The 46,931-nt window shown below is 72.4% G+C and carries 39 protein-coding genes and 2 pseudogenes; 14 read left to right on the forward strand and 27 right to left on the reverse strand.

Annotated elements, in window-relative coordinates; translation table 11 throughout:
- The 3 genes and pseudogenes from CTZ28_RS43815 to CTZ28_RS43825 form a co-directional block, all read left to right on the forward strand.
- A pseudogene (locus CTZ28_RS43815) lies at window positions 1-362 on the forward strand (glucose-6-phosphate isomerase); the annotation flags it as partial.
- Window positions 363-380: 18 nt separating this feature from the next.
- The gene (gene gnd, locus CTZ28_RS43820) at window positions 381-1,262 is read left to right on the forward strand and encodes a phosphogluconate dehydrogenase (NAD(+)-dependent, decarboxylating) (protein WP_121895342.1); all 882 of its coding nucleotides are present in this window, start codon (window positions 381-383) and stop codon (window positions 1,260-1,262) included.
- Between the two features lie 6 nt (window positions 1,263-1,268).
- The gene (locus tag CTZ28_RS43825; RefSeq protein WP_121895343.1) at window positions 1,269-1,862 is read left to right on the forward strand and encodes a histidine phosphatase family protein; all 594 of its coding nucleotides are present in this window, start codon (window positions 1,269-1,271) and stop codon (window positions 1,860-1,862) included.
- 14 nt (window positions 1,863-1,876) lie between these two features.
- Here the strand turns inward: CTZ28_RS43825 and CTZ28_RS43830 are convergent, their stop codons facing one another.
- A complete protein-coding gene (locus CTZ28_RS43830) occupies window positions 1,877-3,790 on the reverse strand; it encodes a glycosyltransferase family 39 protein (protein ID WP_121895344.1) in 1,914 nt (637 codons plus the stop codon).
- Between the two features lie 484 nt (window positions 3,791-4,274).
- On the opposite strand from CTZ28_RS43830, the gene CTZ28_RS43835 reads away from it, so the two are divergent.
- Window positions 4,275-5,498, forward strand: coding sequence for a serine hydrolase domain-containing protein (locus CTZ28_RS43835; protein WP_121895345.1), 1,224 nt, complete (start codon window positions 4,275-4,277; stop codon window positions 5,496-5,498).
- A gap of 30 nt (window positions 5,499-5,528) precedes the next feature.
- Here CTZ28_RS43835 and ribA read toward each other — a convergent pair whose 3' ends face one another.
- Window positions 5,529-6,188 carry a GTP cyclohydrolase II gene (gene ribA / locus CTZ28_RS43840; protein WP_121895346.1) on the reverse strand — a complete coding sequence of 220 codons (660 nt, stop codon included), beginning with the start codon at window positions 6,186-6,188 and terminating at the stop codon, window positions 5,529-5,531.
- Window positions 6,189-6,226: 38 nt separating this feature from the next.
- Here ribA and CTZ28_RS43845 point away from each other — a divergent pair, with 38 nt between their 5' ends.
- Window positions 6,227-6,994, forward strand: coding sequence for a creatininase family protein (locus CTZ28_RS43845; protein ID WP_121895347.1), 768 nt, complete (start codon window positions 6,227-6,229; stop codon window positions 6,992-6,994).
- Between the two features lie 161 nt (window positions 6,995-7,155).
- Here the strand turns inward: CTZ28_RS43845 and CTZ28_RS43850 are convergent.
- The 5 genes and pseudogenes from CTZ28_RS43850 to CTZ28_RS43870 form a co-directional block, all read right to left on the reverse strand.
- Window positions 7,156-8,205: pseudogene (locus CTZ28_RS43850) on the reverse strand (lysylphosphatidylglycerol synthase transmembrane domain-containing protein); the annotation flags it as partial.
- Window positions 8,202-9,164 (reverse strand): class I SAM-dependent methyltransferase, encoded by a 963-nt coding sequence (locus CTZ28_RS43855; protein ID WP_259472090.1) that lies wholly within the window; start codon window positions 9,162-9,164, stop codon window positions 8,202-8,204. The gene CTZ28_RS43855 and the pseudogene CTZ28_RS43850, both read right to left, overlap by 4 nt.
- An 89-nt stretch (window positions 9,165-9,253) precedes the next feature.
- Window positions 9,254-10,438: a glycosyltransferase family 4 protein gene (locus CTZ28_RS43860; protein ID WP_121895348.1), complete on the reverse strand. Its 1,185-nt coding sequence runs from the start codon at window positions 10,436-10,438 to the stop codon at window positions 9,254-9,256.
- The gene (locus CTZ28_RS43865; RefSeq protein WP_121895349.1) at window positions 10,435-10,833 is read right to left on the reverse strand and encodes a 6-pyruvoyl trahydropterin synthase family protein; all 399 of its coding nucleotides are present in this window, start codon (window positions 10,831-10,833) and stop codon (window positions 10,435-10,437) included. The genes CTZ28_RS43860 and CTZ28_RS43865 overlap by 4 nt, the downstream gene beginning before the upstream one ends.
- Window positions 10,834-10,950: 117 nt before the next feature.
- Complete coding sequence (locus tag CTZ28_RS43870; RefSeq protein ID WP_121895350.1) at window positions 10,951-11,925, reverse strand: zinc-dependent alcohol dehydrogenase; 975 nt, start codon at window positions 11,923-11,925, stop codon at window positions 10,951-10,953.
- Between the two features lie 107 nt (window positions 11,926-12,032).
- Between CTZ28_RS43870 and CTZ28_RS43875 the strand changes: the two genes are divergently transcribed.
- Window positions 12,033-12,818: a CDP-alcohol phosphatidyltransferase family protein gene (locus tag CTZ28_RS43875; RefSeq protein WP_259472091.1), complete on the forward strand. Its 786-nt coding sequence runs from the start codon at window positions 12,033-12,035 to the stop codon at window positions 12,816-12,818.
- On the opposite strand, the gene CTZ28_RS43880 is transcribed toward CTZ28_RS43875, so the two are convergent.
- The 8 genes from CTZ28_RS43880 to CTZ28_RS43915 all read right to left on the reverse strand — a co-directional run bounded on the left by CTZ28_RS43880 (window position 12,745) and on the right by CTZ28_RS43915 (window position 22,541).
- The gene (locus tag CTZ28_RS43880; protein ID WP_121895351.1) at window positions 12,745-14,064 is read right to left on the reverse strand and encodes an MDR family MFS transporter; all 1,320 of its coding nucleotides are present in this window, start codon (window positions 14,062-14,064) and stop codon (window positions 12,745-12,747) included. The two genes, CTZ28_RS43875 and CTZ28_RS43880, sit on opposite strands and share 74 nt — an antisense overlap.
- Window positions 14,061-15,503: an ABC transporter permease subunit gene (locus CTZ28_RS43885; protein WP_310887660.1), complete on the reverse strand. Its 1,443-nt coding sequence runs from the start codon at window positions 15,501-15,503 to the stop codon at window positions 14,061-14,063. The genes CTZ28_RS43880 and CTZ28_RS43885 overlap by 4 nt, the downstream gene beginning before the upstream one ends.
- A gap of 306 nt (window positions 15,504-15,809) precedes the next feature.
- Entirely contained in the window at window positions 15,810-17,321 is a 1,512-nt protein-coding gene (locus tag CTZ28_RS43890; RefSeq protein WP_121895353.1) for an ABC transporter substrate-binding protein, read from the reverse strand.
- Between the two features lie 3 nt (window positions 17,322-17,324).
- Entirely contained in the window at window positions 17,325-17,861 is a 537-nt protein-coding gene (locus tag CTZ28_RS43895; protein WP_121895354.1) for a GNAT family N-acetyltransferase, read from the reverse strand.
- Between the two features lie 103 nt (window positions 17,862-17,964).
- Window positions 17,965-19,329 (reverse strand): GH1 family beta-glucosidase, encoded by a 1,365-nt coding sequence (locus tag CTZ28_RS43900; protein ID WP_121895376.1) that lies wholly within the window; start codon window positions 19,327-19,329, stop codon window positions 17,965-17,967.
- 44 nt (window positions 19,330-19,373) lie between these two features.
- Window positions 19,374-20,213: a carbohydrate ABC transporter permease gene (locus CTZ28_RS43905; protein WP_121895355.1), complete on the reverse strand. Its 840-nt coding sequence runs from the start codon at window positions 20,211-20,213 to the stop codon at window positions 19,374-19,376.
- 13 nt (window positions 20,214-20,226) lie between these two features.
- Window positions 20,227-21,222 carry a carbohydrate ABC transporter permease gene (locus CTZ28_RS43910; RefSeq protein WP_121895377.1) on the reverse strand — a complete coding sequence of 332 codons (996 nt, stop codon included), beginning with the start codon at window positions 21,220-21,222 and terminating at the stop codon, window positions 20,227-20,229.
- Between the two features lie 5 nt (window positions 21,223-21,227).
- Entirely contained in the window at window positions 21,228-22,541 is a 1,314-nt protein-coding gene (locus CTZ28_RS43915) for an ABC transporter substrate-binding protein (protein WP_121895356.1), read from the reverse strand.
- Window positions 22,542-23,155: 614 nt separating this feature from the next.
- On the opposite strand from CTZ28_RS43915, the gene CTZ28_RS43925 reads away from it, so the two are divergent.
- Window positions 23,156-24,943, forward strand: coding sequence for a coagulation factor 5/8 type domain-containing protein (locus CTZ28_RS43925; RefSeq protein ID WP_121895358.1), 1,788 nt, complete (start codon window positions 23,156-23,158; stop codon window positions 24,941-24,943).
- Window positions 24,944-24,991: 48 nt separating this feature from the next.
- Here the strand turns inward: CTZ28_RS43925 and fusA are convergent, their stop codons facing one another.
- Window positions 24,992-27,067: an elongation factor G gene (fusA, locus tag CTZ28_RS43930; protein ID WP_121895359.1), complete on the reverse strand. Its 2,076-nt coding sequence runs from the start codon at window positions 27,065-27,067 to the stop codon at window positions 24,992-24,994.
- 901 nt (window positions 27,068-27,968) lie between these two features.
- Here fusA and CTZ28_RS43935 point away from each other — a divergent pair.
- Window positions 27,969-29,204, forward strand: a complete 1,236-nt coding sequence (locus CTZ28_RS43935) for an MFS transporter (protein ID WP_121895360.1) — start codon at window positions 27,969-27,971, stop codon at window positions 29,202-29,204.
- Window positions 29,205-29,603: 399 nt separating this feature from the next.
- Here CTZ28_RS43935 and CTZ28_RS43940 read toward each other — a convergent pair whose 3' ends face one another.
- From CTZ28_RS43940 to CTZ28_RS43955, 3 genes are all read right to left on the reverse strand, one after another.
- The gene (locus CTZ28_RS43940; protein WP_121895361.1) at window positions 29,604-30,284 is read right to left on the reverse strand and encodes a 4'-phosphopantetheinyl transferase family protein; all 681 of its coding nucleotides are present in this window, start codon (window positions 30,282-30,284) and stop codon (window positions 29,604-29,606) included.
- Window positions 30,232-31,140 (reverse strand): metallophosphoesterase family protein, encoded by a 909-nt coding sequence (locus tag CTZ28_RS43945; RefSeq protein ID WP_121895362.1) that lies wholly within the window; start codon window positions 31,138-31,140, stop codon window positions 30,232-30,234. The genes CTZ28_RS43940 and CTZ28_RS43945 overlap by 53 nt, the downstream gene beginning before the upstream one ends.
- 545 nt (window positions 31,141-31,685) lie before the next feature.
- A complete protein-coding gene (locus CTZ28_RS43955) occupies window positions 31,686-32,336 on the reverse strand; it encodes a hypothetical protein (protein WP_121895378.1) in 651 nt (216 codons plus the stop codon).
- Window positions 32,337-32,438: 102 nt separating this feature from the next.
- On the opposite strand from CTZ28_RS43955, the gene CTZ28_RS43960 reads away from it, so the two are divergent.
- The 3 genes from CTZ28_RS43960 (at window position 32,439) to CTZ28_RS43970 (ending at window position 34,455) form a co-directional block, all read left to right on the forward strand.
- Window positions 32,439-32,948 carry a GNAT family N-acetyltransferase gene (locus CTZ28_RS43960; protein WP_121895379.1) on the forward strand — a complete coding sequence of 170 codons (510 nt, stop codon included), beginning with the start codon at window positions 32,439-32,441 and terminating at the stop codon, window positions 32,946-32,948.
- Between the two features lie 69 nt (window positions 32,949-33,017).
- Window positions 33,018-33,443 (forward strand): VOC family protein, encoded by a 426-nt coding sequence (locus CTZ28_RS43965; RefSeq protein ID WP_121895363.1) that lies wholly within the window; start codon window positions 33,018-33,020, stop codon window positions 33,441-33,443.
- Window positions 33,444-34,071: 628 nt separating this feature from the next.
- Window positions 34,072-34,455: a YunG family protein gene (locus tag CTZ28_RS43970; protein ID WP_121895364.1), complete on the forward strand. Its 384-nt coding sequence runs from the start codon at window positions 34,072-34,074 to the stop codon at window positions 34,453-34,455.
- Between the two features lie 24 nt (window positions 34,456-34,479).
- On the opposite strand, the gene CTZ28_RS43975 is transcribed toward CTZ28_RS43970, so the two are convergent.
- From CTZ28_RS43975 to CTZ28_RS43985, 3 genes are all read right to left on the reverse strand, one after another.
- Window positions 34,480-35,400, reverse strand: coding sequence for an AEC family transporter (locus CTZ28_RS43975; RefSeq protein WP_121895365.1), 921 nt, complete (start codon window positions 35,398-35,400; stop codon window positions 34,480-34,482).
- Window positions 35,401-35,569: 169 nt separating this feature from the next.
- Window positions 35,570-36,910, reverse strand: coding sequence for a cation:dicarboxylate symporter family transporter (locus CTZ28_RS43980; RefSeq protein ID WP_121895366.1), 1,341 nt, complete (start codon window positions 36,908-36,910; stop codon window positions 35,570-35,572).
- 165 nt (window positions 36,911-37,075) lie between these two features.
- Window positions 37,076-38,242, reverse strand: a complete 1,167-nt coding sequence (locus CTZ28_RS43985; protein WP_121895367.1) for a mandelate racemase/muconate lactonizing enzyme family protein — start codon at window positions 38,240-38,242, stop codon at window positions 37,076-37,078.
- A gap of 107 nt (window positions 38,243-38,349) precedes the next feature.
- On the opposite strand from CTZ28_RS43985, the gene CTZ28_RS43990 reads away from it, so the two are divergent.
- Entirely contained in the window at window positions 38,350-39,039 is a 690-nt protein-coding gene (locus tag CTZ28_RS43990) for a GntR family transcriptional regulator (protein WP_121895368.1), read from the forward strand.
- A 489-nt stretch (window positions 39,040-39,528) separates the two neighbouring features.
- On the opposite strand, the gene CTZ28_RS44000 is transcribed toward CTZ28_RS43990, so the two are convergent.
- The 5 genes from CTZ28_RS44000 to CTZ28_RS44020 all read right to left on the reverse strand — a co-directional run bounded on the left by CTZ28_RS44000 (window position 39,529) and on the right by CTZ28_RS44020 (window position 44,015).
- The gene (locus CTZ28_RS44000; protein ID WP_121895370.1) at window positions 39,529-40,911 is read right to left on the reverse strand and encodes a helix-turn-helix domain-containing protein; all 1,383 of its coding nucleotides are present in this window, start codon (window positions 40,909-40,911) and stop codon (window positions 39,529-39,531) included.
- 94 nt (window positions 40,912-41,005) lie between these two features.
- A complete protein-coding gene (locus tag CTZ28_RS44005) occupies window positions 41,006-41,380 on the reverse strand; it encodes a nuclear transport factor 2 family protein (RefSeq protein WP_121895371.1) in 375 nt (124 codons plus the stop codon).
- 50 nt (window positions 41,381-41,430) lie between these two features.
- Complete coding sequence (locus CTZ28_RS44010) at window positions 41,431-42,285, reverse strand: DUF1684 domain-containing protein (protein WP_121895372.1); 855 nt, start codon at window positions 42,283-42,285, stop codon at window positions 41,431-41,433.
- Window positions 42,286-42,437: 152 nt separating this feature from the next.
- The gene (locus CTZ28_RS44015; RefSeq protein WP_121895380.1) at window positions 42,438-43,298 is read right to left on the reverse strand and encodes a class I SAM-dependent methyltransferase; all 861 of its coding nucleotides are present in this window, start codon (window positions 43,296-43,298) and stop codon (window positions 42,438-42,440) included.
- A 123-nt stretch (window positions 43,299-43,421) separates the two neighbouring features.
- Window positions 43,422-44,015: a helix-turn-helix domain-containing protein gene (locus CTZ28_RS44020; protein WP_121895381.1), complete on the reverse strand. Its 594-nt coding sequence runs from the start codon at window positions 44,013-44,015 to the stop codon at window positions 43,422-43,424.
- Window positions 44,016-44,110: 95 nt separating this feature from the next.
- Here CTZ28_RS44020 and CTZ28_RS44025 point away from each other — a divergent pair, with 95 nt between their 5' ends.
- Both CTZ28_RS44025 and CTZ28_RS44030 read left to right on the forward strand, forming a co-directional pair.
- Complete coding sequence (locus CTZ28_RS44025; protein WP_121895373.1) at window positions 44,111-45,124, forward strand: NAD(P)/FAD-dependent oxidoreductase; 1,014 nt, start codon at window positions 44,111-44,113, stop codon at window positions 45,122-45,124.
- A gap of 80 nt (window positions 45,125-45,204) precedes the next feature.
- Window positions 45,205-46,803: an MFS transporter gene (locus CTZ28_RS44030; protein WP_121895374.1), complete on the forward strand. Its 1,599-nt coding sequence runs from the start codon at window positions 45,205-45,207 to the stop codon at window positions 46,801-46,803.
- Window positions 46,804-46,931: the final 128 nt, after the last annotated feature.

The following is a 46,931-nucleotide window of genomic DNA, read 5'->3' on the forward strand; positions in this document are numbered from 1 at the left end:
ACTTCTTCGCGCAGACCCAGGCGCTCGCGTTCGGCAGGACCGCCGACGAGGTGCGGGCGGAGGGTGTGCCGGAGGAGCTGGTGGCGCACAAGACGTTCCGCGGTGACCGGCCGACGACCACGATCCTCGCGCGTGAGCTGACCCCGTCGGTGCTGGGCCAGCTGATCGCGCTGTACGAGCACAAGGTGTTCGTCCAGGGCGCGGTCTGGAACATCGACTCCTTCGACCAGTGGGGCGTCGAACTCGGCAAGGTCCTCGCCAAGCGCATCGAACCCGCGCTCACCGAAGGCACCGAGGTCCCCGGGCTCGACCCGTCCACCACCGCCCTCGTCGCCGCCTACCGCACGCTCAAGAACGCGTAGAGAAAAGAGTGAACTGACATGCAGCTCGGACTCATCGGCCTCGGCAAGATGGGCGGCAACATGCGCGAGCGCATCCGCCGCGCCGGCCACACCGTCATCGGCTACGACCGCGACCCCGACCTCACCGACGTGAAGAGCCTCGCCGCACTGGTCGAACAGCTCGACGCGCCGCGCGTGGTGTGGGTCATGGTCCCCGCCGGCCACCCCACCCAGTCGGTCGTCGACGAACTCGGCGACCTGCTGTCACCCGGCGACACCGTGGTCGACGGCGGCAACTCCCGCTGGACCGACGACGAGAAGCACGCCGCGGAACTCGGCATCAAGGGCATCGGCTTCGTCGACGCGGGCGTCTCCGGCGGCGTATGGGGCCTGCAGAACGGCTACGCGCTGATGGTCGGCGGTGACAAGGAGCACGTCGAGCGGCTGCAGCCGATCTTCGAGTCGCTCAAGCCCGAGGGCCCGTACGGCTATGTCCACGCGGGCCGGGTCGGCGCCGGGCACTTCTCCAAGATGGTCCACAACGGCATCGAGTACGCGATGATGCAGGCGTACGCCGAGGGCTGGGAGCTGCTGGAGAAGGCCAACTCGGTGGACAACGTGCGCGAGGTGTACCGCTCCTGGCAGCAGGGCACCGTCATCCGTTCCTGGCTGCTCGACCTCGCGGTCAACGCCCTGGACGAGGACGAGCACCTGGAGCAGCTCAAGGGCTTCGCGCAGGACTCCGGCGAGGGCCGCTGGACCGTCGAGGCCGCCATCGACCACGCGGTCCCGCTGCCGGCGATCACCTCCTCCCTCTTCGCGCGCTTCGCCTCGCGCCAGGACGACTCTCCGCAGATGAAGATGATCGCGGCGCTGCGCAACCAGTTCGGCGGCCACGCCGTCGAGTCGGTGAAGGAGTAACCGGCCGTGGGGGACCTGATACTGGTCCGCCACGGCGAGACGGAGTGGAGCCTGACGGGCCGGCACACCAGCTCGACCGACCTGCCGCTGACCCGGCACGGCGAGGAGCAGGCCAAGTCCCTCGCTCCGCTCCTCTCGGGCCGGACCTACGCGCTCACCCTCACCAGCCCGCTCACCCGCGCGATCCGCACCGCCGAACTCGCGGGCCTGAGCGGGGCGGTGCCCGACCCCGAGCTGCACGAGTGGGACTACGGCGGCTACGAGGGCATCACCACCCGCGAGATCCAGCTGACCCGCCCCGGCTGGGACCTGTGGACGGACGGCGTACCACCCGGCCCCGACGGGCACCCCGGCGAGTCACCCGCGCAGGCGGGCCGGCGGGCCGACCGGGTGCTGTCCCGGGTCGACGCCGCCCTCGCCCGGGACACCGGCGACGTGCTGCTCGTCGCCCACGCCCACTTCCTGCGGGTGCTCACCGCCCGCCGGCTGGGGCTGCCGCCGGCCGAGGGCCGCCTCTTCCAGCTGGCGACCGGCACGGTCAGCCGGCTGTCCACGGAACACGGCCGGCCCGTGATCGCGGAGTGGAACAGGACCACCTGACACCCCGGCCCGGCTCACGCGCCGGGCCCGGGGCCGCAGCGGTACAGCAGATACCGGCCGCCGTACGCGGCCGGCGGCACCGGTGCGCAGTGCACGACGGTCCAGCGGGCCAGCGCGCCGGCCTGGGCCCGTCCGGCGCCGGGACGGTCCATGAGGTCGGAGCGGCGCAGCAGGACGAAGCGCAGCCGGCCGGAGTCGACCAGCCGGCTCAGGCCCCGCGGGGTGGGGAAGCGGACACGTCCGGTGAACCCGCCGGCGGGCAGCACGGGTGCGTCGGCGGCAATGACGTACGGCGCGGCGACGGTCCAGCTGGGCACGGCCGCCAGATAGCGGGCGCCGTCGCGGTGCGCGGTGAGGTAGGCCAGCAGGCGGTGCCGCGCGGGGGTCAGGGCCGACAGCGCGTCGCCGGTGCGGATGCTGTTCGGGCCGACCCGGCCGAAGCCGCCGGGCTGGTTGTAGCGCGGGGACAGCGCCGAGGCCGACCACACGGCGGGGATCAGCAGGACCGCGGCGAGCGCGACGGCCGTTCCGGCCGTGACGGCCCGCTCGCGCCGCACACCGGTCAGGGCGAGCCCGGCCAGACACAGGACACCGGCGGCGGGCGCCGACCAGCCGAAGAACCGCGGGTAGCACAGCGTCAGGGCCGCGCACCAGGCGACATTGACGGCGATCACCGCCGGGAGGAGCCAGGCCGCGCGGCCCCCGGCCCGTACCGCCCGCCACCCCTGGACGACCCCGGCTCCGGCCAGTGCCGACAGGGCCACCGCGACGACACCCATGTAGTACGTGTGGCCGGTCACACTGCCGAAGCTGAACACCACGAAGAAGGTGGCCAGCCACACCCCCCACAACACATGCCCGGCGAGCAGGCGGTCGGTGCGCGGCACGCGCCGTCGCCACAGCGCCACCAGGCCGCCGACGAGCCCGAGGGCCGCGAGCGGGTACAGCCATCCCGTCTGGGTGGCGAGCCCGGGACTGAACATCTTCCAGACACTGTCGCCCATGGACACATGGGCGCCGCCCGGATGCGCGGGCCGGCCGGTGACGATGCTGCCGGTGCCGGCCGCGTCGACGCCGAGCGCGTGGAAACGGGTCAGGAAGTTGTAGCCGACGACCATGCCGAAGGCCGAGTTGTCGGTGGTGCCGTCGAGATAGGGGCGCGACCCGGCCGGGGTGAGGGTGGCCACCAGCATCCACGACAGGGACACCGCCGCCGTCACCGCGCCGGCCAGGGCGAGATGACCGACCCGGCGGCGCCACGGGGCGGGCGCGGCGACCAGGTAGGTCACGGCCAGCGCGGGCAGCACCGCCCAGGCCTCCAGCATCTTGCACTGGAACGCCGCGCCCACCCAGAATCCGGCGAGCAGCAGGGTGCGCGGCCGGGCCCGTGCGGTCGCCCGCTGGGTGGCCTCGGCGGCGAGGAGCAGCAGCAGGACGAACGGCGCGTCCTCGACCACCGACCGCCCCACGCCCACGGTCACCGGGGTGAGCGTGAGGAACCCGGCCGCCGCGAGACCGGCGGGCACCCCGGCCCAGCGGCGCACCACGAGATGGAGCAGGAGGACGCAGGCCACGCCCTCGACGGCCTGCGGGAGCACCAGCGCCCACGGGTGGAAGCCGAAGGCCAGCGCCGACAGGGCCTGGGGCCACAGGAAGCCGGGCAGCTTGTCGAGGGTGATCGAGCCCGCGGGGTCGAAGGAGCCGTAGAGGAAGGCGGCCGGGCTGTCGGTCATGCTGCGCACGGCGCTCGCGTAGAAGGCGTGGTAGGCGCTGTGGTCGAGGCCCCAGAGGAAGAGCAGGGCGGCGAGCGCCGCGATGCACAGGAGCAGCGGGCGCTCGTGGCGTTCGGCACGGGTGCGCGGCGCGGCCCGGGGCGGCGGTGGGCCCGTGCGGACCTCGGTGCGCGGTTCGCTGACGGTGCTCGGCATGAACGGCCTTCCAGGGCAGCCGGGTCGACTCGGGTCCGGGGCGCGGGGCGCATTCCGGACTTTCGCGAGTATGGTTCGGCGAACCTGAACGAACCCTGAAACAGAGGGAGATCTCACCGGCCTCTCACCCGGCCCACACCGGGCTCTCGGCCCCGCGGCCCGGACGCGCCCCCAAAGGGGCGCGGGGAACTGCGCGAGCAACCACGACGCTGCCGCACCCGCCCCACAACAAATCGAGGCACAAACCAAGCCCCGCCCTCAGTCCGGGCGCACCCCAAAGGGGCGCGGGGAACTGCGCGGGCGCCACGGCGCGGCCGCATCCGGACCGCAACGGATCACGGCGGCACGTCGCGTCGATCACACAACACGCCGTTGACCGCGCCCACCCCCGTTTCCTGCGCCACGATGTGGTCCGACAGAGTCCGCGTCCGTCCAGGCGGGATGAGCCGGACGGCACCGCGTACCACCCGAGCGAAGGAGAGCGATGGCACAGCTGCGACAGGAAGTCGACCCGGACGAGGCCGGTCTCGACCCGAAGGCGCTGGACCGCCTCGACCAGTACTTCGCCCACTACGTCGACGAGGGCCGGCTGCCCGGCTACCTGGTGTCCGTGGCCCGCGGCGGACGCGTCGCCCATCTCACGGCGCACGGCCACCGCGACCGGGCGGCCGGACTGCCCGTGGAGCCGGACACGCTGTGGCGGATCTACTCGATGACCAAGCCGGTCACCGCGGTCGCCGTGCTGCTCCTGATGGAGGAGGGCCGGCTGTCCCTGGACGACCTGCTCGACCGGTACCTCCCGGCCTTCGCGAACCCTCGGGTGTACGCGGCCGGCTCCGGCAGCGAGGTGACCACCCGCCCGGCCGAGGGCCCCGTTCTGATCCGGCATCTGCTCACCCACACGGCGGGCCTGACCTTCGCCTTCTACCACTCCCACCCGGTCGACGCCCTCTACCGGGCGGCCGGCCTGGAGTCGTCCGTGCCGCCCGGCGCGAACCTCGCCGAGACGATCGACGTGTACGCCGGGCTGCCGCTGCAGTTCGAGCCGGGCACGCAGTGGAACTACTCGGTGGCCTCCAATGTGCTCGGCCGGGTGATCGAGGTGGTCTCCGGGCAGCCGCTCGACGCGTTCCTCGCCGAGCGGATCTTCCGCCCGCTCGGGATGCCGGACGCCGGACTGCACATCGTGCCCGAACAGGCCGACCGGCTCTCCGAGTTGTACGGGGAGACCGAGGACGGCGGCATCGAGCCGATCCCCGGCCTGCCGCTGCGCGGCCGTCCCCGGTTCCTGTCCGGCAGCGGCGGCATGGTGGCCACGGCCTACGACTACCACCGGTTCGCGGAGATGCTGCGCCGGGGCGGCGAGCTGGACGGCGTCCGGCTGCTGCGGCCCGACACGGTGGCCCTGATGACCCGTAACCACCTGCCCGGCGGCGCCGACCTGCGCGCCGTCGGCGCCCCCGCGCACCGGGAACCGGGCAACGCCGGGATCGGCTTCGGTCTCGGGGTCTCCGTGGTGATCGACCCGGACCGCACCGTGGCCCCGGCCGGGCCCGGCACCTACGGCTGGAGCGGGGTGGCTACCACGACCTTCTGGGTCGACCCGGACCGTGATCTCACCGTGCAGTTCATGACCCAGGTGCGGCCCAGGACGCTGAAGGTGTTCCCGGAGCTGAAGCGGCTGGTGCACGAGGCAGTGGTGGACTGAGCCCGGCCGCGGGAGCCGCCGCGGGCCCCGTCAGGACCAGTGCGCCACCGCGTCCAGATGGGGCAGGTGGTGGTCGAGGCGCTCCCGCTTGGTCCGCAGATAGGTGATGTTGTTCTCGCACGGCGGGATCAACAGCGGTACCTCCTCGGCGACCTGGACACCGTGCCGCAGCAACGACTCCCGTTTGCGCGGGTTGTTGGACATCAGCCGCACCGAGGTGACACCCAGGTCGCGCAGGATCGCGGCGGCCACGCCGTAGTCGCGGGCGTCGACCGGCAGCCCCTGGGCGAGGTTCGCCTCGACGGTGTCCAGGCCCTCCGCCTGCAGGGCCATCGCGCGCAGCTTGGCGAGCAGTCCGATGCCGCGGCCCTCGTGCCCTCTGAGATAGACGACGACGCCGGCGCCCTCGGCGACCACGGCGCGCAGCGCGGAGGCGAGCTGGTCGCCGCACTCGCAGTGCTGGGAGCCGAACGCGTCGCCGGTGAGGCACTCCGAGTGGAGCCGGGTCAGCACGTCCTCGGTACCGAGGTCGCCGTGCACGAGCGCGACCTGTTCCTCGCCCCGGTCGTGGTCCAGATAGCCGATGGCCTGGAATTTCCCGTACACGGTGGGCAGCGGTGCGTTCACGACACGTTCCACGCCCGAACGCCGTGCGGACTTCTGGCCGAGTACGCCGATGTTTTCTGTCATGATCTGATTCCTAAGCAGAGACGAAAGGCCATGGAAAGATGAGTGGTTCGGGCGCGCACGCGGTGGGACACGGTGTGATGCCGGCGGACACGACGGAGGACGTACGGACGCGCGGGGCGGGCGTCTCGGCACAGGTCGCCGTCCTTCCCGTGGGGAGTTTCGAGCAGCACGGTCCGTTCCTTCCGCTGGCGACCGACACGCTGGTCGCCTGCGCCGTCGCGCGGGAGATCGCCGCGGCGTACCCCGTGCACCTCCTTCCCCCGGTGACGGTGTCCTGCTCGCACGAGCACGCGGCCTGGCCCGGGACCGTCAGTATCTCCGCCGTGACCCTGCACGCGGTGGTGCGCGACATCGCGGCGTCGCTGCGCGGGTCCGGCGTCGACGCGCTCGCCGTGGTCAACGGCCACGGCGGCAACTACGTACTGGGCAACGTGGTTCAGGAGTCCGCCGCGCGCGGGGAGCGGATGGCGCTGTTCCCGGCCGCCGAGGACTGGGAGACCGCCCGGGAGCGGGCCGGGGTGCGCACCTCGCTGCTGACCGACATGCACGCGGGGGAGATCGAGACCTCCATTCTGCTGCACGCTCATCCTGAATTGGTCCGTCCTGGTTACGAGTCCGCCGATTTCACCGCGGACGACCGACGTCATCTGCTCACCGCGGGAATGTCCGCCTATACCGAATCCGGGGTCATCGGCCGCCCTTCCCTGGGTTCGGCGGAAAAGGGGAAGAATCTGCTGTCGAGCCTCGCCGAATCCTTCGCGGGATATTTCACCCTGCTGACCTCCGGGGCGGAAACGGCCCGCTGAGCCGGCAACCCGGCGTCGGCGGCGGGCGGTTCGGCCGCGCGCCGGTGAAATCCCGTGCACCAGCGGGCGATCAGGACGGCGAGGCCGGGCAGGCTCGCCGCGAGGCCGAGCACCCCGTACACGACGGCCGTGGCCAGTCCGCTGTTCACGCCCAGGCCGGCGGCGCCGAACGCCCAGGCGGTGACGCCCTCCCGGGGGCCGAAGCCGCCGATGTTCAGGGGCAGGCCCATGGCGACCAGGGCGAGGACCGCGAGGGGCAGCAGTGCCGCGACGGAGGCCGCCGAGCCGGCGGCCCGGGCCGCCACCACGAACATCGCGAGGTGTCCGGCCAGGACGACCGCCGAGGACACGGCGACGCCGGGCCAGTTGGCGCGGGAGAACAAACCCTCGCGGGCCTCGGCGAGCGCGGTGCGCAGGGTGCCGCGACGGCGGGAGGGTGCGCGGTTCATCCGGACGGCGAGGACGACGGCGCAGCCGCCCGCCGCGGCGAGGGCCACCAGCGGGGCGAAGTGCCGGGCGTCGTCCCGGACCGGGGAGGGCAGCGTGAGCAGCACCGCCGCACCGACCACGGCCAGTGCGGCCTGTCCTGCGGCCCGCTCCAGCACGACCGCGCGGACGCCGCGCCCGACGTCCCCGGCGCTCTGCCCGTGCCGGACGGCCCGGTGCACATCGCCGAGCACGCCGCCGGGCAGGGCCGCGTTCAGGAACAGCGCGCGGTAGTAGTCGGCGACGGCCGGCCCCAGCGGCAGCCGGATCCGCAGCCCCCGGGCCACGAGGTGCCAACGCCAGGCGCTGAACACGGTGGTGACGACGCCGATGCCCACGGCGAGCAGCAGCGTCGCCAGGTCGATCCGCCGCAGCCCGTCCACGAACACACCGGTCCCCAGCCGCCACAGCAGCACCCCGAGGATCCCGGCCCCGACCAGGGCACCCAGGCGCCCGCGCACGGCGCGGCGCACCGCCGACGCTCCCCGCCGCCCGCCCCGGGAACCGCCGGCGGGGCCCTCCGGGCGGGGGTGGGTAAACGGTTCGTCACCCGGGTGCGTGGCAGCGGACGCGGACCCGGCGTCGGGCGCGGGCGGAGTGCCGAGCGCGATCGCGGGCTGCGGGTTCGGTGTGTGCTGCCGCTGGGCGGGGGGCGCCGGGCGGGTGCGGTCGGTACGGGGCGGGGTGTACGCCCTGGTCCCGGGGCCCGCCGTGCGCGGGGTCATGAGGCGTGGCCCGTCGGGCGGACCAGGGCGAGCAGGTCGGTGTGGTGGACGACGACATGCAACTCGCCCGCAGCGCAGGCCGCCAGGCGGTCCTCGAGGTAGCGGTCGGCGCGCTGCGCCAGCTCGGGGCGCTGTTCCACGGCCGCGCCCACCCAGCCGCGCAGCCACTGGGCCGTCAGCGCGGCCTCCTCGGGTCCCAGGCGCCAGGGGCTCGGTTGCAGCTTCACCGTCGCCCCGCGGTCGGCGAAGGCCTCGCAGGTCACGGTGACGGCGTCGGGGCCGAGCAGTCCCGTGCGCCGCTGGTGGGCGTTGAACGCCTCGGTGATGTCCGCGTCCAGCGGGTCGGCGGGGGTGAGCTGGACGCGTCCGGCGACCGAGAGGGTCAGCAGCGCCGGGCAGCCGGCCGCCACACAGGCCGCGGCGAGCGTCGCGACCTCCTCGTGGGTGAGGACGTCGAGCAGTGCGGACGCCGTCACCAGTGAGGCGCCGGTCAGGGCGTCCGGAGTCAGCCGGGCCACGTCGCCGCGCCGGGTCTCCACGGTGACCCGGCTGCCGTCGGCGGCGGCGCGTGGGGAGCCCACGGCGGCGAAGTGCAGCAGGTAGGGGTCGCGGTCGTGCAGGATCCAGTGCTGGGCGCTGTCCAGGCGGGGCGCGAGCCAGCGGCCCATCGACCCGGTGCCGCAGCCCAGGTCGTGCACCACCAGCCCGTCGGCCCGGCCGGGCAGATTGGCGAGCCGGATCCGCAGCGGGTCGAGCAGGTCCAGCGCCCGGGCCGTGGCATCGGCCGGCTCGCGCAGTTCGAGCCACTCGGGTGCGTACCGCGGCGGCTCCTGCGGCTCGGAGTCGCGCAGCCGCACGGTGGGCCGCTCCCCCGGCCGCGGCGCAGGCCCGGCGCCGGCCGCCACGGGCGGGCCGGCCCCCTCGTGCGCGGCGCGGCTCGGTGCGCCGGGCTCCGTCATCGTCCCTGTCCCCTTCGTCGGTCCCGCGCCCGGTACGGCCCGCGTCACGGCCCGTACCGGTGTCCGCCCGGCCGGTGTGCCCGTCCCGCTCATGCCGCCCTCCGGGGTTCGTCCGGGAGCCGTTGCAGGACCCCGGCCAGGCTGCGGGCCGTGGTCGCCCAGCCGTCGAGCGCCGCCCGGCGGCCCCGCGCGGCGGCCTTGAGGCGGCGGCGCACATCGGCCTCGCCGAACCAGCCGCGCAGTTCGGCGGCGAGCGCGGCGGGGTCCTCCGGCGGGACGAGGATGCCGGGCACTCCGCCGTCCGGCGCGCGGCCCAGTGCCTCGGGCAGTCCACCGACGTCCGTCGCGAGGACCGGGATGCCACGGGCGAGCGCCTCGGTGACCGCCATGCCGTACGTCTCGGCGTACGAGGTGAGGACCATCAGGTCGGCGGCGGCGTAACTGGCGTCGAGGTCGGCGCCGGAGCGCGGGCCCGCCAGGTGCAGCCGGCCGGTCAGTCCGTGCCGTGCGATCAGGGACCGCAGATGGGTGACGTACTCGGGGTCGTGGCCGAGGCCGCCGACGCACACGCAGTTCCACGGCAGGTCCCGTACCGCGGCCAGCGCCTCCACCAGCCGGTGCTGCCCCTTGCGCGGCGTCACCGAGGCCACGCACAGCAGGTTCGAGAGGCCGTCGGTGCCGACGGCGAGGGGTGCGATGTCGGCGCCGGGCGTGGCGATGTGCACCCGCTCCGGGGCGAGGCCGTGGTGGGAGACGAGGCGGCGGACCGCCCAGTCGCTGGTGGCGATCACCGCGGGCACCGCCCGGAGCACCGCGCGTTCCCTGGCGTCCAGGTCGGCGGCCACGGACGGGTCCAGGCCCGTCTCGTCCCCGAGCGGCAGATGGACGAGGACCGCGAGGCGCAGCCGCTCCGCCTCGGGGACCACGGTCTCCGGGACCGCGCAGGCGACGAGGCCGTCGAGCAGGACCACCGAGCCGTCCGGCAACTCCCGCAGGGTGCGGGCGAGTTGGTCGCGGGCGGCGGCGCCGGGGCGGGGCCAGGTGCCGTCGACGGCGTGCCGGGTGACCTGCCAGCCGAAGCCGGGCAGGTCCAGGCACAGGCGCCGGTCGTAGGCGTTGCCGCCGCTGGGCGCGGCCGGGTCGTCGACACCGCCCGGCATGACGAAGTGCAGGGTGCGCAGGGACATGGGGATGATCCCGACGTTCTTCAGGGCCGCGCGCTGCGCGGGCACATAGGTCAGGGACGGCGCGCGGCCGATGGTCGTGTCGGTCACAGGTCACGCTCGTAACTCGCCCAGGCGACGTGCGACTCGTGCAGGGTGACCGTGACGCCCGCCAGGCCCTTGGCGCCCTCGCCGAGGGCGCCCTTGTGGATGCATTCCACGAGCCGGTCGGCGATCACCTTGGCGAGGAACTCCGTCGAGGTGTTGACGCCGGCGAAGTCGGGCTCGTTGTCGAGGTTTCTGTAGTTCAGCTCGCTGACGACCGCTCCGAGTTCCTGCGTGGCCAGGCCGATGTCGACGACGATGTTGTCGTCGTCGAGCTGCTGACGGCGGAACGTCGCGTCCACGAGGAACGTGGCCCCGTGCAGTCGCTGCGCGGGCCCGAACACCTCGCCGCGGAAGCTGTGGGCGATCATGATGTGATCGCGGACGGTGATGCTGAACAACGGACGACCCTCCAGGTGCGGCGCGTCTGGTTCCCCCGTCCGCTGCGGCCGGGGGATGCCGTGTAGTACGGCTCTTCGCTTCCCCGCGTTCACTGCCTGCTCACGCTTTTTCTCAGGTCAGGCGTATCGGATCCGGTGGCACAGCGCCGGGATCTCCCCCGTGGCGAGCCCCGGCATCACCTCCGGCAGCTCCTCGAACGCGCTTTCTCCCGTGATGAGCGCGTCCAGGGCCGGATCGGCGAGCAGATCGAGGGCGAGGGCCAGCCGGTCGGCGTAGCCGCGGCTCGCACGGCGGGCCGGGGAGACCTCGCCGACCTGGCTGCTGCGGACGGTGAGCCGCCGGGAGTGGAAGGCCTCGCCGAGCGGCAGGCTGACGCGCCGGTCGCCGTACCAGCTCAGTTCGAGGACCGTGCCCTCGGCGGTGAGCAGGCCGAGGGCCCGGGTCAGGCCCTGCTCGCTGGCGCTGGCGTGGACGACCAGGTCGCAGTCGCCGAGCGCGTCGTCGGGCGCGGCGAAGTCGACACCCAGGGCCTCGGCGGTGGCGGCGCGCGCCGGGTCGGTGTCGACCAGTTGGAGCCGTATGCCGGGGAAGCGGGCCAGCAGGGCGGCCACCGAGCAGCCGACCATGCCGCCGCCGACCACCGCGATCCGGTCGCCGATGAGCGGCGCGGCGTCCCACAGGGCGTTGACGGCGGTCTCCACGGTGCCCGCGAGGACGGCCCGCCCGGCGGGCACCCGGTCCGGCACCGGGGTGACCGCGCTCACCGGAACGACGTAGCGGCTCTGGTGCGGGTACAGGCAGAAGACGGTGCGTCCGGTCAGGGTGTCCGGACCCTGCTCGACGACGCCCACATTGAGGTAGCCGTACTTCACCGGGCCGGGGAAGTCGCCCTCCTGGAACGGCGCCCGCATGACTGCGTGCTGGCTCTGCGGAACCCCGCCGCGGAACACCAGGGTCTCCGTACCGCGGCTGACCGCGGAGTAGAGCGTGCGCACCAGGACCTCGCCCGCGGCGGGCTCGGGGACGGTGACCTCACGCAGTTCGCCGTGGCCCGGCGAACGGAGCCAGAACGCACGCGCGGACCGGTTCATCGGCATCCTCCTGAACGATCGGGAAGTTGTTCACGTACCGAGATGTGCACAGGCCGCGCACAGTACGCGGCACTGATCAACTCTGTCACTCGGCCGGAAGGTGTGCCGTGGCCCTGAACAACACTTACGACGCCAGGCTGGTCCAGCAGGAGACGGCCGTGGGAGCGGGCGTACAGATCCTGTTGCTGGTCCTGCTGGGTTCGGCGTTCGGCATGGGGCCGGCGGGCTGGCTGACCGGGCTGGCGTTCGCGTTCGCGACCTGGGCGGTGCTCTCCCGGGCGCTGCACCGCTCCCGGCTGCGCTCCTTCGGCCCGGCCAACCGGGTCACCCTCGGCCGGGCCACCCTGGTCGGCGGGGTGACGGCACTGGTCGCGGACTCCTTCGACAGCGCGCCGCCGCTCACCCTGCTCGTCGGCCTCACGGCGGTGGCGCTGCTCCTGGACGGCGTCGACGGCAAGGTCGCCCGGCGCACCGGTACGTCGACGGCGCTGGGCGCCCGCTTCGACATGGAGGTCGACGCGTTCCTGATCCTGGTGCTGAGCGTGTATGTGTCGACGCGGCTCGGCCCGTGGGTGCTGCTGATCGGCTGCATGCGCTACGTGTTCGTCGCGGCGGCCCGCGTCGCGCCGTGGCTGAACGCCCCGCTGCCGCCGTCGTTCGCCCGCAAGACGGTCGCCGCGCTGCAGGGCGTGTGTCTGCTGCTGGCGGGTGCGCAACTGCTGCCGCTGGCCGCCGACTTCGCCGTGGTGCTGCTGTCGCTCGGCTCGCTGGTTTGGTCGTTCGGCCGGGACGTGCTGTGGCTGTGGCGGACCGCACGGCTCACGGTTCCGGACGCTCCCGATCCGGTCCCGGACGCTCCCGCTCCGCAGGTGCTGGAGCCGGCCGGGCGGTGACCGGGCCCGCGGACCCGTCAGGGGCACGCGCCGGGCGCGGCAGCAGGGCGACGGCCGCAGCCGGTACGGCGGCCAGGACCAGCCAGGGCACGGCCGGCGGGAGCGGGCTGTCGAGGAGGGTGCCGGTCGCCGCGCTGCCGGCCAGCACGATCAGCCCGGCCAGCGAGGACAGTGCCCCGGTGTACAGGCCGAGCCTGCCGTCCTCGGCGAGATCGGGCACCCAGGCCCGCGCCACGGGCGCGATGAGCATCTGGCCCAGGGTGAGCAGGACGACGAGGACCGCGGCGGGCAGCAGCCCGGCGGTGCCGGTCGGGGCCGCCGGGCGGGCCGCCGCCACGGCCGCGAACCCGGCGGCGACCAGCAGCAGCCCGGCCACCATGGACCGGCGGGGTGTGAGCCGCCGGCCCGCCCAGCGGGTGACGGGCAGTTGGGCGGCCACGACCAGCAGCGAGGACAGCGCGAACAGCCAGGCCAGCGGGGTCTGCGAACCGGTGGCCCGGGCCACCTCGGCGGGCAGCGCGAGATAGAGCTGGTTGTAGGCGAGCAGATAGGCGCCGTAGGCGCAGCACAGCGCGAGGAAGCGGCGGTTGCGCAGCAGACCCCGCGCACCGCCCCGGACCGGCCGGTGTGTCCGGCCGGGGATGTGCTGCGGCAGCAGCCGGGCGTGCCCGACGAGGACCAGGACGAAGATTCCGGCGCCGGCCAGGCACACCGTGCGGAAGTCGGCGGTGAGCAGCAGCGCGCCGAGCAGCGGCCCGAGGAAGGCGCCCGCCTGCCCGGCGACGGTGAACAGGGCGAGGACGCGGGTGCGCGGGCCGCCGCCCGCCTTCTCCCGGACCACCGCCTGCCGGGCCACTTCGGACTCCACGGCGGGTGAGAACAGCGCGGCGGCGAACCCGATCAGCAGCACGGCGCAGATCACCGCCCAGGTCCGCTCGGCGTGGCCGAGCCAGACGAATCCGGCGATCCGCAGGGCGCAGCCGGCGAGCACGACGGGCCGGATGCCGTAGCGGTCGGCGAGCGCCCCGCCCATCACGAAGAGCCCCTGCTGGCTGAAGGTGCGCAGGCCGAGGACGAGGCCGACGAGCCAGCCGGCCATGCCGATCGCCTGCCCCAGGTGCTCGGCGAGGAACGGCAGGACGGCGAAGAAGCCGATGTTGAAGGCGAGTTGGGTGAGGATCAGCAGGCGCAACAGCGGGGTGAGGGGCGTGCCCTTCGTCCCCGGGCGGGCCCCGCGTGCGGTCATCGGGCGGGCGCCTGTGCCGCGGTCACGGGCACTTCCACGGTACGGGGTCCGGGGCGCGGCCGGCGCAGCCCGCCCGCGGCGGTCACCGCGAGCGCGCCGAGCAGGGCGAGCAGAGCGGCGGGGGCGAGGACGGCCCAGGGCGCGCGTTCCGCGTAGGGCTGGTTCTCGGCGAGGAGTTGGCCCCATTCCGGGGACGGCGGCTGGGCGCCGAGGCCGAGGAAGCCCAGGGAGGCCAGGGCGAGGGCGACGCCGGGCAGCCGGAGCAGGGCGTGCCGGACGACGGGCGGGAGCACGGCCGGCACCAGTTCACGGCGCAGCAGGTGGCGGCGGCCGGCGCCCAGGGCGCGGGTGGCCGTGAAGTGCAGGGTGGCGCGCTCCTGTTGCAGCAGGGCGGCGGTGTGCGTGGCGAGCGGGGCCCAGGCGACCGCGGTCACGGCGAGCGCCGGGGTGCTGGGGCCGCCGCCCGCGACCGCGGTGACCAGGAGCGCGGCGAGGACGGGCGGTACGGCGTTGACGGTGTCGACGAGCGGTCCGGACAGCCGGGGCAGCAGTCCGAGCAGGACCCCGGCGAGGAGGGCGGCGGCGCTGACGGCGAGGGCGAGCAGCAGGGTGTCGAGGGTGCCGTGCGCGACGCGCGCGAGCAGGTCGCGGCCGAGCGCGTCGGTGCCGAACGGGTGCTGTGCGGAAGGGGGTTGGAGTCGTTCGTCGGTGGTGACGGTGAGCGGGTCGCGGGGCAGGCCGAGGGCGACGGTGGCCAGGAGCGCCGCGCCGAGGACGAGGGGCAGGGTGCGGTGCGCGGGCGGGGTGGGCCGGTGCAGCGTGCTGAGGGCGCCGTCGCGCAGGGCGGGGCCGATCAGCAGCCGGGCCGTGAGACGGGCCGCGCCCGAGGCGGCGGCGCCGAGCAGCAGCAGGGCGAGGGTGCCGGCCTGGAGGACGGGCAGGTCCTGGGCGAGGGCGGCCTGCAGGGTGGTGCGGCCGAGGCCGGGGATGTCGAAGATCTGCTCGACAGCGACGGCGCCGCCGGTCAGTCCGACGACGAACAGCGCGGCGTTGGGCAGCAGTGCGGGCACGCAGCGGCGCAGCGCCTGGCGGGCGATGCGGCGGCCGGGCAGTCCGCGGGCCGCGGCGGCCCGCGCCCAGGGTTCCGCGAAGGCGCCCGGCAGCAGGTCGTCGAGGAGCCGGCCGAGCACGGCCCCGGCGGGCAGTCCCAGGGCGAGCGCGGGCAGCACCGTCCAGCGCGGCCCGTACCAGCCGAGGGCGGGCAGCCAGCCCAGGTGGACGCCGACGACGGTGGCCAGGACGGAGGCGGTGAGGAACTCGGGGAGCGCGGCGAGCACGGCGGAGCCGGTGCCGCCGGGCCGCCGCCGCCCGCCCCGGTACAGGGTGCGGGCGCACACCGCGGCGGCCGTGCAGACCGCGGCCAGGCAGGCGACCGCCATCAGCAGCAGGGAGACGGACAGTGCTTGGAGGACATCCGGGGCGACCTCGGCACCGGAGATCCACGACCGTCCGGCGTCGCCGCGGACGAGCCCGGTCAGCCACTGCCCGAGCAGCGGCAACGGTCCGCGGTCCAGGCCGAGTTGGTCCCGGACGGCGGCGAGCACCTCGGGGGTCGGCTCCCGGTCCTGGGCGCGGGCCTTGAGGACGGTGAGCGCCGGGTCGGTGCGCGACAGCCAGGGCAGCAGGCCGATCCCGCACACCAGGGCGAGGGCGAGACCGGCCCGCCACAGTGCGCTCTTCACGGGTCAGCGCCGGGTGCCGGTGCCGACGAGGGTCCGCTCGTACGGGTCGAGCAGCACGCCCTTCACCGAGGTGCCGACGCCGGTGATGACGCGCTGGTGGACGAGGGGTACGACGGCGTCGGTGCCGAGGATCTCGGCTTCGGCGGCGAGGGCGGCGTCCTGTCGTCGCGCGGGGTCGGCGGTGGCCTCGGCCTCGGCGACCGCCCGGTCGACGTCCTTGTCGCACAGCTGGGCCAGGTTGTAGCCGCCGTCGCAGCTGTAGTCGCTGGCGAGGACGGCCACGGGGTCGCCGGTGTCGACGAGGCTGTTGCGGGCGAGGACGAGCGCGTCGAACTTCCCGGCGAGCGCGTCGCTCTCCAGCCGTGCGTACTCGCGCACCACCAGCCGGACCCGGAACCCGGCCCGCTCCAGCTGCTGCTTCAGCACCTGGGCGACCTCGGGGAGTTCGGGCCGGTTGTCGTAGGTGGCCAGGGTGACGGCGGCGCCGTCCGGCCGGCCCGGGCGGGCCCGGCCGGCGGGTTCGAGGTGCTTGCCGTCGGCCCAGGTCACGGCGGGTCCGTAGAGGCCGGAGCCGGGGTCGGCGTGTGACTCGTAGACGTCCTCGGCGAGACCCGAGGTGTCGACGGCCGCGCGGGCGGCGGCCCGCAGGGCGGGGTTCTCGAACGGGCCTGACGCGCTGTTGAGGAGCAGGCCGGTGGTCCGCGTGGTCGCGGTCTCGCGCCGCGTCGCGGGGTCGAGGGTGGCGGCCTGGGCGACGGGGATCGCCTCGGCGATGTCGGCCTCGCCGGTGCGCAGGGCGTTGGCCCGGGCGGTGCCGTCGGCGATGAACCGGACGTCGACGCCGGGCGCCTGGGCCAGGCCGCCCCAGTAGTCGTCGAAGCGGTCGAGGGTGGCGGCGGTCGCGCCGGTGACCTTGGTGAGCGCGAAGGGGCCGGTGCCGGTGCCGAGGGGGTCGACGGCGCCGTCCGGTCCGTACGCCTTCTGGGACAGGACGGCGAGGCCCGGGCTGGACAGCCGCAGCGGCAGGATCGGGTCGGGCCGGCCGGTGGTGATGCGTACGTTCCGGCCGCCCTCGGCCGTGGCGGTCAGCGTGACGCCGGACAGGGCGGCGGGCGCGGGCCTGGCCTCGGCGGCGTGGGTGAGGGCGGTGACGACGGCGGCCGGGGTGACGTCGGCGCCGTCCTGGAAGGCGGCCTCGCGCAGCGTGAACACCCAGGCGCGGTCGCCGTCCCGCCGCCAGGACTTGGCGAGCGCGGGCGCCGCGGCCCCGTTGCCGTCCAGCGCGGTCAGTCCCTCGGTGACCCCGAGCCGGCTGAGGATGGTGGCGTCGGCGCCGTATGGGGAGAGCCGTTCGGCGGGCGGGAAGGCGAGCGCGACCCGGAGCCGCCGGGCGCCCTGCGCGTCACCTTCCTGTGTGTCACCGCCGGAGGCGAAGCAGCCGGCCAGGACGGGAGCGAGCAGCACACCACAGACCGCCCGCAACCGGCGCGCGCGGCGAGACAGACGGAGCCGCATCGTTCATCGCCCCATCGGTATCTCGAAGTGCACGATCCCCTGTCCGCCGCCCGGGTCCTCGCGCTCGTCGTGCACGACCTTCCCGAGCGATCGCCAGAACGCCTCGGCGCCGGGCACGGCCGGGTCGGTGTGCAGATACACGGACCGGTAGCCGCCGTCCGCCTCGGCGAAGGCCAGCAGTTCCGCGACGAGCCGCCGGGCGAGCCCGCGCCTGCGGTACTCGGGCCGCACATACACCCGCCGCAGCTGGGCGGTCTCCCCGGAGGGGTAGCGCTCGGCCAGCCTCAGCGGGTTGGGCGGATGCGCGGGCCCGCGGGAGTCGAGCGCGGCGGTCGCCACGACGTCCCCGCCGCCCGCGTCCACGGCGACGAGCAGCGCATGCCGCTCGGGGACGACATAGGCACTCACCGGATCGACGATGTCCTCGTGCCACCGGGACACATACCCCGTACCGAAGTCCCGGTAGACGGTGTCGAGCATGACCCCCCGAACCCCACCGACGTCCTCCGGACCCGCACTCCTGATGATGATATCGCGCACTTGCACATCATATGCATTAACTTCGGGCGGTGATCAACCCGCCCCCGCGGTCCCGCCGGGCCGGCATGCGCGGAGCGATGTGCGAGCGGTCCCCGGGCCGGGGTCAGGTGGTGTGGTGGGATTGGGTTCGGTGGTGGTGGATGATGTCCGTGTAGCGGTGGCCGGTGTTCTTGATCGTGCGTTGTTGGGTGCGGTAGTCGACGTGGACCAGGCCGAAACGTTTGTCGTAGCCGTAGGCCCACTCGAAGTTGTCGAGCAGCGACCAGGCGAAGTACCCGGCCAGTGGGGCGCCCTTGCGGGCCGCGGAGGCGCAGGCCGCGAGGTGTTCGACCAGGTAGTCCTGGCGCTCGGGGTCGTCGACGGTGCCGTCGGGGCGGATCACGTCCGGGTAGGCGCAGCCGTTCTCGGTGACGTAGATCCGGCGGGCCCCGTACTCGTGGGTGAGCCGCAGCAGCAGCGTCTCGATGCCGCTCGCGTCGATCTCCCAGTCCATGCCGGTGCGCGGGACGCCGGGGCGGCGCACGGAGCGGGCGTGGGGCGCGGGTCCTGCCGGGTCGTCGGTCACCTGCGCCGGGAAGTAGTAGTTGAGGCCCAGCCAGTCCAGCGGTGCCGCGATCGTCTCCAGGTCGCCCGGGCGCTCGGGCAGGTCCACGCCGTACACCTCGCGCATGTCGGCGGGGAAGCCGCAGCCGTGCACCGGGTCCAGCCACCAGCGGTTGACGTGCCCGTCGTGCCGTCGGGCGGCGGCCTCGTCCTCGGGGCGGTCGCCGGCCGGGCGCACGGTGGAGAGGTTGTTGACGATGCCGATCTCGGCGTCCGGCGCGGCGGCCCGCAGGGCCTGCACGGCGAGCCCGTGGCCGAGGAGCAGGTGGTAGGAGGCGCGGACCGCGGCGGTCAGGTCGGTCAGACCGGGGGCCATCGTGCCCTCCAGATGGCCGATCCAGGCCGAGCAGGAGGGCTCGTTGAGGGTGGCCCAGTGGTGCACACGGTCGCCGAGCCGGGCGGCCACGGCCTGGGCGTACGCCGCGAAGTGTTCGGCGGTGTCCCGCTCGGGCCAGCCGCCGCGGTCCTGGAGGACCTGCGGCAGGTCCCAGTGGTAGAGGGTGACGGACGGGGTGATGCCCGCCTCCAGCAGGGCGTCGACCAACTGGTCGTAGAAGGCGAGGCCCTCGGGGTTGACCGGGCCGTCGCCGCCGGGCAGCACACGCGGCCAGGCGATGGACAGCCGGTAGGCGTTGGTGCCGAGCCGGCGCATCAGGTCGATGTCCTCGCGCCAGCGGTGGTAGTGGTCGCAGGCGACGTCGCCGTGGTCGCCGTTGTCGATCCTGCCGGGGGTGTGCGAGAAGGTGTCCCAGATCGACGGGGTGCGGCCGTCCTCGGCGACGGCTCCCTCGATCTGGTACGCCGATGTGGCCGTGCCCCACAGGAAGTCGTGCGGAAGCGCGGCGAGGTCGATGCGGTCGGACACGGAAGTCCCTTCGGAACGGACGGAGTTGCCGGCCGGACGGTGCGTCACTTGACGGCTCCCGCCGTCAGCCCGGCGACGAGGTAGCGCTGCAGGAGGAGGAAGCCGGCCACGACGGGCACGCTGACGACGAGCGAGGCGGCCATGATCTGGTTCCAGTAGACGTCGTTGAGCGTGGAGTAGCCCTGGAGGCCGACGGCGAGGGTGCGGGTGGTCTCGTCGGTCATCACCGAGGCGAACAACACCTCGCCCCAGGCGGTCATGAACGCATAGACGGCGACCGCGACGATGCCGGGGACCGCGGCCGGCACGACGACCCGGAACAGCGCGCCGAGCGGTCCGCAGCCGTCCACCAGCGCGGCCTCGTCGAGATCGCGCGGCACCGAGTCGAAGTACCCGATGAGCATCCAGATGGAGAACGGCAGCGAGAAGGTGAGGTAGGTCAGGATCAGCCCGCCACGGGAGCCGAACAGGGCGATGCCGGTGGCGTTGCCGATGTTGACGTAGATGAGGAACAGCGGCAGCAGGAAGAGGATGCCGGGGAACATCTGCGTCGACAGCACGGTCACCGTGAACACCCGCTTGCCGCGGAAGGAGTAGCGGCTGACGGCGTACGCGGCGAACACCGCGATCACCACCGAGCAGACGGTGGCCGCGCCCGCCACGATCAGCGAGTTCACGAAGTACTTGGCGAGCGGCACCGTCGACCAGATGTCGATGTACGGGCGGATCGTCAGGCCGCTGGGCAGCCAGCGGAACCTGCCGCTGACGTCGGCGAGCGGTTTGAGCGAGCTGGAGACCATGACGTACACGGGCACCAGGACGAAGCCGGTGAGCAGGGTGAGGAAGATCCGCCGTGACCACAGGAAGGAGCGCGGCGGGGCCATCGGCGAGCGGAAACTAGACATCGGAGGCCCTCCGTCCGCGCCAGGTGAGCAGCAGGTACCCGCCCGTCACGACGAGCAGGAACAGGAGCAGCAGGACCGACATCGCGGAGCCGGTGCCGAAGTTCCAGGTGACGAACGACGCCTGGTAGATGTGGACCGAGATGAGATCCGCGGCCTCGGGCGCGGCCTTGCCGAACAGCACGTAGGGCGTGTTGAAGTCGTTGAACGTCCACAGGAACAGCACCAGGATCAGCACCTGGTTGACCGGGCGCAACGACGGCAGGGTGATGCGGCGGATCTGCTGCCGCATCCCGGCGCCGTCCAGCGCGGCGGCCTCGTACAGCTCCCTGGGGATGTTCTGGAGCCCGGCCATGACGATGAGGAAGGCGAACGGCCAGCCCTTCCACACGGACACGGTCAGCAGGGCCCAGAAGCTGTTGTCGCCGATCAGCCAGAAGGACGGCTTGTCGGTGAGGTGCAACTGGTCGTGCAGGACGTGGTTCACCAGCCCGTTGTCGTGCTGGAACATGAACACCCAGGTGATGACGGCCGCGTACACGGGCAGCGCGTACGGCACCAGGAACAGGGCCCGCAGCAGGCTCCGGCCGCGGAAGGTGTCCTGCATGCAGACGGCGGCGGCCGTGCCGAGCAGCCAGCACAGGCCGACGGACAGCAGGGTGAAGCCGACGGTGACGAAGAAGGAGTGCAGCAGCGCCTTGCCCACCGGGGCGTCGAAGTCCACCGACATCCGGTAGTTGTCGAGGCCTGACCAGGGGGCGGCACCCCAGTCGCGGATATAGAACTGGGTCAGTTCCTTGAAGCTCATCACGATGCCGATGACCATCGGCACCAGATGGACCAGGAGTTCGAGCAGCAGGGCGGGCAGAAGCAGTAGGTACGGCAGTCCGATGCGGCGGATCCGCCCGGTGCGGCGCGGGCCGCGCGCCGCACCGGGGGAACTCCTGCGCACGGTCCGCCCATCTGCCCGCGTCGGGACGGTGGCGGTCATCGTGCTCACTTCGCCGGCATCTGCTGCTGGGCCTTCTCCAGCGCGGCCCGCACCGAGTCGGTGGTGACCGCGCGGCCGGCCGCGGCGTCGGCGAACAGCTCCTTGACGGCGGTGCCGACCACCGTCTCGAACTGCGACTCGGCGGCGACCTGGGGCAGCGCGGCGGCGCTCTTGGTGAGAGTGTCCCTCAGCACGGCGTTCGCCGGGGTGTTGAAGGCGGCGTCCTCCTGCGCGTTCCTGACCGGCGGGATGGAGGTGTAGGCCTTGTTGAGGATCGTCTGTTCCTCGTCGCTGGTCATGAACTTCACGAACTCGGTGGCGCCGTCGAGGTTGTCGCTGTTCTTGAAGACGGCGATGTTGATGCCGGCGACCATCGAGTTGATGCCCGTGCCCGTGCCGGGGGTGCCGGACCGCACGGGCACCGGAGCTATGCCGTACGTGTCCTCGCTCATGCCCTGGGACTTGAGGTTGGCGGCGGCCGACTGCCACAGCAGCATCGCCTGTTCCCCCTTGGCGAAGTCGCTGACCGACTGGTTCTGCGCGTACTCGGCGTCGCCGGTCGGGATGACCTTGTCCTTGGCCATCAGGTCGACGTACTGCTTGACCGCGGCGACCACGTTGCCGGCGGTGAAGTCGGGCCTGCCGTCGGCGGTGAAGAAGTCGGCGCCGTGCTGCTTGGCGAAGACGAAGACGTGGTGGATGTTCTCGGAGACGTTCGCGCCCTCGGCGCCGAGGACCGACGCGCCCTTCGCCTTGATCTTCCTGCCGTCGGCGACCAGTTCGTCCCAGGTGGCGGGGGGCTTGTCGATGCCGGCCGCGGCGAAGATCTCCTTGTTGTAGTAGAGCGCGTACGCCATCGAGTACAGCGGGATCGCGGCCGGGTCCTGGCCCTCGGCCCCGGTGGAGCCGAGCGCCGAGTCGACGAAGCGGTCCTTGCCGCCGATCGTGTCGAGGTGCTGCGCGTCCCAGGGCAGCAGCGCGCCGGTGGCCTGCAGCGAGGCGCTCCAGGTGTTGCCGATGTTCAGCACGTCGGGGCCCTGGCCGGAGGTGGTCGCGGTGAGGATCCGGTTGAGCAGGTCCGACCAGGGCACGACCTCCAGCTTCACCTTGATCCCGGTCTGCTTCTCGAACTTGTCGAGTTCGGGCTGGAGGACCTTCTTGTCGACCGCGATGCTCGCTCCCTGGTTGGAGGCCCAGTATGTGAGGGTCTTCGGCGAGTCGTTGGACCCGCCGCCGGACGAACCGCCTCCGCAGGCCGAGGCGGCAAGGGCGAGAGACATGGTGACGGCGCCTACGGCCGCGGCTCGGATGCTGCGCATGGCTCCTGGTGTCCCTTTCCGGGAGTCGAGAACCCGAGGACGGCCTACGGGAGGGCGACACCCCGTTCGACTCCCGAAGCCCCTCATGGCTTAATTTAGGACGTGAGTTAAACCTCAGGAGAAACGGCCGTCAAGGGATCCGGCACAGGTATCTGACGGGCCGGCGGCGAGGCTAGGCGGCCGGCCGCCGCCGCGGGGTGGCCGTACGGTGCGTGACCTGCGACGGGTGAGCCGCGCTGCCGTTCTGCAACGGTTGTGTGTCGACGGCCGGTTGAGCGTCGGGGAACCCGGGTGCGGGTGGGGCTTCGGAGCTGTTACTCCTCGAACTCGCCTGCATGGCACGGATGTTGACGGCCGGCCGGTACGACGTCGACATGGCTGGGGGCCAAGTCCCCGACACCGCGGCGCCGCTGCCGGCGTCCGACGGAAGGATCAGCGAGGCGCAGCGCTCACTTCTCGAAGCCACGGAGCCGGATCTGACGGGTGATCAGCAAAATCGCGCGGAATCTCGGTCGCCCCTCTTGACGCCTCGTTCACACCAATGAAGCATCCAACCGCGAGAGAGCGCTCCCTACCCCCCACTTCGTTCACTTCCTGAACCAGGAGAGCCGCGCATGCCCCCTACCTCCCCTTCCGTGGGCCGCAGAGCCGTCCTCGGCGCCGCGGCAGCGGTGGCCGGCGCCGTCGCGGGCCTGCCGACCACCGCATCGGCCGCCCCGGCGTCCGCCGCGCCGTCCCGCAGCCGCCCGCTCGATCTGCCCGGCGGCGGCGACCTCGGCCCCAACGTCATCGTGTTCGACCCGGCCACGCCGGACATCCAGGCCCGGCTGGACGAGGTGTTCCGGCAGCAGGAGTCGGCGCAGTTCGGCACCGGCCGCTACGCGCTGCTGTTCAAGCCCGGTACCTACAACGGCCTCAACGCGCAGCTCGGCTTCTACACCTCCATCGCGGGCCTCGGCCTGTCCCCCGACGACACGACCATCAACGGGGACGTCACGGTCGACGCCGGCTGGTTCAACGGCAACGCCACGCAGAACTTCTGGCGTTCGGCGGAGAACCTGGCCCTGGTACCGGTCAGCGGCACCAACCGCTGGGCGGTCGCGCAGGCCGCGCCGTTCCGCCGGATGCACGTCCGCGGCGGGCTCAACCTTGCTCCCGACGGCTACGGTTGGGCGAGCGGCGGCTACATCGCGGACAGCCGGATCGACGGCCAGGTCGGACCGTACTCGCAGCAGCAGTGGTACACCCGCGACAGCACGATCGGCAGCTGGCTCAACGGCGTGTGGAACATGGTGTTCTCGGGCGTGGAGGGCGCCCCCGGGCAGACCTTCCCGAACCCGCCGTACACCACACTGGACACCACCCCCGTCTCCCGCGAGAAGCCCTTCCTGTACGTCAGCGGCAGCGAGTACCGCGTCTTCCTGCCCGAGAAGCGGACCGGCGCCCGCGGGGTCACCTGGGGCAACGGCACCCCGCGGGGCACGTCCCTGGCGCTGTCCCAGTTCTATGTCGCCAAGCCGGGCGACAGCGCGGCCACCCTCAACCAGGCGCTCGCCCAGGGCCTGCATCTGCTGCTCACCCCGGGGATCTACCACGTCGACCGGACGATCCAGGTCGACAACGCCGACACCGTGGTGCTGGGCCTGGGTTACGCCACGATCGTGCCCGGCAACGGCGTCACCGCGCTGCGGGTGGCGGACGTGGACGGGGTGCGCCTCGCGGGCTTCCTGATCGACGCCGGGCCGGTCGACTCCCCCACCCTGCTGGAGGTCGGGCCGACCGGGGCGTCCCGGGACCACTCGGCCAACCCGACCACCGTGCAGGACGTGTTCGTCCGGATCGGCGGCGCCGGCGCGGGCAGGGCCACCACCAGCATGGTGATCAACAGCCGGCACACCGTCGTCGACCACACCTGGGTGTGGCGCGCCGACCACGGCACCGGCGTCGGCTGGGACACCAACCGGGCCGACTACGGTGTCGTCGTCAACGGCGACGACGTGCTCGCCACCGGCCTGTTCGTGGAGCACTTCAACAAGTACGACGTGCAGTGGTTCGGCCAGCGGGGCCGCACGATCTTCTTCCAGAACGAGAAGGCGTACGACGCCCCGGACCAGGCGGCGATCCAGAACGGCTCGGTGAAGGGGTTCGCCGCCTACCGGGTCGGCGACAACGTCACCGCGCACGAGGGCTGGGGCCTGGGCAGCTACTGCTACTACAACGTCGATCCGACGATCGTGCAGCACCACGGCTTCGCCGCCCCGAATGTCCCGGGCGTCAGGTTCCACAATCTGCTCGTGGTCTCGCTCGGCGGCAACGGCCAGTACGAGCGCGTGATCAACGAGACCGGTACGCCCACCTCGGGCACCTCGACGACGCCGTCCACGGTGGTGTCGTACCCCTGACCGGGCCGGGGCGGACGGCGGCGTCGCGCGCCGCCGTCCGCCCCGGGTTCACCGGGCCCGGTCCGGCGCCCCGGGTGCCGGCGCATGGCCGCCGGGCCGGGTGGTGAAGGTGCCACGGCCCTGGGTGCGGCTGCGCAACCGGGTGGCGTAGCCGAACAGTTCGGCCAGCGGCACGGTGGCGGTGAGCACCGCAGCGCCGCCCCGCGCCGTGGCGGCGGTGACCCGGCCGCGGCGTGCCGCCAGGTCGCCGAGCACCCCGCCCACGGCGTCCTCGGGCACGGTGACCGTGACCTCGGCGACCGGCTCCAGCAGGACCAGCGCGCAGCCACGCAGGGCCGCGCGCAGCCCGAGCCGGCCGGCGGTGCGGAAGGCCGTCTCGGAGGAGTCCTTCACATGGGTGGCGCCGTCGGTCAGGGTGACCCGCAGCCCGGTCACCGGGTGCCCGCCGAGCGGGCCCTCGGCCAGGGCGTCCCGGCAGCCGGCCTCGACCGCGCGGACGTACTCCCGCGGCACGCGCCCGCCGGCCACGGTCGAACGGAACTCGAAGCCGAGCGTGCCCGGTTCACCGGCCGGCGGTGCCACGTCGAGCACGACCTGCGCGAACTGCCCGGCGCCGCCGTCCTGTTTGACGTGCCGGAACACCAGTCCTGACACCCCGCGCACGACGGTCTCCCGGTGGGTGACCCGGGGACGGCCGACCGCGACGTCGGGGCCGCCGTCCCGGCGGATCTTCTCCACCGCGACCTCCAGGTGCAGTTCGCCCAGGCCGGACAGCACGGTCTGACCGGTCTCCGGGTCGGCCCGCACCACCAGTGAGGGGTCCTCCTCGGCGAGCCGGGCCAGCGCCGCCGCCAGCCGTCCGGTGTCGGTGCTTCGCCGGGCCTCGACCGCCACGGACACCACCGGGTCGGCGACAGCGGGCGGTTCGAGGACCAGCGGGGCGTCCACGGCGCACAGGGTGGAACCGGCACGGGCGTGCCGGAGGCCGACGAGGGCGACGATGTCACCGGCGACCGCCCGGTCGAGCGGGGCGTGCCGGCCGGCCATGACCCGCAGGATCCGCGCGACGCGCTCGGTGCGCCCCGTGCCCGGGACACCCACGGTGTCTCCCTTCTCGATGGTGCCGGAGTAGATCCGGACGTAGGTCAGCCGCCCGGTGGCGGTGGCGTTCACCTTGAACGCCAGTGCCGCGAACGGGGCTTCGGGGTCGGCGGGCCGCGTCTGCCGCGTCCCGTCGTGCGTGCCGCGTACGGCGGGCACGTCCGGCGGCGCGGGCAGATACGCGACGACGGCGTCGAGCAGCGGTTCGATGCCGCGGTTGCGGTAGGCCGCACCGCACAGCACGACCACGCCGTCCCCGCTGCGGGTCAGTTCGCGCAGGGCGGCGGCCAGGGTCGGGGTGGACACGGCCGAGTGCTGACAGAACTCCTCCATCGCCGTGGGGTGCAGTTCGGCCACCGCTTCCTCCAGCAGCCGGCGCCGCCGTCGTGCCTCGTCCGCCAGTTCCGGGGGCACCGGCCCCTGCGTGGCGCCGATGTCGCCGTCGGCCCACACCAGGGCGCGCATCCGCAGCAGGTCGACCACGCCGGTGAAGGCGTCCTCCGCGCCGATCGGCAACTGCACGACGAGCGGGGCCGGATGCAGTGCGTGCCGGATCGACTCGACGGCCCGGTCCAGGTCGGCGCCCGCGCGGTCCATCTTGTTGACGAACGCGAGCCGCGGTACGCCGTGCCGGTCGGCCTGCCGCCACACGGACTCGCTCTGCGGCTCGACCCCGGCGACCGCGTCGAACACGGCGACCGCACCGTCCAGCACACGCAGCGAACGCTCGACCTCGTCGGCGAAGTCGACATGGCCGGGGGTGTCGATCAGGTTGATCCGATGGCCGTCCCACGCGCAGCTGACGGCCGCGGCGAAGATGGTGATCCCGCGGTCGCGTTCCTGGGGGTCGAAGTCGGTGACGGTCGTTCCGTCGTGGACCTCGCCGCGCTTGTGGGTGGTCCCGGTCGTGTACAGGATCCGCTCGGTGACGGTGGTCTTGCCCGCGTCTACGTGGGCGAGGATGCCCAGGTTGCGGACGGCGGCGAGAGGGGTGTCGAAGGTGAGGTGCGGTTCGGTGCGCACGGCCCGATGCCTTTCACGGGTGGTGGGTGAGGGGCGGCGCGATTCCCCGTGCGCCGGCGAGCTGCCGGCCGGCGGCGTACGGCGTGCGGACGGCACGCGTCGGCGGCCCCCGGCGGGGCGGTGCGTGCGGCGGTCAGCCGTGGGTCACGGGGTCCGGTGCCGGCCGCGCAGCGGGCACCGGCCGACCGGGGACACCAGGATCACGTCGTAGCGGGGACGGAGAGCTGCGCAAGCGGTGCGGGCGGGCACGGCCGGGCTCCCCTCTGACGTCCTGTGGTGTGCTGCGGTCACGGCGGCGCGCCGGCCGGATCGGTGGCGCGCGGTCGTGGCGAGTGTAGGGAGGACGGCGAGGCGGGTGCATCCGATTTACGTACGACCGCGCCCGGTCGGCAACGCGGTGGCGTGACGGCCGTATGCGACAACGATTCCCCGGCAGGGGTCGTGGCAGGTCGTTCGAACCCCGACCCGACATGTTCCGGACAATCGCCCGGCGGAATCCGGGAAACCCGCGGTGACCGGCGTGCCGATGCCCGGCCGGTACGCCGGGCCGCCCGCGTCGGCCGGGGGAAACCGGCGCAGCCGCGGCATCTGGCCGAAAAGTGCGGTCAACGGCTGGGTGATTTCGGCGAGTTGAGTCCCCGTCGGACCGGCCGGGCGCGGCCGGGTGCCGGCTACGCACAGCCCGCCGTTCTACGGAATTCGGGCGCAGGAATGCGGACTTCCGGTGAAGTGCCGCTCATGGCCGAGAAACAGGTACTCGCGTACGGAAGCCGCCTGCCGCGCAGGCCACGGACAGTGGTGTGTCCGGATGGCCGGTGGACGCCCTCCCGCTGTGTGAACCGGCCTAATCTGTTCGGCAGGCAGCCTCTGGGTGACGCGGAAGCGGACGGACGGGAATCGATTGGACACGCAGAAGACGCGGAAGGTGTCGTTCGCCGCGCTGCACCGGATGACGGTGGTCCCGGCCCCCGCTCTCATCCTGATCGCCGGGACGCTCTTCTCCCGCGTCGGTGACTCGCTCGCCTCCCTCGGCATGGTGCTCGACGCGGCGCACGAGGACATTCCCGGCGGTGTGACGGAGGTGTTCCTCGCCGACCTCGTGCCCACGGTCGTCGCCGCTCCCCTCATCGGCTCCCTGGTGGACCGGCTCAGCGCCCGGGCCGTGTGTCTGTGGGCGCTGGTCGCCCAGGCGCTGGCGCTCGGTGCGGCCACCGCCGTCGACGCCTTCCATCTGCGGGTGGCGCTGATCTCCGTGGCCGGGCTTGCCGGTGTGGCCTCGGTGGCCGCCGGCTTCAAGATCCTGCCCGTGGTGGCCGGGGAGAAGTACACGGGCCGGGCCAACAGCCTGCTCACGGCGGGTCTTTCGGCCGCGGGGCTGCTCGGTCCCGCGCTGGCGGGTTTTCTGCACTCCGTGTGGGGCACCTCCGTGCTGCTCGGTGCCGACGCGGTCTCCTTCCTCGTCCTGGCCTGGTGCACCGCGCTGGCCGTGCCCCGGTCCGCCGACGTGACGCTCGGCCGGCGGCCCTCCGCGAAGCTCTCGGACGGGTACCAGGCGCTGCGGCACGCGCCGGTCGTGGGCGCGCTGCTGCCCACCCTGGCCGCGGCGATGCTGGCCACCAGCATCGAGGTGGTGGCGGGCGTCTACTATCTGCGCGACGTCGCCGACGGCAACGACAGCGTCTTCGGCCTGTTCCTGGCGACCTGGGCGCTGGGCAGCATCCCCGGTGCGCTGCTCGCGGGCCGCGCGGGGTGGGCGGACCGGCACACCGCGCTGATCCTCGGCGGGGTGCTCGCCATCTCGCTGGGGCTGCTGTTCGCCGGGATCGTCCCGGTGGCCGCGGTCATCTTCCCGCTGTTCCTGCTCGGCGGCTTCGGCAACGGCGCGTGCAACGTCGGGCTGCGCAACGCGGTGCACACACATGTGCCCGCCGAGGTGCACGGCAGTGCCTGGGCCTGCTACCAGGCGCTGTCCCGGTCCTGCATCGGCCTCGGCTATCTGCTGGGCACCCCCAACAGCCTGGTCTCCAGCCGCGGCCAGGTGATCGTCTCGGGCGCGATACCGCTGGTCTGCTCGCTGTGGGCGATGCTGATCACAACACGCCGCAAGCAGCCTGCCTTCGGCGAGTTGCCCGGCTGACACCCGGCCCCACGAAGAGCCGGGGCCCGGCGGGCGTGGCCCATGGATGGGTCACGTCCGGCAGCGGGACCAGGGCGAATGGCCGACGCCCGGCAGGCAGGCAGGGCCAGGTGAGTGGCTCGCCGACGGCCTGCGGCCAGGGCCAGGCGAGGAACGGCCCGCCCCCGGCGGGCAGGGCCAAGCGAGTGAACGGCCAACGCCCGGCGGCCAGGACCCGGCAGGTGAACGGCCGCCACCCGGCGAGCAAACCCGCACGGCCCAGACGTGCGGGACCGTCACCGACGTCGTCACCAGACCACGCCGTACCGCCCAACCACCAGCCCCTGCGAACGGCCAACACCCGGCGGGCAGGGCCAAGCGGGTGAACGATCCACCCCCGATAAGCAAACCCCGCACGGCTCAGGCGTGCGGGATCGTCACCGACGTCGCCACCAGGCCATGCCGTACCGCCCAGCGCCCGTCGAAAATTGTCACCCGGCGATCGTTCACCAGGGGGCCGGGGACGAGGAGTGTCGCGTGGAAGGCGCCTGACGGGTCGTCGCCGGGCTCGGGGACGATCTCGATGTCGGCCTCGCCGAAGTCGAGCCACCGCCGGGTGAGCGGGAACCACGCCTTGTAGACGGACTCCTTGGCGCTGAACAGGAGCCGGTCCCAGTGCACGCCGGGCCGGACCGAAGCCAGTTCGCTCAGCCGGCGCCGCTCCTGCGGGAGGGACACCGACCCCAGGACGCCGTCGGGAAGCGGGCCGTGCGGCTCGGCGTCGATGCCGAGGGAGGCGAGATCGGTGGCGCGGGCCAGGGCGGCGGCGCAGTAGCCGTCGCAGTGGGTCATGCTGCCGACCAGACCGGCCGGCCACCGCGGAGCCCCCCGCTCGCCGCTCACGATCGGCTGCGCGGGCACCCCCAGCTTCTCCATGGCCCGCCGGGCACAGGCCCGCACGGCGGAGAACTCGCGGCGCCGCTTGGCCACGGCCCGGGCCATGAGCGCCTCTTCCTCGGGGTAGAGCGGGGCTTCCTCGATCCTGTCGTCACCCTGTGTGTCCACGGCCACGACCGAGTCCGGGAGCAGCTCCTCGATCACCGGATCCGACCTCCATCGGCAGAATTCGGCGCAGTCCGCCGGGCGGGCCCGGCCGTTTGCGCCACTCACGGGGATAGCCCACGGACACTTCTTCGAAGCGCACGTCGTCCAGCCAGGTGGTCCGCGGGATGTGCAGATGGCCGTAGACCATGGTCTCGACCCGGAACCTGCGGTGCCAGTCGGCGGTGAGCCGGGTGCCGCACCACATGGCGAACTCCGGGTACCAGAGGACGTCCGTCGGATGCCGGTCCAGCGGATAGTGGTTGACGAGCACCGTGGGCAGCCCGTCCGGCAGCTCCGCGAGCCGGCGCTCCGTCTCGGCCACCCGCGCCCGGCACCACGCCTCGCGGCTCGGGTAGGGGTCCGGGTGCAGCAGGTACTCGTCGTTGCACACGATGCCCGTTCCGTGCGCGTAGGCGAGCCCCTCCTCCTTGGTGGCGCATCCCGCGGGCAGGAACGAGTAGTCGTACAGCAGAAACAGCGGCGCCACCGCCACCGGGCCGCCCGGCCCCTCCCACACCGGGTACGGGTCCTCCGGGCAGGTCACACCCAGCTCACGGCACAGCGCGACCAGATGCTCGTAGCGCGCCGCTCCGCGCAGTGTGACCTCGTCCTTGGGGTGCGTCCACAGCTCGTGGTTGCCCGGGACCCACAGCACCCGGCTGAACCGGTCCGCCAGGGTCTCCAGGACCCAGCGGATGTCGGCCACCGTCTCCGCGACGTCGCCCGCCACGATCAGCCAGTCCGCGTCCGACTCCGGACGCAGGCCGGCCACGATGTCCCGGTTCTCCGGATATCCCACGTGCAGGTCGCTGATGGCCAGCAACCCGCCCGTCCTCCCGGCCGACGACTCCACCCGTTGTCCCTCCGATCACGCGACTGCTCCACGAGACCACGGCGGACGCCCGCCGGGCAAGGCCCACCGGGATCACCCTGGCACGCGTCGCGGCGGGAAACCCCGCGTGGGCCGCCGGGCGGGTGCCGAACCCTCGCCCGATTCACAGCCGCAAAATCTCGATGAAGCTCAGCAAAATCGCGACAGACGAGCAGGACCGCTACCCGAATCACCCCGCCCCCAGGTGTCCACACGCCCGCACCACCGCGCTCCCCCGGTCGTCCCCAGTCATGGAACGAGGACGCCATGAGACCAGGTCGTACTGAAACTGCCCGCCTCCCGGGAGACGCGCACCCAGACCCGCCGTCCCGGTCACCGAGCGCTATGCCGATGTGCAGCTCAGGTTCACCGCCGACTCCAGCGGATACGGCGCCCAGGTCGCCGAGTTCGAGGTGATCGGGAGCGCCGCCCCGAACCCCGACCTGGTCGTGCACGAGCTGTCCTGGACCCCGGCGTCCCCCGCCGAGACGGACACCGTCACCGTCCGGGCCACCGCGCGCTGCGTGTCAAGCCGGTCCGGGCGGTTGTCCCGCTGCGAGTCGGTGTTCACGGTCCCGCCACGCGTGCTCGAGTGCGGCGAGCATCCGCACACGTGTGCGTTCGAAGTCGGGGTCGACCTCGACGCCGAGGTCATGCCGCAGCGTGACCCTCAGCAAGTACACACCGTCGGACAGCGGATCGCTGAACCACGCCTTCGCGGCGTCGTACGCCTCGCTCGGGCCGGGGCCGCTCGGCAACTGCTTCACGACGGAGTACCCCACTCCGAGCGCCCTGTTGAGCGTCGACGCCACTTCCAGGACGTCCTTCGCCAGGGCCATCTGCGCCTGAGAGTACTGCTCCGCCCAGGCTTCCTTGGCGGCCTCGAGGGCTGCCGGGTCGACGGTCTCACCGCGCTCGGCCGCGCGGACCGCGTCCCGGGCGGCGACCCGGTACGCGCGAGCCGTGGTGTTCAGGCTGGCACAGAGGTCACGCCGGGCTTCCTGCACTCGGTCCTGGCGCTCCTCCGCCCGCTGCCGATCGGCACGCTCGTTCTGCTCCCGGTTGGCACGCCGGCCGAGCACGGCCCCGCCCAGAGTTCCGCCCAGCGTTCCTCCGACGCTGATGAGCGCGACGGCAAGCGTGGTCACGTCCACGAGGTCCCCCACTCGTCCAGTCATCCGCGGCACTTCCCGTGCGGGACGACGATAACGGGGCGAACAACTGCCCCCTACCGGTGGGGCGGCACTGCCTACAGTCACGGTCAGGACCAGGAGGACTCCGTGCACTTGCGCAACGTCACACCGGCCGACGTCGACGCCTACGTCCGGATGCGGTGCGACCCACTCATGATGGCCGAGCTCGGCGGCCCGCTGCCGCGTGACCGCATGCCCGACAAGGTGCGCCGAGACGCCATCGAGGCCGACGTCTCGTGGATCAAGATGATCGTTCCCGGCCCGGACGCTCCCGACGTGGTGGCCGGATCGGTGACCATCTGGTCGCACGAGGCCGACGACGGGCCCGTTTCCGAGATCGGCTGGATGATCCTGCCCCCGTTCCAGGGCCGTGGCCTCGGCAAGCGCGCGGCTCGAACCCTCCTCGAAAGGGCCCGGGACGAAGACCGTTGGGGCATCGTGCACGCGTTCCCGGCAACGAGCAACGGCGCCTCGAACGGCATCTGCCGATCCCTCGGTTTCCGCTTCGTCGCCGAGCAGGACGTCACATTCGCGGACCGCGTCCTACGAACCAACCACTGGTCCATCGACCCACACACCGCCCTGAAACCGACCTGACATCCACAGCCGACACGGCCAGGCACCGTACAGGAACCGCCGGCCGAGCCATACCCCCAGGAGCAGTTGATGAACGACAGCCCGCCCGGTCCAGCACCAGGCACCCTCCATCACGTCGAAATCTGGGTCCCCGACCTCACCCACGCAACAGAAGACTGGGGCTGGCTGCTCGAATCACTCGGCTACTCCCTGTACCAGGAGTGGCCCACTGGAAAAAGCTGGCGCAAAGACCACACGTACCTCGTCTTCGAACAGTCCCCCGCCCTCACCGCCCACCGACACGACCGGCGCGCCCCCGGCCTCAACCATCTCGCCTTCCACGCCGGATCCCGCCGCGACGTCGACGCCCTCGTCGAGAGAGCCACCGGCAACGGCACTTGGCGCCTTCTCTTCCCCGACCGCCACCCGCACGCCGGCGGTCCGGGCACCTACGCCGCCTACCTCGAGAATCGCGACCGCTTCGAGATCGAACTCATCGCACATCCCGCTTCGTGAAGGGAGAAACCGCCGCGCCAACGGGAACAGCCGGACGCCCTCCCGGAAGTTCCACCGCGTCGGCTGTGGCTGAAGTGTCGGGCGTCCGGCCGCGGCGGAGGTGATCCGTTGCCGGGCTGTCGGTCGTGTGGTGTGTGCTTGACCGGGTTGAGTGCTGGAGTCGGGCCGGCAGTGCTGTGGTGCGGTCCCACAGGCGTCGGGCCAGGTCGGCCTCGGACGCCAGCGAGTTGGTGCGCCTCGTCGGCCTGCGCTTCTCGTAGTAAGCACCGGACTCCCAGTCGACGCCGGATCGGCTCTCGGCGAGCCACGGCCCCTTACTCCGGGGGAGGATCGGCAGGGAACGGGTGAAGCGATTCGTGACGATGAACTTCAACACCCAGCTCTCGGACCGGGTTCCGAAGCCCATCGCGACGCTGCCGGGATGGAATGCGGCGGTGGCGATGCCCGCGCAGCACGCCCGGCTCGCCTCCGGTGCCACCGCCTCGCTCGCCGATGCCGTCAAGCGCGCGACCGCGACGGTCGGCCCGCGCGTCCGACGCGCTCCCGCCCCGCGCCGCAGCCGTCGTCGGCAGGGACGTGCGAGCTGTGCGGGCGGCTGTTGTCAGTGCCGGCTGAGAGTATCGGCCGCATGACTCCTTTGCTTCTCACTGACATCGAGCGAGCCGTTCGCAGCAGTTGGGGTGCCGATACGTGCACGCCCGAGTTCCGGCCGCGCTGGCGCGCGGACAACCCGGCACGGGACCAGTGCGGTGTGACGGCCATGGTGCTGAACGACCTCTTGGGAGGGGAGCTGATCCGCGGCGAGGTCCAGGTGGACGGAGTACGCGTGGACTACCACTGGTGGAACCGGCTCGGCATGGGCATCGAGATCGACCTCACCCGGGAGCAGTTCGGGCCGGAGGAGATCGTCACCGGAGGCACCGTCATGCCTCGCCCTCCGCTCGCCGAGTGGCGCAGGCTCCGCGAGGAGTACGAACTCCTCCGGGACCGTGTCATGAAGCACCTCGGGTGAGGGTGCCCCAGGGCGTGTGGGTGGTCATCCGAGGAGTGCCGCGATGGTGATGAGGACGGGGACGGAGAAGAGGGTGGACAGCAGGATGGACTCGCGGGCGAGTTGTTCGGCGACGCGGTAGTGGGACGCGTAGGTGTAGAGGTTCTGGGCGGCGGGGAGCGCCGCGATCACCACGACGGCGAGCAGCGAAGGGCCGTGGAGGTGGAAGACCGTCGCGCCGAGGCTCCAGGCGATGAGGGGCTGGGCCGTGGTCTTGATGACGGCGGACAGCACTATGGCCGGCCGGTTGTCCCCGCGGACCGGCAGACCGCTGCCGCGCAGGGAGATGCCGAAGGCCAGCAGGACGGCCGGGACGGACATATTGCCTATGAGGGTGAGGGGTTCGAGGGCGGGCTGAGGGATGGTCCACCCGGTGGCGGCGACGGTGACGCCCGTCAGCGAGCCGACGGCCATGGGGTTGCGCAGCGGCGTGGTCAGGCGGCGCAGGAGGGGTTCGGGTTCGCCGGGCCGGGTCAGGTCAAGAGCCGTCAGGGCGAGCGGGGTGACGACGATCTGCTGGAAGAGCAGGACGGGTGCGACGAGTGAGGCGTCGCCGAGCACGTAGACGGCGATGGGGATGCCGAGGTTGCCGGCGTTGACGTAGCTGGCGCACAGGGCGCCGATGGTGAGGTGCCCCGCGCCCCAGCGGTTCAGCAGGCCGACGGCCATGAAGAGAGCGGCTGCCGCCACCGTACTGATCGCGGTGATGAGCAGCCGCTCGGAGAGGAGGACGGACAGGTCGGCGCCCGCGAGCGTGGTGAAGAGCAGGCACGGGGTGGCGACGTGGAACGCGAGCCTGGTCAGGACGTGCCGGCCGTCGTCGCCCAGATACCTGCGGCGCCCGATCACATAACCGACGCCGACGACCACGGCGATCACCATGAAACCGGTGAGAACTCCCTGCATGCCCTTCCTCGGTGAGGTGTCCGTTGTGGTGACCCGGGGCCGGCCGGTGATCGGTGATCACGCCGGCCGGCGCCCGGGCCGAGGTCAACATCATCTCCGTTGTGACGGTGCGGGATCGACCGGCCGGTGGCGCAACCGTCGCTGCCGGGCGCCGGATACGGCGGGCAGGTCAGCCGCCGGCTCCGATCGTGGCGGTGTCGACGGCGGCCGGCGGTGGCGGTGTCTTGCCGGGGTGCAGCACGGAGCGGGCCCGTTCGGTGTCGAAGTCGTTCTCCCACCTGCCGATCACGATGGTGGCGACGGCGTTGCCCAGCACGTTGATGAAGACGCGGCCCTCGTTGAGGATGCGGTCGATACCGACGATCAGGGAGAGGGCGGCCAGCGGGATATGGCCGACCGCGGTGACGGTACTGGCGAGCACGATGAACGCGCCGCCGGCGATGCCCGCCGTCCCCTTGCTGGTGAGCATCATGACGCCGACCATCACGAGCTGCTGCTGCCAGGAGAGGTCGATGCCCACGGCCTGGGCCAGGAACAGGGACGCCATCGTGAGATAGACGGCGGAACCGTCCAGGTTGAAGGAGAACCCGGAGGGGATGACTATGCCGACGACCGGCCGTCCGATCCCGAGGGTCTCCAGTTTCCGCACGAGCTGTGGCAGGACGGCCTCGCTGGAACAGGTGCTCAGGGCGACGAGCAGCTCGGCCTTGAGGAACCGCATGAGCGCGAACAGGCTCAGGTGGCAGGCGCGCATGATGGCCCCGAGCACGACCAGGACGTAGACGACGCAGGTCGCCGTGAACAGGATGATGAGGTAGGCGAGTTGTGTGAGGCTCTCGGCTCCGTAGGTGGCGACCACGGTGGCCAGGGCGCCGAACGTGCCCAGCGGCGCCAGCCGCATGACCCAGCCCACGATCCGGAACACCACGTCCGACAGCGCCCGGATGCCGCGGGTCAGCGGAGCGCCGTCCTCGCCTGCCAGGTTCAGTGCGACACCGAAGACGATCGAGACCATGAGCGCGGCCAGGATCGCGTCACCGGTGATCGCGCCCAGCAGCGAGGACGGGATCAGGGAGGAGACGAAGCCGGTGACGGTGGCGTGCTCCTGGGCGGCCTCGGGCACGTCGTCCGCGTTCAGGGCCGAGGGATCGACGTCGAGGCCGCTGCCGGGGTGGAAGATGTTGGCGACCGCCAGGCCGATCAGCATCGACACCAGGGACAGCACCAGGAAGTAGCCGATCGCCTTCACACCGATCCGGCCCGCCTTGCGCAGATTGTCCATGGCGGCGATGCCGGTGGTGACCACGCAGAAGACGACCGGGACCACGATCATCTTGACCAGGGCGATGAACCAGTCGTTGAGCGGCTTGAGTTCCTCGCCGGTCCCGGGCGCGGCGAGGCCGACGGCTATGCCGAGGACCGCGGCCAGGAGGACCTGGAACCACAGCTCGCCTATCAGGCGGTTCAGCCGTGACCGTTGCGGGCGGCCGGCGGCGTCGGTGGTTGTCATCGGTGGTGCTCCCTTGCACGACGATGGTGTGTAGCCCTGTCCCGTGGGTGCCGGGGGCGGGCGCGGCCCGCGTCCCCGGGTGACGTACGTGGCGCACGGATACGACTGCGCCGACGGCGGGCGGCCCACCGGTGCCGCGGGCCGCCCTGCCTGCCGCGGTGCCGGTCAGCTGTGCAGGTCGCGCAGCACCCGGTGGAAGGCGGCCTTGCCCTCGAAGCCGATCCCGGGGATGTCGGTCAGGCCGACCCGGCTCTTCTCGACGACGGCGTCGTCGGCGAAGCCGCCGGTGGGCTGGAACTCGCCCGGGTAGGACTCGTTGCCGCCGAGCTTGAGTGCGGCGGCGATGTGCAGGGAGAACTGGTGTCCGCCGTGCGGGACGCAGCGCCGGGAGGACCAGCCGTGCCGGCGCAGCATGTCCTGGATGCGCAGGTACTCCACCAGTCCGTAGCTGAGTGCCGGGTCGACCTGGATGGTGTCGCGGTCGGGGCGCAGGCCGCCGTAGCGGATCAGATTGCGGGCGTCCTGAAGGGAGAAGAGGTTCTCGCCGGTGGCGATGGGGCCGGTGTAGTGCTCGGCGACCGTGGCGTTGAGGTGGTAGTCGAGCGGGTCGCCGATCTCCTCGTACCAGAACAGGCCGTAGGGCTCGATGGCCCGCCCGTACTCCAGGGCGGTGGCCAGGTCGAAGCGGCCGTTGACGTCGACGGCCAGCCGTGAGCCGTCGCCGCCCAGCACCTCGACGACGGCCTCGATGCGGCGCAGGTCCTCGGCCAGGTCGGCGCCGCCGATCTTCATCTTGACGACGTCGTAGCCCAGGTCGAGGAAGCCGCGCATCTCGTCCTGCAGATCGGTGAGGGTCTTGCCGGGGGCGTAGTAGCCGCCGGCGGCGTAGACGAACACCGAGTCGTCGGGCCGGCCGTCGCCGTGGCGTTCCGACAGGTACCGGTACAGCGGCTTGCCCGCGATCTTGGCTGCCAGGTCGTACAGCGCCATGTCCACCACGCCGACCGCGACGGAGCGCTCGCCGTGGCCGCCGGGCTTCTCGTTGCGCATCATGACGTCCCATGCCCTGGCCGGGTCGAGTGCGCCCTGCTCGTCCAGGAGGCTGCCGGGCTCCGCGTCGAGCAGTCGGGGCAGGATGCGGCGGCGCAGGATCTCGCCGGCGCTGTAGCGGCCGTTGGAGTTGAAGCCGTAGCCGACCACGGGCTTCCCGTCGCGTACGACGTCACTCTCGATCGCGACGATAGAGCAGTCCATGGAGCTGAAGTCGATCCAGGCGTTGCGGATCGAGGAGCTGATCGGGACGGTGCCCTCGTGGACCTTGGTGATCTTCACTGGCCGCCTTTCTCATAACTTATAAGATGCATCGGCTGTTAGGCTGGGGCGAGCAGACAGGAGCTGTCAAGGGGTGCGGGGCGCCCGGGAAGGAACCGCAGGGGGCGATGGCAGGTCCGAACCAGTTCCTCAGCAAGAGCGATCTCGCCTACGCGGAACTCCGCGGCCAGATCCTCTCCGGCAGCCTCGCCGCCGGCTCGCGGCTCGCCCAGTACGACCTCGCCGAGTCGCTCAACATGAGCATCACACCGCTGCGCGAGGCGATCCGGCGCCTCAGCAGCGAGGGGCTGGTCACCGTCGAGACCCACCGCGACGTCCGCGTCTCCGCGATGAACTCCGACGAGGCCCGGCAGCTCTTCGAGGTCCGCCTCTCCCTGGACCCCACCGCGGCCGAACTCGCCGCGGCCCGGCGCACCGACGCGGACATCGCCGCCATGCGGGCCGCGGTCGGCAGCCTGCTCCCCGTGACGCGTCAGTGGGGTGAGGAAGCGCTCACGGCCCACCGGACCTTCCATCAGACCGTGTACCGGGCCTCGCACAACGACGTCCTCATCCGCCTGCTCGACGACCTCTGGGACAAGTCCGACCGCTACCGCCGGCTCGGCCTCGAACTGCCGCCCGGAGACGAGCCGCGCACCCGCGACCTCGAAGAACACCACCGCCTGGTCGAGCTCATCGTGAACCGCGAGGCGGACCGGGCCGCCCGGCTCATGCGCGACCACATCTCCCACAGCCTGACGGCCAGCGCGATCAGCGCACTCGAGGACCGCGAGGGCCGGCAGGACCCGGACGCGTGACGGTACCGGCCGGCGGCCGAAGAAGACCTTCAAGGTGACCGCAGATCCCCGAAACCGCCGAGCCAGACCTCGTCGCAGCCGCACGCGAGAGCGGCAGCCTCACGTGCCGACGCCGATCGACCTGCCCGCCCGGCCCGAGCCGCCCGTCTCCGACGACGGCTCACTGCTCGCGACGGCCGCCGTCCGGCGGATCCGCGCGACGCGTCCGGACCTGATCGTCCGCAACGGCGACATCACCGACCGCGGCTTGCCGCAGGCTCTCGCGCCGGCCCGGCAGGTGCGACGGCTCCCGGCCAACGGGGCGAGGTCGCACCCGGCGTCGGTGGCACCCGGTTCATCCTGCTCGCCAGCTCCCTCGGGACGCTGCGCGGGACGGCGTGGGACCAGCTCCCGATGATGCAGCAGGCCCTCGCCGGCGTCAGGAAGGGCCGGTCGGTGGGCAACGTCATGGTGTTCGGCTCGGCACTGCCGTGTCGCCCCCCGCGCCCGTCAGTTGACCCGTTCGATCCAGTCGCTGCCGCCCAGCGGGTAGTCGTAGCCGGGACGGCCGACGTCCGCGCTGGTACGGAACGGGGTGCCGCCGTTGTCGATGTGGACGGTGCCGCGGCGGCCGCCGCTGGACCAGTCCAGGGTGAGGTCCCAGCGGACGTCGTGCGCCCGGGTGCGGGCGGTGACGTAGAAGACCTCCGGGTCGGACTCGCTGACCTTGTACGGGAAGTCGCGCTGGCCGTTCTTGACGGTGACCGTGGGGCTGCCGTTGTCCAGGTCGATGTCGAACGACTTGGTGCCGACGCCGCCGCCGCAGCCGACCCCCATCGCGTAGTCGTTCCAGGCGAGCGGCGCGCCCTTGGCGACAACGCGTACGTGCAGCGCCTCCAGGACGACGGTGTCCGCGCCGGTGCCCTGGACGGTGAGCGCGACCCGCTGTTCGCCCGAGGAGACCGCACCGTACGCGGCGGCCCAGCGCGGCGCGTCCTGCTCGCTCGCGGGCGGGCCGACCTGCTCGGGTTCGCTGTCGACGAGGAAGTGCTGGCTGCACGGGTCGTCGTAGACGTAGGGGCGGGTGCCGACGGCGAGCGGGGTGGCGCCGCTGCCGGTGCCGCTTCCGCTGCCGCCGGTGGGCCCGGCCGCCGCGCCCTGCTTGCCACTGCCCGGCGAGGCACCGGACCCGGTGGCGGAGGCGGCGGCCGATGCGGACGGTGTGCGGCTCCGCCCGCTCGAGGACGGGGCGGTGGTCGGCTTCTCGGTATCGGCCGTGCCGCTGACCGCGGTCGCGCCGGCCGCGTGTTCGTCCCGCGTGTCGTCCCCGCCTCCGCCCGACAGCGGACGCACGACGAGCACGACGGCTCCCAGTACGGCGGCCGCCGCGGCGGCGGCGATCAGCGCGGTACGACGACGCTGCGTCCGCGCGGGCCCGCGCGCCGCCCCGACGACCACCGGATCACCGGGCTCACCCGGCTGGGCGTCCTCGTCCCGTCCCTCCGATGCCGCGGCGGAGGCGGCCGCTGTTGTTGCCGGTGCTGCCTCCTGGGGCCCCTCCTTCGCCGGGGAGGGATCGGCGGTGGTGCCGCCCGCCGCCGCTCGCGTCGCCGCCGCCTGGTCCGCCCTGCGCCCCCGTGCCGCGTCCGCGAGGATCCAGCGCCGGTGCAGTTCCACGAGTTCCTGCGGCGTCGCCCGGCACACCCGTGCGAGACGTTCCACCGGCGCGTACTCGTTCGGGACCGCGGTGCCGTTGCAGTAGCGGTGCAGCGTCGACGTGCTCATGTGCAGCCGCTTGGCCAGCGCCCCGTAACTCAGTCCCGAGCGGTCCTTGAGCTCCCGCAGCAGCGTCGCGAACTCCTCCGTCTCCCCCACCCCTGCCGCCCCTGACACCCGTTTCTCCCTCTCCCCGCGTCCCCGTTCGAGCGTTCCAGGGGAACTATATTCAGGGCGGGACGAGGCCGGCTGCGCAGTGCCACACGCGGTCTCAGCTGTGCTGCCCGACGGGGATGAAGTTGGCGTATTCCTCGATGCGGCTGATCAGGTTGTCGTCGTCGAACCGGAAGTAGACCGCGGCATGCACCTCGCCGCGCACACCGTTCTTCGTGGCCACGTGCACGACATGCTGCTGGAGGACTTCGCCGGGCCGGGAGAGCTGACGGGTGATGTCGTAGCGCATCGACTCGATGGTGTCGATCTGCCCCCTCATCCCCTCGATGTTCTCCTCGATGCTCTGCTCGCCCTTGCCGTCGTTGTGCCAGACGGTCGTGGTGTCGGCGCACAGGGCGCGGGCGGTGTCCCAGTCGGCCCTCTCCAGTGCGCGGAGGTAGGTGACGGCCTTGTCCTCGAGGTCCTGGGTCATGGTGGTGCTTCTTCCTGTGTGTGCGGGCGGTCGGCAGGGGGCGGGGTGGGTCACTTGTGGCCGGCCGGGCCGTGGATCAGGGCGCGTTCGCCCGCCTCGACGCGCAGGGGCAGATGGTTGCCGGGAGGCGACAGGGGACAGACGAAGACGGCCGGGTTCAGGTGGTGGTGGGAGAGCGTCGCCTGGTTGAAGTCGACCGGCACCGTGCTCCCGGGCTCCAGCAGGGGCAGCACGAGCCAGCGGCCGATCTCGGGTGTCTCGTTGCCGTTGGTCTCGTCCGTGAAGACCACGAGCCGCTGGCCGGGGAAGTCCTGTAGGACGGCCAGCACGTGTGCGGTGCCGTCGATGGTCACGACCAGGTCGACCGGGGCCAGGACGGCCTCGGTGCTGCGCGGTGTGGTCAGCCGCCCCACCTCGATACGGCGGCCCTCGGGAGCTGCCCGGTAGGTGCCTTCGAACACCCAGGACGGGTCGTAGGGAAAGGTGTCGATACCGCTGAGGCCGGAGCGCTCGACGGCCCCGTGGTCCATGACCACCAGGCCGTAGGAGCCGTCGGCGCCACCGGCGAAGCCGACGCGGTCGTCGGGGAACTCCAGCGCGCGGCCGGAGGGCACTTCGGCCGTTCCGTCGACCGTCGTTCCGTCGATCGTCACGCCGTCCGCAGCCGTGGCTGTCACGGTCAGGGCGCCGGCTTCGTCGGTACTCCACTCGCCTGGGACGCCGGGGAGGGTGTGGGGGTCGCGGCCGGTGATCTTCCCCTTGGCGACGACCTTGGCCTTGCCGTTCGCCCCGGCGACCTCTTCCCATCGGCCCGCGCGCCACGCGAGGTACTCGGCGGGCGCACCGTGTGCGGCGCTGCTGTCTGTCGCGGCCTGCCGGCCCGAGGGGGACTGAGGTGCAGTCACAGGAATGCTCCTTTTCCGGGGGCCGCGCGCACCGGGGGCACTGCTCGACCCGGGCAGCGCACGCCCGTAAAGCATCAGAGTTTGCGCGTGAAGCAAGAAGGAGGTGCTGCCGGACGAGCAAGCCGCTTCAAGCAACCTGCTTGGCCGCTGGGTCAGTTACGGCGTGCGGCCCAGACGGAGCGTTCGGTGCGTACCGAGAGATCGTCGCGGCGCAGGATGCTGTGGGGGCTGTCCGTGTCGAGCAGCCGGTCGAGCGCGGCGAGGTCTTCGGCCGAGAGCTCTTCGGCGGCGGCCCCGCGGATGCGCTGCAGGGTGCCGAGGGCGTAGCGGCCGATGGTTTCGCTGCGGGAGCCGTCGATGTTCACGGCGATGGTGCGTTCGCCGTCGAGGGTGAACCCGGCGGCGGTCAGCATCGGCCCCCAGTCGGCGCCGCGATGGGGCACATGTTCCGCGTGGAAGCGGTCGGTCGCGGCGTGGCAGCGGTCTTCCAGGCCGGGCCGGTCAGCCGGGGCGTTCTGGGGCAGGAAGCGGGGGAAACCCGCCAGCTCGACGACGGCGAACAGACCGCCGGGTGCGAGCAGGTCGTGGACGGTGCGCAGGGCGCGGTCGGGGTGGGCCATGTGGTGCATCGAGGCGGAGGCCCAGACCAGGTCCGGCGTGCCGAGGTCGGGCCAGTCGGCGGCGTCGAGGTCGGCCTGCACGGTGTGCACGCGCTCGGCCACGCCCCGGGCGCCCGCCTTCTCCCGCAGCCGCTGAAGATGTCCGGGCGAGGCGTCGACAGCGATGACCTGTGCTTCGGGGAATCGGTCGAGAAGGGCGAAGGTGCCCGTTCCCGTGCCGCAGCCCAGGTCCACGATCCGGCGCGGGCCTGACTCCAGGGGCAGCCATGCGGTGATGGCGGCGAGGTGTTCGGCGAGGACTTCCGCGTCCAGATCGAGGATCTCCACCTGTCCGGCGCCGTCACTGTGCGGGTGGTGGCCGTCGTGGGGGGTGTGCGGGTGTGCGTGGGTCATGCCGTCACGGTACGGCGCATATGCGCGCACAGCACAACGTCTCCCGGAAAACGCAAGATGTTGCCGCGTGGCGGTGCCGGACGCGCAAGCCGCACCCGCGCCGGGCGGCTTGTGCCGTCGCTCTCAGGCGCCCTGGATGTCACCGTCGCCGTTGCCGGTGTCGCGCTGGTGGCCGCGGCGAGCGTCGCGGTCGAAGATGCCCAGGATCTCGCACGGTCCCCCCTCGACACCGATGGCGTGCGGCATCATGGTCGGGAACTCGGCGGCCTGGTTGGTCCGGATGCGGAAGCGCCGGTGGCCCAGCATGAGGACCGCGGTGCCGGACAGCACGACGAGCCATTCCCGGCCCGGGTGGGCACGCATGCGGGCGGGGTTGTCCGGCGGCGGCTCGGTCAGCCGCTGACGCATCACGCTCATGCCGGGTTCGGCCTTTATGGCCCAGCGCAGCCGGCCATGGGTGCCGTCGATCATCGGGCTGGTGACGACGTCGTCGGCGGCGGTCTCCACCAGCTGGTCGAGGGTGGTCTCCAGGGCGCGGGCCAGGGTGACGAGCTGGTCCAGGGCGAGGCGGCGCTGGCCGTTCTCGATGCGGCTCAGCGAGGACTGACTGAGGTTGGCGCGGGTGGCCAGCTCTTCCAGGGACCAGCCCTGCGCGACCCGCAGGGCGCGGATGCGTTTGCGTACGAGGCCGTCCAGCTCTCCAGTTTCTTGCGTCATGAGCAACATTGTATGCCGTGGATGCAAGACGGGGTTAGCGTCGTGTGCACAAGGCCCGGAACGACCGGGGCCACGCACGACGAGAGGAGCGCGACATGTCGGTGCGGACTTCCGCCTACGCGAGCGACCCACTGCCCGCCGGGACCGTGGACGTCGTGGTGATCGGCGGCGGCAGCGCGGGCTTGAACGGTGCGCTGATGCTCGCCCGCTCCCGGCGCACGGTGGTCGTGCTCGACAGCGGCACCCCGCGCAACGCGCCCGCCGAGGCCATGCACGGCTTCATCGTGCTGGACGGCACCCCGCCCGCCGAGCTCTTGGCGCGGGGCCGGGAGCAGGTGCGCCGGTACGGGGGCCGGGTCGTCTTCGGCGAGGTGGCCTCGGCCGAGCCCGCCGCCCCGTCGGCCGACGGTGATCTGCGTTTCCGCGTCACCCTGGCCGACGGCCGGACGGTGACGGCCCGACGGGTGCTGGTGGCCACCGGGCTGCGCGACGTGCTGCCCGACGTCCCGGGTCTCGCTGAGCATTGGGGGCATGGTGTGGTGCACTGCCCGTACTGCCACGGCTGGGAGGTGCGCGACGAGCCCATCGGCGTCCTCGCCACCGGCCCCGGCTCGCTCCACCACGCCCTGCTGTTCCGCCAACTGACCGACGACCTCGTCTACTTCACCCGCGGCACCGAGCTCGACGCCGACACGCGAGCGCGCTTCGCCGCCCGCGCCATCCGCGTCGTCGACACATCGGTGCGGGACGTGGTGAACGGCGAGGACGGCGCTGTCGCGGGCGTCCGCCTGGCCGACGGCACGTTCGTGGCCCGCCGCGTCCTGGCGGTCGCCACGCGGATGCTGGCCCGCACCGAGGGCCTGGACGGCCTGAAACTGCCGATGGAGGACCTGCCCGACGGCATGGGCCGCCGCTTCGCCTCCGGCATGGCCGGCACCACCGAGGTTCCGGGTGTGTGGGTGGCCGGCAACGCCACCGACCTGACCGCCCAGGTCGGTGCCTCCGCCGCGGCCGGCGCGCTGGCCGGATCCCACATCAACGCCCAACTGGCCGTGGCGGACACCGACGCGGCACTTGCCGCCGCCCGGGGCGACACCACCACCGAATGACCTGACGTCCCGGCTTCATCCACTTCGGCGACCGGCCCTGCTCCGGCGCTGACTCCGCATGCCCTTTGTGAGAGGAATCCATGAGTACGAACCAGACTCCCCCGGTGACAGCCGCTGTGGGGAGCGGCGAGGGCGGCGCACCGGACGCGCGACAGCTGCGCTCCATCCTGACCGCCGTGTCCATCGCGCTGATGGCCGTCATCGCGTCGGTGTCCGGACTGAACGTCGCCCAGACCCATATGGCCGTCGAGTTCGGGGCCTCGCAGAACACCATCTTGTGGATCATCAACATCTACACCTTGGCGCTGGCCGCGCTGCTGCTGCCGCTCGGCGCCGTCGGTGACCGCTTGGGCCGCAAGCCCATGCTGATCGCCGGCCTTGGCTTCTTCGGTGCCGCAAGCCTCGCGGCGGCGCTGGCGCCGACGGCCGAGGTGATGCTCGGCGCGCGCGTGGCCGCCGGAATCGGCGCCGCGATGATCATGCCGATCACGTTGGCGGTCATCACCTCCACCTTCCCCGAGGAGCAGCGCGGCAAGGCGATCGGCGTGTGGACCGGCGTCGCCGGAGGCGGTGGCATCCTGGGCATGTTCCTCTCCGCGCTCCTCGTCGACGTCGCGGACTGGCGCTGGCTGTTCGTCCTGCCCGTGGTCCTGGTCGTCGTGGCGCTGGCCATGACGCTGAAGTCGGTTCCCAACTCCCGCGAACGGTCCGTCCACTCCTTCGACACCGTCGGCGCGCTGGTGTCCACCGTCGCCGTGATCGGGCTCATCTTCGTCCTGCAAGAAGGTCCCGAGCGCGGCTGGACCGCGCCCGCGACTCTGCTCAGCCTCGCCGTCGGGCTCGTCGCTGCCATCGGCTTCGTGGCCTGGGAACTGCGTCTCCGGGACGCCTCACTGCTGGACGTGCGTCTGTTCCGCGAGCGCGGCCTGGCCGGCGGCTCCATCACGCTGCTGGTCGTCTTCGGCGTCCAGGCGGGCATCGCCGTGGTCCTCTTCCCCTTCTTCCAGGCCGTCCTCGGCTGGTCGGGACTGCTGTCCACGGTGGCGATGATGCCCATGGCCGTCATGATGATGATGACCTCCGGCCTCGCCCCCAAGCTGGCCACCCGCATCGGCTCCCGCTCGACCATGGCCGTGGGCATTGCGCTGGCCGGCGTCGGACTCGCCCTGATGGCCCTCTTCGTCTCCGTCGACGGCGGCTACCTGACCATCCTGCCCGGCATGCTCGCCATGGGCATCGGCATGGGACTGTCGATGACACCCTCCACCGAGGCCATCACCGGCTCCCTGCCGCGCGAGCAGCAGGGTGTCGCCTCCGCCCTCAACGACGTCACCCGTGAGTTCGGCACCGCCCTCGGAGTCGCCCTGCTCGGCGCGCTGCTGTCCGCCGGCTACCGCGACGCCATCGACGACCGCCTGAGCGGCATCCCCCAGGGGGCCGCGGACACCGCACGCGAAGGCATCGCCAACGCCGTTGAGGTGGCGGGCGGCACGGGCTCGCACGCGCGGGACCTGGTCCACGCCGCCCAGCAGTCCTTCGTCGACGGATGGCAGCAGGCCATGTGGGCGGGCGTCGCCGTCATGGGCGTCCTGTTCGTCTACATCGCCCTGCGCGGACCGAAGAACTCCGCCCCCGTCCCGGCCGACGACACCGAGACCGCCGAGCCCCTCGCTTCCTAATGCTGTCGTCAAGCGGCCGTAGTCACTGGAGGCGCGACTTGATAGCACCGTCGGTCACGGATCAGAGCCCACAGAACGTTGACACGTCGGCGGGCGAGAGCGAGCACGGCCTGGACGTGTTTCTTCCC

The organism is Streptomyces shenzhenensis (assembly GCF_003688995.1).
GTDB lineage: Bacteria > Actinomycetota > Actinomycetes > Streptomycetales > Streptomycetaceae > Streptomyces > Streptomyces shenzhenensis_A.

Excerpts from the sequence above, each read along its gene's own strand:
- CTZ28_RS44020 (WP_121895381.1), bottom strand. The coding sequence starts at position 44,015 with ATGACGCAAGAAACTGGAGAGCTGGACGGCCTCGTACGCAAACGCATC.
- CTZ28_RS43835 (WP_121895345.1), top strand. The coding sequence starts at position 4,275 with ATGGCACAGCTGCGACAGGAAGTCGACCCGGACGAGGCCGGTCTCGAC.
- CTZ28_RS44025 (WP_121895373.1), top strand. The coding sequence starts at position 44,111 with ATGTCGGTGCGGACTTCCGCCTACGCGAGCGACCCACTGCCCGCCGGG.
- CTZ28_RS43955 (WP_121895378.1), bottom strand. The coding sequence starts at position 32,336 with ATGACTGGACGAGTGGGGGACCTCGTGGACGTGACCACGCTTGCCGTC.
- CTZ28_RS43905 (WP_121895355.1), bottom strand. The coding sequence starts at position 20,213 with ATGGCCCCGCCGCGCTCCTTCCTGTGGTCACGGCGGATCTTCCTCACC.
- CTZ28_RS43890 (WP_121895353.1), bottom strand. The coding sequence starts at position 17,321 with ATGCGGCTCCGTCTGTCTCGCCGCGCGCGCCGGTTGCGGGCGGTCTGT.
- CTZ28_RS44030 (WP_121895374.1), top strand. The coding sequence starts at position 45,205 with ATGAGTACGAACCAGACTCCCCCGGTGACAGCCGCTGTGGGGAGCGGC.
- CTZ28_RS43885 (WP_310887660.1), bottom strand. The coding sequence starts at position 15,503 with ATGGCGGTCGCCTGCCTGGCCGCGGTCTGCACGGCCGCCGCGGTGTGC.
- CTZ28_RS43915 (WP_121895356.1), bottom strand. The coding sequence starts at position 22,541 with ATGCGCAGCATCCGAGCCGCGGCCGTAGGCGCCGTCACCATGTCTCTC.
- CTZ28_RS43975 (WP_121895365.1), bottom strand. The coding sequence starts at position 35,400 with ATGCAGGGAGTTCTCACCGGTTTCATGGTGATCGCCGTGGTCGTCGGC.
- CTZ28_RS43990 (WP_121895368.1), top strand. The coding sequence starts at position 38,350 with ATGGCAGGTCCGAACCAGTTCCTCAGCAAGAGCGATCTCGCCTACGCG.
- CTZ28_RS44015 (WP_121895380.1), bottom strand. The coding sequence starts at position 43,298 with ATGACCCACGCACACCCGCACACCCCCCACGACGGCCACCACCCGCAC.
- CTZ28_RS44005 (WP_121895371.1), bottom strand. The coding sequence starts at position 41,380 with ATGACCCAGGACCTCGAGGACAAGGCCGTCACCTACCTCCGCGCACTG.
- CTZ28_RS43910 (WP_121895377.1), bottom strand. The coding sequence starts at position 21,222 with ATGACCGCCACCGTCCCGACGCGGGCAGATGGGCGGACCGTGCGCAGG.
- ribA (WP_121895346.1), bottom strand. The coding sequence starts at position 6,188 with ATGACAGAAAACATCGGCGTACTCGGCCAGAAGTCCGCACGGCGTTCG.
- CTZ28_RS43970 (WP_121895364.1), top strand. The coding sequence starts at position 34,072 with ATGACTCCTTTGCTTCTCACTGACATCGAGCGAGCCGTTCGCAGCAGT.
- CTZ28_RS43870 (WP_121895350.1), bottom strand. The coding sequence starts at position 11,925 with ATGAACCGGTCCGCGCGTGCGTTCTGGCTCCGTTCGCCGGGCCACGGC.
- gnd (WP_121895342.1), top strand. The coding sequence starts at position 381 with ATGCAGCTCGGACTCATCGGCCTCGGCAAGATGGGCGGCAACATGCGC.
- CTZ28_RS43855 (WP_259472090.1), bottom strand. The coding sequence starts at position 9,164 with ATGACGGAGCCCGGCGCACCGAGCCGCGCCGCGCACGAGGGGGCCGGC.
- CTZ28_RS43925 (WP_121895358.1), top strand. The coding sequence starts at position 23,156 with ATGCCCCCTACCTCCCCTTCCGTGGGCCGCAGAGCCGTCCTCGGCGCC.
- CTZ28_RS43965 (WP_121895363.1), top strand. The coding sequence starts at position 33,018 with ATGAACGACAGCCCGCCCGGTCCAGCACCAGGCACCCTCCATCACGTC.
- CTZ28_RS43880 (WP_121895351.1), bottom strand. The coding sequence starts at position 14,064 with ATGACCGCACGCGGGGCCCGCCCGGGGACGAAGGGCACGCCCCTCACC.
- CTZ28_RS43830 (WP_121895344.1), bottom strand. The coding sequence starts at position 3,790 with ATGCCGAGCACCGTCAGCGAACCGCGCACCGAGGTCCGCACGGGCCCA.
- CTZ28_RS43845 (WP_121895347.1), top strand. The coding sequence starts at position 6,227 with ATGAGTGGTTCGGGCGCGCACGCGGTGGGACACGGTGTGATGCCGGCG.
- CTZ28_RS43980 (WP_121895366.1), bottom strand. The coding sequence starts at position 36,910 with ATGACAACCACCGACGCCGCCGGCCGCCCGCAACGGTCACGGCTGAAC.